This window comes from Pseudomonas sp. 11/12A, from assembly GCF_000800055.1.
Classification (GTDB): Bacteria; Pseudomonadota; Gammaproteobacteria; order Pseudomonadales; family Pseudomonadaceae; genus Aquipseudomonas; species Aquipseudomonas mohnii.
Genome location: NZ_JUGV01000001.1, coordinates 5,377,572 through 5,434,925, shown reverse-complemented (window position 1 = coordinate 5,434,925; position 57,354 = coordinate 5,377,572). Strand labels below are relative to the sequence as shown.

Below are 57,354 nucleotides of genomic sequence, written 5' to 3'. Positions count from 1 at the left end.
TACCTGGAGTTAAAGAAAGCAATTTTAATGAATTGCTTGAAATTAATACTTATTTTCCTGCATACAAGCCTTTTATAGGGTTATCAAAAGACCCTTCTAAGGATCTGGACAGAGTTTTGTCTGATGTTGCTCGAGTGCCGAGGTGGGAGGGCACTAAGAATAGCAGAGCCAAGATTTGCTTAGCCTGTGTGCAGGCCGACCTCATAGAGTCAGGTTACGCATATTGGCACCGAGCTCATCATTTACCGGGCGTTACAGCCTGCTGGCGGCACGGTGAAGAACTTCTTCAATCTTGCCCTAATTGTTCTCACCCTTTCTATCGTAAGAACAGATTGTTACCTATTTTGACCGACGATTGTGTTTGTGGGTGGAACGCTGTTAAACCTGCGAACCGTTTACTAGCCTCAAATGAGGAGCGAGAGTATGCAGTTTTTGTAAATGATATTCTGCAACGCAATCTGCCATCGGTGGATTATAAGGTTTTGGCTGCCTGTTATCGGCGTCAAGCAAAGAAGCAAGGGTTTAATTATGGAAATCAAATTGGTACTGCTAAATTATTCAGCAGTATTCGTGATAGGTTCGGCGATGAAATTATTTCTAAAATTGACCTAGCGTACGCAGCTGGGATCAGACGTCAATGGATTAGACTATCGACAACAAGAGGTCAAATCGACATGCCATTGGCGCGGCACCTTCTAATATCGCTCCATCTTTTTGGTAGTGCAGAAAAATTCGAGAAATGCTTGGCAGAAGAGTCTCTACTTACTAGTTCGGAAAAACCGATGGCCCGTCTTAAAGAGAGAGCTTTGCCAGAAAGTAAAAAAAAGGCTTATCGAGAAAAAATTTCAATACTACTTGAAGTTAAGCCAGGTATTGGCATGGACTATCTTTGGGTCAATGCTTATCAAGCAACACGTTGGCTCAACGAAAACGATAAGGACTGGTTATTGAGTGAAATTACAAAGGATGTAAAACAGAAGAATAGTGTTGAGTCGGTGGTGAGCGATGAGGACGAAAAATACGCAAAAATTCTTAAAGAAGGCGTGGAGAATTTGTACCGAGTCACCCAAAAGCAGGTTCGAGTAAATATCAGTAACATGCTTGCACTTTTGCCGCGAAAAGTAAGTAGGGAGCGTGCGACTCGTAAGTCGTTTCCGTTGGTGTCAGAACAACTTGAGCTTCATCTAGAATCTCTTTGGCATTTCCGGTTACGGAGATTGATATGGACGATGTCGGAGATCGCGAGGCTTAAGTTACCCCCAAACAGCTCCACCTTAAAATTATTGACTACAGTACCTCATGTGGCGTGTCAGGCGTTGATAAATCACTTCGAGTGGGATTTAGACAACATGGTTAAGGAAGGTATTGATGGTGAAGTTATGCTTAGAAATACTGGCGTCTCGCGGCAATGGGAAGGGCCACCAGGTTATGATATTCCCATGGGTGGCAATGCATACATGGAGATGATCGCGTCCAATTCAAAGCTCTAGCAGATTTTTATGGAACGACACAGCAATGTTCTGGATCCGATGATCTCTGAGGCGTAATGCTGGGCAGTGGATGTCACTGTTTATACTGACCCAGCGGCACAGCGACGTGGCATTGGACGTGCACTCTATCAGCGGCTTGAGCAGGTAAGGGTTCTATGCCGCGTACGCCGATATCGCCTACTCAATGCCGCAGACATCGGTATTCATGAGCCCCCGGCTTCCTCCCATTGGCACCTATCCCAAAGAGGGATTCAAGCATGGGCAATGGCATGACGTCGGTTACTGGCGCAAGCCACTCCAGGTGGCAACACCACCGATCGAAATTGTGGTTTTCAGTGAGGCGAGGGATACGTAGAGCTGTCGGTCTTGAGAACGTGAGCCCGCGATCAGAGGTATCGCGGGGTGAATCAGACCATAGCGACGGGGCTAAGCATCAGCTTTCGAGGAGATGAGTCAAATTTTGCGTACTGTTCATCGGCGTTAATTCCAGGCGCATTACGGGCAGCTATGCTGACTGGGGTGATTGATTATTCGACTCGATTGTCGAAGAGGGTCGGAGGGACGAATGAATCTTGAGGGCCTAGCCGAACTGCTTTCCGGTGGCGAAAAACTACCTGGATGTGAGCTAGCTCATTCAGACGCCTTGGCTCTGGTCGGATTTTACTTCCCTGGACGCGCCTATTGCCTGGTCGCTGACTGGACAGTGGTTGATATAGCGGTCTCCCCCCGTCAGTTAAAGGCCGTTGCTAGAAGAGGAGTCACTCCTACTTTGGTCAACGCTTTATGTGTTATCCACGATAGCAAAGGACGTTTCCCTCGCGGTCATTGGGTAAGAACCTCATTGGGTGTTTCCTTCACCCATGATTGCCTGTTCGAGACTAAAAACACCGTTTATGTGTTGATGGGACCCGGTCGAAGGGTACGAACAGACCTGGACGTCGCGCAGAGCCTGTACTGAAAATTCACTGGTGCGCAATGTCATCGACGTTCCGCGGTGTAAGTTTCGTCCGTCTCAGCCATCCCTATATTTTTCCGGTGTTTACGAAGACATAGCGCTGGACAGCAACCGTGTCGAACAGTACATGCATGTAGGCAGCACGTAGGTTTGCCCTTGCCCATGATCGTGGTCATGTTGTGTGCGGGATTAACCATCCTTGAGCAACCAGGCTAGGCGATGTTCACTAGCAGTCCCACAATTCCAATGGGATGGCTTGGTCGTAGTGAATCGCAGAGGGGGATATCAACCGCTCAATCGATTGATAGAAATCACTGTGTGGGGCATACCATGCCACGACAAGAAACGGCAGACTTCATTCCGTGCTTGACCCTGTAGTAGGTACAGGCTGTTGAATGGTGGAATTATCCTCTGCGGTAGAAACACCATGAACCAGGAAAACAAGCTCAAGCCGGTCCTCCGTCTTCACGTACAGAAGAAAGAAGAGTGTTGCGGATCTGACCATCAGCATGGGTCTGTTAAGGCTGCTGAACCTAAGCATCATAAAGAACATGGTCACGACCACGACCACGACCACGACCACAAGCATGAGCATGCCCACGATCATGCCGATGCGTGTTGTGCTCATGGCACGCAAGCTACCGAAGGTGTTGCGATTATCAAGAGTAGTCCCGCTCCGGAAGGGACCAACAGGGTTCGATACCGCATCGACAAAATGGATTGCCCCACAGAGGAGCGCCTGATCCGTAACCGGCTGGAACCCATGTCCGGAATTGTCCGACTCGACTTCAATCTCTTGAATCGTGAGTTGACCGTGCATCACCGCTTAGATGATCCGCAGGCAATCGTCACCGCATTAGTCGCGTTGGACATGGGGCCGAGCTTGCTTGAGGCCGGTGCCGCGCCATCGGCGGTTCCCCCTGCCCTGAGCGCAAAATTGAAAGGATTACTGGCCATTAGCGGCCTGGCTGCTATCGCCGCTGAGGTCATCGCGTGGACAACTGGGCAGGAAGGCTCCTGGCCGGTGATGGTGCTTGCCGCTCTGTCCATTCTTAGCGCTGGCCTGCCTACCCTCAAAAAGGGTTGGATTGCGATTAAGAACTTCACGCTGAACATCTATTTTCTGATGTCGCTGGCTGTCGTCGGTGCTCTCGTCATAGGTAAATGGCCTGAAGCTGCGATGGTGGTTTTTCTCTTCGCTATTGCTGAAGCTATCGAAGCACTTTCTCTGGAGCGCGCGCGTAACGCGATCAAGTCGCTAACTGCGTTAGCGCCAGAAACCGCTGAAGTCATGATCGATGGCGGTTGGAAAGACCAGCCGGTGGCAAGTGTGTTACTCGGTAGTCGTATTCGGGTTCGCACAGGTTCACGAGTACCCTTGGATGCTAGCGTCGAGTCTGGTCGTGCGGCCCTTGATCAGGCTCCAATTACCGGCGAAAGCCTGCCGGTTGATAAGCAGGTCGGTGATCCTCTTTACGCAGGCAGTATCGTTACTGATGGTGTGGTTGAAGCGACTGTGACGGCCGTAGCAGGAGAAAGCACTCTTGCTCGTATCGCGTCGGCGATACAAGACGCGCAATCTCAACGAGCACCTACTCAGCGCTTTGTGGATCAGTTTGCACGCTATTACACCCCGGCTGTAGTGGTACTTGCCCTCTTGGTTGCTGTATTGGGCCCTGTTCTGATCGGTGGGACCTGGGGCAATTGGCTCTATCAGGCGCTGGTCTTATTAGTCATTGCTTGCCCTTGTGCCTTGGTGGTTTCAACGCCAATTACCGTCGTCAGTGGTCTGGCTGCGGCTGCCAAACATGGCATCTTGATTAAAGGCGGCGCATACCTTGAAAGTGGCCGACTTCTGAAGGTTGTCGCACTCGATAAGACCGGCACCTTGACCCAAGGCAAACCAATACTGACTGATACCGAGCCGTTTGGTGATCTGCCCATCGGGATGGCCTTGAAGATTGCTGCGAGTCTCGATGACCACAGCACACACCCAGTGGCAAAGGCCCTGGTCAGCGGATGGAAACTACAGCAGCCAGACGCCTCGACTCTGCCGGTCGAGGACTTTGGTGTACTCAACGGGCGTGGCGTCAAAGGCACTATTGACGGTCAATCATGGCACTTGGGTAACCACCGCTTGGTAGAGGAGCTGGGTGTATGTTCGCCGGCGCTTGAGGCCCGATTGTCGTTGCTGGAAAACGCAGGAAAAACAGTAATCGTGCTCTGCGCCACCAGCGGCCCAGTGGCGATTTTTGCTGTGGCGGACACAATAAGACCTGAAAGTATTGCAGCCGTAACTGCTCTGAAAGCGTTGAATGTCGTACCGGTGATGCTCACGGGTGACAACCCTGCAACAGCCAAATCCATTGCCGCGCAGCTCGGCATTCAGGATGCGCGCGGAAACCTGATGCCGGAGGATAAACAAGCCGCCGTCGCTGAACTCAAACGCCGTTTTGGTTCTGTTGGCATGGTGGGTGACGGCGTAAATGATGCTCCAGCATTGGCACAAGCCGATATTGGTTTTGCAATGGGGGCCGCAGGGACTGCCACAGCGCTTGAAACGGCTGATGTAGCCATCATGGATGACGACCCGCGCAAGATTGCTGATTTTATTAGCCTGAGTCGTCGATGTGCCACTGTTTTGAAGCAAAACATCGGACTGGCGCTGGGCATCAAAGTTGTTTTTTTGACGCTTGCGTTGTCTGGCCACGCTACGTTGTGGATGGCTGTTTTCGCCGATATGGGGGCGAGCTTGCTCGTCGTATTTAACGGCCTGCGGTTATTGCGTCGGTGATACGAAAGCTGCGACTTCTTCTTCAATTACATGTCCACACAAGGAAATCAAATCATGCAATGTCCGATCTGCAAAGATACTGCCCTCGTAATGACTGAGCGCCAAAGCATCGAAATTGATTATTGTCCTCAATGCCGTGGTGTTTGGCTCGACCGAGGCGAACTCGACAAGATCATCGAGCGCAGCCAACAGCAGGAGGCCGTCAGGTTTCTTCCACAGAACCTAACTTCACCTGTGCAAAGTTCTCCTCCCGCAGAACAGCCTGGTTACAACCAACATGGGAATGGCCATGGTCATGGAGATCAACGAGAAAGTCACGGTGGCGGCTGGAGAGACGGTGGCCATCAAAGCGGTCATCAGAGTGGCCATCAAAGTCAGGGTGGGCATCAGGGGCAACAGCCGTATCGCAAAAAATCGTTTTTGCAGGAGATGTTCGATTAAGGCTGCGCTTTCGCGCTTTTGATTGAGATTTCCCTCAAACCACCATCAATCCTGAAGTGGGATATCGCTTAAGGGAACGGTTTGGGGTAGTCACAGGTCCTTATGTTCTGCAACAGACCGTAGCAACGTACTACCAGGATGGTGGGGGTTTCTCGAGTCACTATTAGGAGAATAAGATTATGGGCTCTGGACACAGTCACGGCCAAGTGCGCGCAGGCCATGAGAAGATGTTGTGGATCGCTCTCGCCCTAACGACGAGCTTTATGGTGGCGGAGGTCATCGGGGCCTTTGTCACCGGCAGTCTGGCCTTACTATCCGACGCGGCTCACATGTTGACGGATGTGGCCGCTTTAGCGATATCCTTGGTTGCTATTCATATAGCCAAGCGCTCTGCGGATAAAAAACGGACCTTTGGTTACGCAAGATTCGAAATACTTGCAGCCACATTCAATGCGGTTTTGTTATTTTTAGTCGCAATATATATCGTGTATGAAGCGTATCTGCGACTTAAGGCCCCTGCAGAAATTCAGTCAACGGGCATGTTGGTTATCGCGGTGATTGGGCTCATCGTCAACCTCATTTCAATGCGCCTGCTAAGTGCTGCCAGTGGTGAAAGCCTCAATGTTAAAGGTGCCTATTTAGAGGTTTGGAGCGACATGGTGGGGTCTATAGGCGTCATCATCGCAGCCCTGTTGATACGCTTCACTGGTTGGAACTGGGTAGATTCCCTTGTCGCTGCCGGTATTGGGTTCTGGGTGCTGCCTAGAACGTGGTCCTTACTTAAGGAAAGCTTGAACATATTGCTTCAAGGAGTTCCAGATGGCATCGATATACAGAAGGTGGAGGCGAAGCTTTATGGGATCGATGGCGTCAAAAATGTGCACGACTTGCATGTTTGGGCTTTGACCAGTGGAAAAAGTGTAATGAGCGTCCATCTTATTGCTGACTCCAACTCTCGTAGCGAGCAAGATATTTTGTCCGAAGTAACTTCGCTTATGAGTGAAGAGTTTCAGATCAGTCATACGACTGTCCAAATGGAAGGTTCGGACTTTCATAGCAAACTAGCTGACGACCATGAGGGTATGGTCCACTAACTGAGTTGCATTTATTTTAACCGGGCGCAAGTTTTTACATCGCGGATACCGATCAATAGGGTTGATTAAAATGATCAGAAATATTTTAAGTTGTTCTGGGCTGGCAATGCTTTTGGCTTTTGTAGCACAGCCGGCTTTTTCAACACCTGCTAATCCAGAAAAGGTATTCGGGTGGATTGAAGAAGGAATACTTTTACCGGAAAATATTGCCGTGAAAGTAAAATTAGATACAGGGGCTCTTACCTCTTCGATGGATGCGAAAGACTTGGAACGATTCCGAAAAAATGGAGAGGAATGGGTTCGTTTCAACGTTAAAGTCAAAGATACCAAAACTAAGAAGGTGAGTAACGCACTCTTCGAGCGACGCGTCGAAAGAAATGTAAAGGTTAGAGGCGCCGGCGGAGCTGAACGTCGTCCAGTAGTCATGATGACGATGTGCATAGGTGATAAAATTTATGAGGAAGAGTTTTCACTGAAGGATCGAGGCGACATGAATTATCCCGTCTTGCTTGGTCGCCGAACTTTGGGGGCGTTGGGGGCGGTCGATGTCTCGCGCACCTTCACTGACGAACCCAACTGTAATTAGAACTAACATCCTACCTTTTATCTATACGTGCAGGGTGATTATACGTAAACGGCTGGCGATCCCCCTTGCGTAATTACGCCGATTACCACCGGTGGGATCGCCGTTCCTAATCTCACTTGCTCATTGTTGGTCAGTCAGTTAGCGATAACGCTCATATTTCTTCCGCTGGTTTTGGCGACATAGAGTGCCTTATCCGAGGCGTCAATCAAGTCGTCGGGTGATTCCTGGGATGTAGGATTGCAGGCGCTAACGCCAAGGCTGACCGTGACGGTGCCTTCAGTGCTTTCGTTATGCTCGATTCCTGCTTGCTGAACGGCACGGCGGATTTTCTCTGCAACCAGAAATGCCCCCACATAGTCAGTGCCCGGCAACACCACGGCAAACTCCTCGCCGCCATAGCGCGCAGCGAGATCCCCGGGGCGTTTGATGTTCTCTCTTATGATCGCGCCGATGGTGCGTAAACACTCATCCCCGGCCAAATGACCGTATTGATCATTGAAGCGCTTGAAGTGATCGACATCGATCATCAGTAAGGCAAGGTTCCCTTGGCTGCGCTTGGCACGCCCCATTTCCGCCTGAATGAAAAGGTCGAACTGACGCCGATTCGCCAGCCCTGTCAGCGCATCCTCCAGTGCCAGCAACTCGAGCGTTCGATTGGCCTCGATCAAGTTGTCTTGAGCGCCCAACAATTCGTTTTGAATATGATTCTGCTGCCTCATCAGCCTGATAAGCCGATAGCCAAGCACGCCCAGAATGCCCAGCAGCAATGAAACTATTGCCGCGCTTAGCCACGACTCCTGTCGCCAGCTCGCCAGGACTTCATCCTTGTTGAGCGCTGCAAATATGATGAGCGGATACTCATCGACTCGCCGAAACCCCACCACGCGTTCCACACCATCCACATAGGATTTAACGGTTGCGGTGCCAGAACTCCCCTTGGGCAGGAGTTGTGTGAAGAGCGGGCCATTGGCAACGCTGGTGCCTACTTTAGCTTCGCTGAAGGGGCGGCGAACGACGATTTTGGCGTCGGCCGATATCAGGTTGATAACGCCGTCACCGCCGATATCGATGCTGTTGTACAGCCGAAGAAAATGATCGAGGTAGAGGGTCGCCACCACCACGCCAGCAAAACTGCCATCGGGATGATTGATCCTGCGCGACACCGGGATGACCCACTCGCCCGTGGTGCGACTTTTTATCGAAGGGCCGATATGCGGACTGCGTTCAGGATGCTCTCGATGAAAGATAAAATATTCGCGGTCGGAGTTGTTGGTGGTTGATGGGGTGACCATGCTTGAACTCGCTACCCATTCACCTTTTTCGTCATGGATGAACAGGCCATGCAACTGAGCCAACTCGTTGCGCTGAGCAATGAGCAAGCGCTGTAATCGGGGTAACTGGTCGTGGCCCATGCCATCGATTTCGAGGCGGTCTACCAGGCTGAACAAGACGGTGTCGGCTTGCTTGATCGACGCCTGCGCTTGCGATGACAGGGTCTGCGCAAGGTTCGACATCGCGATTTTTTGGTCATGCAAACGATACTGGCGAGAGTTCCAGACGTCCCACATCACCACAGCTACCAAGGACAGACACACCACCCCCAGAAAAAAGATTGCGGATCGAACCTTGAGTCTGGCCTCGAGCTTTTCAACTCCTCGAGATTCGACGTCCTTTATTTTAGCGATAGGCTCTTCTAGCCACTCTTGCTGCATGACGCTCCCTAACACCTGATGAAATGGCGACACATCCCCTTAGCCATTTTTAAATAGTTACTTCGCCCATTTGTTGCATTTACAACTATGCATCATCAAAGTTGAGATAGGTGGCTTTTACATGTCCTGGATGAGGAATCTGATTTGCGACCTAACACCTTGCCTGCTCGCTAGCTCGCGATTCTTGACGCTCGAAGGAATGCTAAGGCTCCTGATAGTGGTCAGATCAGCCTGGTGGGTGCCTATGCTACGCGCAAGTGCAGAGTTACCGGCATCAATGACAGTCGGCTAATCACGCAAGGTGGAATCCCCAAAACGCTTTGAGCGCCAGTTAAAGCTGGCGGAGGATAGTCGATGAAAGTTCGATACTGGTAAGAAATGGCGAATCAACCGGACCCCGAGTCATGCATGTTGCACCGTGAGATGCAGGGTGAAGCGTTGACAGGGGTAACCGATGGGCCAGCCATTGAGCCGCGTAATCAGGAGTTCGGGATGCCGATGCTGTTAAGCGAAGCAGAAGGCAACACGGAGCATGGCGTTATACGCCAGTCATGCTCTGATCCCGCGCGGTCGGAGACCCTGTGCACGTCGGGAAGTCCTCCGCACAGAAACTGGGAGATCTCAGCTGCGTCCAGTGCGCAAGCACCGGGCGGAGCAGGAAAGGCCAAAAGCCGTACCCCTGCTGTTCACGTCGCTGAGAAGTCGGATACGTCCGTAGTACCTGAGAAGCCATCGAACAAAGGGCCTGGCCCTGCGGAGATAGTGGAGGAAAGGGACGTAGCCAAGGGAAACACCAACAGGCCTCCCGCGCCCCGGACAATGAGCCGGATCAGCTGCGCGTCGATGGGACTTGACGGTGTAGGTGAAGCAGCCCGAAGGAACAAGGGCATGCAGTTCACGGCATTGCTGCACCACATCACACCGCAGTTATTGGCGCAGAGTTTCTATGCCCTGCGCCGCGATTATGGGTGTGTGTCGTAACACGCGCGAATGACCGGCTGATGTGATAGGGGCTGTTTTTTTCTTTGGTTGGTGTCACCAGCTGGTTTGTCCATGGATGTTTGGAAAACCGAGCTTGAAGGTCGTGATCTTGCCCGGGGAGCTATTAACTTCTGCGACGCCCTGATGCAAACTCATGATCGATTTCACAATGGCTAAACCAAGCCCGGTACTTCCTTCAGCGCGCGAATGATGAGTGTCAACTCGATAAAAGCGATCGAATAAGTGCGGTAGGTGTTGAGGTTCAATACCTGCGCCTGGGTTGGCTACATGTAGCGAGACGTCTGTGGCATGGACTTCGATGGTGATTGTGATGGCTTGGCCTACTGGGCAATGGCGGATTGCGTTGGACATCAGGTTGGAAATTGCCCGCTGAATCATCAACCGATCACCAATGGTCGACCCCCTGCCAGTAACGCTCACGCTGATCTGTTTATCTTCCGCCGACAGTGAAAACAGATTGATGACCTTCAAGGCTTCATCCTCAAGCGCAATGGTCTCAAACGGGACCAGCGCAGCGGGATGACTGACTTGTGCCAGGAAAAGCATGTCCGAGACAATCCGGGCCACGCGCCCAAGCTCTTCGGTGGAGGACTCCAACACCGCTTTGTACTCTTCGGCCGGCCTCTCCCGGGACAACGTCACCTGGGCTTTGCCCATCAGGTTGGAAATGGGCGCTCGTAGTTCGTGGGCCAAGTCATCGGAGAACTGCGACAACTGCTGAACATCGCTGTCGAGTCGGTGCAGCATGAAGTTGATGCCATGGGCCAGTTCGCTGAGCTCCTGCGGCATCTTGACCACCGAGAGTCGATGGCTGAGGTCCTGAGCAGAGATCATGGCGGCCACCTTGCGAAACTCCCGCAGCGGCGCGAGCCCCCGTTTTACCACTGCCCAGGTACTGAGGCCGATAAGTAGCAGCAGCAACGGCAAGGCCATGATCGTCGAGCTTAGATATGTGCTGAGCAGCGCTTCATCGTTGGCGCAATCAAGCGACAGCAATACGGCGACATTCGTACCGTTCGGCAAGCGGATCAGTCTGGATGCAGTCAGGAAGTGCCGGCCCTGATCATCGGTGCTTCGGGAGTACGACACCTTGTCGGTGGCAGACCCTGCCGCCTTCAACTCCACCCTGGGGTCCGTCAAGCCAAAGCCTGACTTCAAGAGCGGCGTCCTCATATTTATCAGGTCATAAATGGTAAGGTTGAGGTGGTCATGCCCCATCACCTGATCCAGCAATACGTGCGGTTTAATGTTGATGTCGACAGGTTTTTCATACAGCGAAAGACTGTGCTCGATTTGCCGCATTTTCTCGCTCAGGTTGTCTTTTGACAGTTTATCTAACTCATGCGTTAGCGCGAGGAACGCAAGAACCGCCAGAAATAACACCAACAATGCACCCATGATACTCACCGCCAAACCCAGCCGCATTGACAGGCTTGCCGACTTCATTCCCGGGCCTCCAGTACATAGCCAACGCCGCGCAGGGTATGGATTAGCTTCTTGTCAAAAGGATCATCAATCTTGGCCCTCAGGCGGCGGATTGAAACCTCGACCACATTGGTGTCGCAGTCGAAGTTCATGTCCCAGACCAATGAAATGATCTGAGTGCGGGAAAGCACCTCACCCGACTGGCGCATCAAAAGGTGCAGCAGAGCAAACTCCTTGGTCGTCAGGTCGATGCGCTGCTCGCCCCGGAAGGCCCGATGGCGGCCCTGGTCGAGTTCCAGGTCGGCGACTTTCAAGACCTCCGGGACGGAAACGTGTTCGCTGCGACGCATTAAAGTTCGTACCCGGGCCAACAGTTCCGGAAATTCGAATGGCTTGACCAGATAGTCATCGGCACCCAGGTCGAGGCCGCGGATCTTGTCCGCCAGGCGCCCGCGAGCGGTCAGCATCATGACCCGGGTGTTACTGCTTTGGCGCAGGCGCTCAAGTACACCCCAGCCATCAAGTTGTGGTAGATCGACGTCAAGTATTACCAAATCGTAGGTCTGTTGACGCGCAAGGTGAAGTCCATCCGTACCATTCGCCGCCCGGTCTACTATATAGCCGCTTTCAGTCAAACCCTGATGCAGGTATTCGGCAGTTTTAAGCTCATCCTCAACTACAAGCATTCGCATGGTAGTGCTGCCCTATGTAATATGAATTGAATAATAAAATTTCGAAGTTTATTTAAGTGCTCGACTAAGAAATGATGTAGAACTATTCGATCATAAAAATCTCAAAACCGCGCATTGCTCAAGTGGTCAGTATCAAGCCTGAAGCTGCTACAGGGTCAACAGGAGGAGGGCGTTTTACGACAAAGTATTTGCGACTATATGTCGCAGGCATGTTAATTCGCGACTCTCGTACATTTATTTCAGCCTGAAGCCAAGCTCCGCTCGGCTGATATCTATGGGGAATTGTTTCGAAGTGTTACGGCGCAGATAGTCAATTTAATGCTGCACGCATTTTTTGGGGAGGCTGGCAGGATGTACCAAGGGGAGATGATCTCGCTTTGCGATTTGTAAGTACCCGCGCTATCTATGCTCTATGGATTTTCGGACTCGCGGTCTTAGAGTATTGTTTGTCGTGGTTTTAGTTACAGCTTTACTAAAATCACTCCCCTGAAATTTGGGCTTTTAGGTTGCTTTGTGCATTATATTTTGGAAATGTAAGTCGAAAGGCTGTCGGATGGCCCGGCATACTCTGGACATCTGCCGTTCCCTGATGGAGGCTCATGATGGATCGGACAATGGCCAACCCTAATCCAGTACCACCTTCCGCTCGTGAGCGACTGTTATCCACACGATAGAAACGATCGAAAATATGGAGCAAGTGCTGGTGATCAATTCCTACCCCTGGATTACTTATTGATAGGGAGACTTTTTCAGTTTGCGTTTCAATCACTATAGCAATGGACTGCCCTGCAGGGCAGTGACGAATAGCATTTGATAAAAGATTGGAAATTGCTCGCTGAATCATGAGTCGGTCACCTAGAACTTTGCCCCAACCGCTGACAGTTATAACAACGCTCTTTTCCTCAGCCGATAGAGAAAAAAGATCGATGACTTTTAGCGCCTCGTCCTCTAGTAAAATACCTTCAAACGGTACGAGTGCGGCCGGATGACTAACTTGGGCTAAGAACAGCATGTCTGAAACAATTCTGGTAACTCGTCCTAGTTCCTCTGTGCATGACTCTAGAACAGCCTTGTACTCTTTTGCCGGGCGTTCTCGAGAAAGAGTTACCTGAGCTTTCCCCATAAGGTTCGTAATCGGTGACCGCAACTCATGCGCCAAATCATCAGAAAATTGCGATAGTTGTTGAATTCCGCCGTCAAGACGGTGCAGCATGAAGTTTATACCGTGAGCAAGCTCACTGAGCTCTTGGGGCATATTGACAACGGAGAGTCGATGACTTAAATCCTGGGCCGACACCATGGCCGCCACTTTACGGAATTCCCGGAGGGGGGATAAGCCGCGCTGCACAATCGCCCAGGCGCTGATACCAATCAGAATTAGCAGCAGTGGAACCGCTACGATGGTCGAACTCAGGTAGGCGCTCAATAGCGTTTCATCATTCGAGCGATCAACAGACAGTAAGACCGATACGAACTCACCATCCTTTAATTTCATGAGTTTAGAGGCGGTGAGGATGTGGATACCGGACTCTTCGGCTGGGGAATAGTACGATAGCTTATTACTGGCGGCTGTTCCGGCTTGATTTGTAGATAATTCAGGTATATCCGCGCCAAAACTCAGGAGAGGTTCACTCACATTATCATCATCAAAGATAGTCAGGTTAAGGTTGTCATGCCCCAGTACTTGATCTAATAGCACGTGTGGTTTTAAACGCATGTCACGGGTACTGATATCCATCAGCAGACTGTGCTCAATCTGACTCATTTTCTTTTCTAAGCTGTTTTTTGCACGTGAATCAAGCTCGTGAGTAAGCGCTAAAAAAGCTAGTATCGCTAAAAGCACTACTAGTACTGCTCCCATTATGCTAACTGTCAACCCCAGTCGCATCGATAGGCTGACCGGTTTCATTTTCGCGCCTCCAGTACATAGCCTACGCCGCGGAGGGTATGGATTAATTTTGTTTCAAATGGATCATCTATTTTAGCCCTCAATCTTCGTATCGAAACTTCTACAACATTGGTGTCGCAGTCAAAGTTCATATCCCAAACTAAAGAAATTATTTGAGTGCGGGATAACACCTCTCCTGATTGACGCATCAACAAATGGAGCAGCGCGAACTCCTTTGTCGTCAAATCTATGCGTTGTTTTCCGCGGAATGCTCGATGTCTGCCTTGATCAAGTTCAAGATCAGCGACTTTTAACACCTCTGGAACTGGAATATGTTCGCTGCGGCGCATTAACGTCCGTACTCTTGCAAGCAACTCAGGGAATTCAAATGGCTTGACCAGATAATCATCGGCTCCCAGATCCAATCCTTTGATTTTGTCTGCCAGACGCCCTCGTGCAGTCAGCATCATTACCCGAGTACTACTAGTCTGCCGAATATTTTCAAGAACGTCCCATCCATCAATCTCAGGAAGATTTACGTCTAGTATTACCAGATCATAAGCTTGCTGACGTGCTAGATGAAGTCCATCAGCCCCGGTCGATGCGCAGTCTACAATATAACCACTTTCGGTCAGGCCTTGATGTAAGTACTCAGCAGTTTTTAGCTCGTCCTCTATCACAAGGATTCGCATAGAATTTCACCCTCTGGTAAATGTATCGAAATGGTTGAATGTTCGTAGAACTTGATTCAAGGGTTTTATTAATCTGTATAAACGTTTCGACTCTGGCTATATCTTTAATTTGCTTGGCAATATGGTCTTCTAAAGCTTTGCAAGGTCCGTCATGTTTCCTTGCCCTCCTAAAGTACTAGGTCTGGATCCCTTTTTTTGTTTCGGGTTGTTGCTTGGTGCGAGCACCTATTGAGTTCATCCTAATGCATTAATTGAAGTTTTTCCGCTGGATAACGTATTTGTAATTTTTCAGTCACCTTGTTGATAGGTGCGGAGAATTACATTTGCCTCATGGGAAATTCTTTTTGTTTTAAAGGTTTTAAGGAATGATGGAATTACTTAGGTGTAGAAAGTTTGTTGCTCACCCAATCACGCATAAAACCATGCTAAGAGCAGGTCTAATTTCGATCCTCGCACTTTTGACTAGTCCTTTGTTTGCGGCGACCGCTCAAATGCTCACAGTGGATCAGGCGCTTGAAACTGCTTTTGCCAATAACCCTGATCTGGCGGCCGCTCAATGGGAGACTGGTATTGCTCAGGGAGAGCGACAGCAGGCAGGGTTGATCCCTAACCCTGAGGTTTCCTGGGAGGCTGAAGATACTCGGCGAAACTCACGCACTACGACGGTGATGATCAACCAGCCGATCGAGCTTGGCGGTAAGCGCGGGGCTAGGATCGAGGTGGCCAGTCGAGCTCAGGACGCGGCCGGGATTGAATTGGAACGCAAACGCAATGTTCTGCGTGCCGATGTCATTCAGGCGTTTTATAGCTCCTCAACGGCTCAGCAAAGGCTGCTGTTATCACGTCAATCACTTGAACTCGCCGAGCGCGGTTTGCGTGTAGCTCAAGGTCGCATCAAGAGCGGTAAATCCTCACCCGTTGAAGGTACACGCGCAGAGGTTCAGCTATCAGAGGTGCGCCTGGAACTGAGGCGGGCTGAGCGGGATGAGGCCAGTGCCTACCAGCGACTCGCTCAGGTCATGGGCGCGCCTTTGCCTGCATTCGTATCTGTGGGTGATCCAAGCCGGTCGATGCCAACCGTGCCGGATTCGTCACTGCTGCTTAATCGCATAGGTGAAACCGCGGAGCTGCGATTGGCAAAACTGCAAATAGATCAGCGGGAAGCCTCCCTTGGCCTGGAGAAGGCTCAGCGAATTCCAGACCTCACCGTGAGTATCGGGAGCCAATACGACGAGCGTGAGCGCGAGCGGGTGAATGTCGTGGGGTTGTCTATGCCCATCCCATTGTTTAACCGTAATCAGGGCAACGTACTGGCCGCCGCCCGCCGTACCGATCAAGCCCGTGACCTTCGTAACGCCAGTGAGTTACGACTGCGCACAGAAATCCAGACCACCCTTGATCAGTGGATGACGGCTAACACTGAAGTCGCGTCGTTCAATCAAACCATCCTGCCTGCCGCGCAAAGTGCCGTCGACACCGCTACCCGAGGTTTCGAAATGGGCAAGTTTAACTTCCTCGACGTGCTCGATGCTCAGCGCACTTTGATCAGCGCCCGAACGCAATACATCCAGGCCATCGCCGAGGCGACAGACGCCTGGGTGCGCATCGAGCGAATTTTCGGTGATGTCGCCCTTCTCACTCGAACCCCGTGAATTTCATATAACGCTTTTTTTACCGCTGCTCAGCATCGCAATACCACGGTAATCCGTGACTGCCGACTGGGCTGCGCAGGGAGTCTCCATGGATAAAAAACTAATCCTCGTCACTGTACTGACCTTGACGGTGGGTATAGGCATCGGCTCATTGTGGATGAGCAGCCCATCGCTGCCCTCAGCCGAAGCTCAGGCTCAGGAGGGCAAAGGCCATGACGATCACAGCGATGAAACTACGGGCGGAAAGTCGGCTGAGGGCGACCACGCGGAAGGCGAAGCGGAAGAGGGTCACTTGACACTGAGCCAGGAGCAGATCAGTTCAGCCGGCATCCAGTTGGTCGAAGCCAAGGCGCAGAGCATTAGCCTTTCATTGCCCTTTCCTGGAGAAATCCGTTTTGATGAAGACCGCACTGCGCATGTGGTGCCCCGCGTACCCGGTGTCGTTGAGTCGGTCCATGTCAATCTTGGTCAGCCGGTGAAAAAAGGCCAGTTGCTGGCCGTGATCGCCAGCCAACAAATTTCTGATCAACGTAGTGAACAAGCCGCGGCGCAACGTCGTCTTGAGTTGGCCCGTACTACCTACGAGCGTGAGCGACAGTTATGGCAGGACAAAATCTCTGCCGAACAGGATTTCCTGCAAGCCCGCCAGGCTTTGCAAGAAGCCGAAATTGCCCTCAGCAATGCTCGACAAAAAATCAGCGTACTCAGTGGCAGCTCGGTGGCCAGCGGGGGTAACCGATATGAATTGCGTGCGCCGTTCGACGGCGTAGTGGTTGAGAAACACTTGGGCCTCGGTGAGGTTGTCAGCGAAACCACTAATGCCTTCACCCTTTCCGACTTGTCGCGTGTATGGGTGACCTTTGGTGTCTCACCAAAGGATTTGAACAAGGTACTGGTGGGCAAGTCGGTCACGGTCAGTGCGCCGGAACTGAATGCCGAAGTCACTGGAACCGTGGCCTATGTCGGCAGTTTGTTGGGTGAGCAAACCCGTACTGCCACGGTCCGCGTGACCTTGGCCAATCCACAAGGTGCATGGCGTCCCGGGCTATTCGTGACCGTGCAGGTTGACACTGATACTCGGCAAACAAAAGTTGCTGTACCCGAAGCGGCTATCCAGACCGTCGAGGACAAGCAAACTGTTTTCGTTCGAACGGACGACGGGTTTAAGGCTCAGCCAGTGGAGACAGGCGGCCGTTCGGCGGGTCTGGTCGAGATCACGGAGGGCCTGGAACCCGGTGTTCAAGTCGCCGCTGCCGGCAGTTTCATTCTGAAATCAGAACTGGGTAAAGCCTCGGCTGAACACGCCCACTGATCCGCCACTTCCACGAGAAGGTTCTCATGTTCGAACGCCTGATCCAATTTGCCATCGAGCAGCGCATCATCGTGCTGCTCGCGGTTCTCCTCATGGCCGGCCTCGGTATAGCCAGCTACCAGAAGCTGCCGATCGATGCTGTTCCCGATATCACCAATGTCCAAGTGCAAATCAACACGGGTGCCGCAGGTTTTTCACCACTGGAGACCGAGCAGCGCATCACGTTTCCCATCGAAACTGCAATGGCTGGTTTGCCGGCTCTAGAACAAACTCGCTCGCTGTCACGCTCGGGGTTGTCGCAAGTCACAGTGATCTTCAAGGAAGGCACTGACCTGTTCTTCGCCCGGCAATTGGTCAACGAACGGTTGCAGGTCGCCAAGGAGCAACTGCCCGAGGGCGTGGAAGCCGTCATGGGGCCGATCTCAACCGGCCTGGGTGAAATTTTCCTGTGGACGGTCGAGGCTGAAGAAGGTGCAGTCAAGGAGGACGGCAGTCCCTATACGCCGACCGACCTGAGGGTGATCCAAGACTGGATCATCAAACCTCAGTTGCGCAATGTTCCCGGGGTCGCAGAAATCAATACCATTGGCGGGTTCGCCAAGGAGTACCAGATTGCGCCCGATCCAAAACGCTTGGCGGCTTACAAGCTTACGCTGACTGACCTTGTTACAGCGCTGGAGCGCAACAATGCCAACGTAGGTGCCGGATACATCGAACACAGTGGCGAACAGTTACTAATTCGCGCACCCGGCCAAGTAGCGACCACCGACGATATCGCCAATATCGTCATGGCCAACGTCGACGGCACGCCCATCCGCGTCAAGAACGTCGCAACCGTGGACATCGGCCGTGAGTTGCGGACGGGGGCCGCGACCGAAAACGGTCGTGAAGTGGTGCTCGGCACAGTGTTCATGCTGATCGGTGAGAACAGCCGCACCGTAGCCCAGGCAGTTGCCAGCAAGCTTGAGCAAATCAATCGCTCACTGCCAAAAGGGGTGGTGGCAGTCACCGTCTATGACCGTACTAATTTGGTGGACAAGGCGATCGCCACCGTTAAGAAGAACTTGATTGAAGGTGCGATCCTGGTAATCGCGATTCTGTTCCTGTTCCTCGGCAACATTCGCGCCGCGCTGATCACTGCCATGGTGATCCCGCTCGCGATGCTATTCACATTCACCGGGATGTTCACTAACAAGGTCAGCGCGAACCTGATGAGCCTCGGAGCTCTGGACTTCGGCATCATCGTTGATGGCGCGGTGGTGATTGTCGAAAACGCCATCCGACGTCTAGCCCATGCGCAGCAACACCACGGACGCATCCTCACCCGCTCCGAACGCTTTCACGAAGTGTTCGCGGCGGCCAAGGAAGCACGCCGACCGTTGATTTTCGGCCAGCTGATCATCATGGTCGTGTACCTGCCGATTTTTGCCCTCACCGGCGTCGAAGGAAAAATGTTTCACCCAATGGCGTTTACCGTAGTGATCGCCTTGCTCGGCGCGATGCTGTTGTCGGTGACCTTTGTCCCGGCGGCGATTGCGATGTTCGTCACCGGCAAGGTCAAGGAAGAAGAGAACATCATCATGCGTGGCGCCCGTCGGGTGTATGCCCCGGCGCTAGAATGGGTCATGGGCCATCGATCACTGGCATTCGCCATAGCACTAGGCATTATCGCGGTGTGCGGTGTGGTCGCTAGTCGAATGGGCAGCGAGTTTGTGCCGAGTCTCAGTGAAGGGGATTTCGCGTTGCAAGCATTGCGTGTCCCAGGTACCAGCCTGACGCAATCGGTAGAAATGCAGCAACGTCTTGAAAACCTTGTGTTGGCAAAGGTACCTGAGGTCAAGCGGATGTTTGCTCGTACTGGTACAGCAGAAATTGCCTCCGATCCAATGCCACCAAACATCTCTGACAGCTATGTGATGCTCAAGCCGAAGAATCAATGGCCTGATCCGAATAAATCCAGGGAGGCGTTGATAGCCGATATCCAAAAAGCTACAGCCGCGATGCCCGGAAGCAACTATGAGCTTTCTCAGCCTATTCAACTGCGTTTTAACGAGCTGATTTCAGGCGTGCGCAGTGATGTGGCAGTGAAGGTCTTCGGTGATGACATGGCGGTGCTTAACAGCACCGCTGCAAAAATTGCCGCGTCCATGCAGAAAATCAATGGCGCCTCCGAGGTCAAGGTCGAGCAAACGTCGGGGCTGCCGGTACTGACCATCAACATCGACCGTGATAAAGCCGCCCGTTACGGTCTGAACGTAGGCGACGTACAAGACACCATTGGAGTGGCGGTCGGTGGCCGTCAAGCCGGTACGATGTATGAAGGAGACCGCCGCTTCGACATGGTGGTGCGTTTATCCGATGCCATGCGTAAGGATCTCGAGGGATTGTCCACACTGCTAATCCCGGTGCCGGCGCTGCTTAACAGCAATGCCGATCAGATCGGGTTCATTGCTCTTTCAGAAGTGGCGAGCCTCGATCTGGTGCTGGGACCAAACCAGGTCAGCCGTGAAAACGGCAAGCGTCTGGTGATCGTCAGCGCCAACGTACGTGGACGGGATATCGGCTCATTTGTACAGGAGGCCAGTAAGGCCATTGATAAAGAGGTGCAGATCCCGGTCGGTTATTGGACCACCTGGGGTGGACAATTCGAGCAGCTCCAATCCGCTGCCAAGCGACTACAGATTGTCGTCCCGGTGGCCCTGCTCATGGTGTTCGCACTCTTGTTCATGATGTTCAACAACCTCAAGGATGGCCTATTGGTGTTCACCGGTATTCCATTCGCTCTGACGGGCGGAGTCATGGCTTTATGGCTCCGAGACATCCCGCTGTCGATCTCGGCAGGTGTTGGTTTCATCGCGTTGTCAGGCGTGGCGGTGCTGAATGGTCTGGTGATGATTGCGTTCATCCGCAATCTTCGGGAGGAAGGACATTCGTTGAGCTCTGCGATCAATGAAGGGGCTTTGACACGGTTGCGCCCAGTGTTGATGACCGCTTTGGTGGCCTCCCTGGGCTTTATCCCGATGGCGCTGGCCACCGGAACGGGGGCAGAGGTCCAGAGACCACTGGCTACCGTGGTGATCGGGGGCATCCTATCCTCAACTGCATTGACCCTACTGATATTGCCTGCGCTTTATCACTGGGCGCACCGTCGAGATGAGGATGAAGCCGAAGACGACAAAATAGCAGCCATATAGTTCTTTGGTTTTCAAGCCCACTATCGAGATTCGATAGTGGGCTTTTTTACGCAAGTTACATAACGAATCTGTAATCTTGGCGCCACCGTGTTGATAGGTTCGAATTGATACCCTAATAGCGTTAACTATATGAGGTGTCAGTATGAAAATTGCTCAAATCTGCGCTTTTGCGGGTGCTTTAATCCTTTCTTCAGTTGCTTTGGCCGAAGGCGGTGGGGACAGAACCTTCGAAAAAATGATGGCCGCAAGAGACGTGGCAATGGAGAAATACGTAGCTAAAGAAGGAAAGAGTGACCCCGTGGTATCAAGTGATGCTAAAGATGAGACACGTGAAATGTAGTAGTACTGTGTATAAAAAACCGCTTCCGGTTTCCGGTCGCGGTTTTTTTTTGGACGGCTTTATTACACATTCGTAATTTAGGCGCCACGCCGTCGCAATGTTCGAATTGATATCCTTGTAACAGTTAATATATGAGGTGCAAGATATGAAGTTCATGAACATTATTACTTTCGCTGGAGCTCTGGCGTTTTCCTCTCTCGTACTGGCGGAAGGGGGAGGAGACAAGGCCTTTGAAAAAATGATGACGGCTAATGCCAAAGCGATGGAACAGTATGCAATTAGCCAGGGAAAGAGCGCTCCGGTGGCGAAAGAATACGAGTACGGGATGAAGGTGGATGTTGTAAAGGTGATAAGTGTGGTGAGGCCAGCGAAAGTCTGCGCAGTGGTGCCTGCTGCAATGACCTATGAAGATTCCGAAGGACAGCTAAATACGATCACTTACACGGTCGCTGGAGACTGCCGTAAACGAGGCGGCTAATAGCTGCGTTGCTATCAGAAGAATCATTAACGCGCGATCCACCTCGTTATTCAAAGGTGTCGGGCGTTTTTTATTTGCTCAAGTTTTGACAGGCCAAAAAAAGACGTCCCGGAGGACGTCTTAAAAATTCACCTTTTCCAAAGGAGCAAAGGAGCTTCCAAAGGTGAGCGGATATTACAACTGAACAGCATTGAGTTCAGACTTTCGCAGACTAGTTACTCATCTATAGAATCCAAGCTAGATGCGCTAGCTAGAATTCTATTAACTCACGATAAGTATAAAAAACGTAACCTAACGTGAAGATGATTGAAAAATGACATTTTTGTAACTTTCAAATAGCGGGATGCTCCGAGAGCGAGTCATCCCGCTCAATGTCACAGAATAGCCAGTGGATACTCAACAATCACACGGACTTCATCCAGATCCGACTCAAATGCGGTTGAGCGAATGGTCGCCTGCCGCAGGCGGAAAGACATGTCTTTCAAAGTACCTGTCTGAACGACGTATTTTGCCTCGATGTCGCGTTCCCAGCGTTTCTGATCGGTCAGCGGATTTCCGTCGGCATCGCGTCGCATGTACGTCGCGTTAGCGTTCGAGTAATCGGCGTCGGTGCCACGGCCGTAACGTGTCATAAACGACAACCCTGGCACGCCATACGTGGTCATGTCGAGGTCATAGCGAGCCATCCAGGAGCGCTCTTTCGGCGAGTTGAAGTCGCTGTACTGGATTGAGTTATCAAGAAAAATTGAATCAGATTGACGCAGATAGTCGAAGTCGTCATTACCATTATTTCGTTGGTGAGACAGTGCAACCGAGTGGGCACCATACTTCACGCCGACTTTAGCACTCCAGATATTGTTATCGAACTCACCTAAAAGTTTTTTTCCTTCGTCGACGGCCTTGTAGTAGTTCACCCCACCGAATACGGAAAGCTCATCCGTCAATGCGTAATTTAACCCCGTGCCAGCATAGTATTGATTCCAAGCGTCTTTGAGGCGGCTGGAATAGAGGCTGACGATTACGTTCTTGTTTAGGTTATAGTCACCGCCAAAGTAGCCGACCCACGGCGAGTTGACTGGCCCTGCATAGAAGGTCGCGAAGTTGTCGCGCATATTACTGGAAGTCGGCTGACTCATAGAGTGAAGGCGACCCGCCTGAACTGTCAAACCTTCAATGCTAGTATTGGTCGCCGTCACACCACGGAAGCTTTCCGGCAGAAGTCTCGAATCACCAGCAGCGACAACAGGGTTGGCCGGAAATACATCACCGACTTTCACTACGGTGTCAAAAGCACGAACTTTAGCCGCACCACCTACTTTGGTGTATTCGTCCCGCGCCTCTCCGTCGCTATTGACAGGGAGTACGTCGAACGAACTACGGCCACCATTACGGCCGTCACCCGTGTCGAGTTTCAATCCGATCATGGCGAACGCGTCAACACCGACACCCACGGTGCCCTGAGTAAAACCGGACTCGAATTTACTGATGATTGCGTGTGCCCACGCTTCGGAATACCCGTTGCCTGTCGCGCTCGACTGACCGTTGCGGTGATCACGATTGAAGTAGTAGTTTCGGTTAAGAACCGTAAGGCTGCTGCCTTCTATAAACCCTTCGGCCTTCTCCTCCGCAAATACCACGGAAGGGCCAGAACTGACAACGATTGCCAACGCGGCCATCGAAAATTTTGTGTTGTTATTCATCCATCACTCCTTAGGTTCGGCAGAACTAGAAAGCTCTTCGGCTGGAATTATTGTTTACGGGAAGCAGGTTGCGCCTCCCGTATCGTCGCCGAGCTGTATCGTTGCAATCTGGAGATAACGGGGACATGATTGTAAAATTACAATTTTGTAATGTTTATCTGCTCTCTTTATAAAATTGGCTTGCGTGCGATCCGCCAGCCAATGCGTAGCTCTTGTTTGCTACGTTCGTTTCCATGAGCGCTTCATGACCCGCAGCGCAAAACATCGCATTCACACGCAGCATGTTGCACAAACGCTACTGCCAGAATGTTCTTGATGTGCAGCCTCAATGGAGCGTGTCGATCCCCCAGGATCGTAGGTATTTAATTTGAATGAGCGAGCAAGCTGGAATAAGGATTGTTGGCGCAGATGGTGTTACCTAACATCCATTGCCTTGGAATAGGAGGCGCAGATGCGAACTCTGTCGGGGACGGGGTCCCGGCAAGATCACAAATCATCCCCACCTCGCCGGTGGGTGCTAAATTTGGGTGGCGTGGCTAGTCACGAAGCCGCTCAAGTCTGAAGATCCGTGAGACATTTTTGCGTGCGGGGTCAGATTTTCAGAAATATTTTAGGAGTTCCCCCATGGATGAAAGAGTCATTGTTTTGGCCGTCTCAGTTTGTCTCATTCTTTTGGTTGTAATTTTTTTCTTGACCTCCATGCATCATTAACTCGGGCCGGCAGCCGTTATCAACGATAACGGACGTGCGATCATCGATACACATTGGCAAGTCAGGTCGACCCTCCGGGACTCCAAAGCAGTATCGTCGTACCGCAGACGATTATGTATTGATCACCATGCCAAAGGAGGCGTTCGTTCCTGGTCGATCGGACTGAAATCGCGAAGCCTTGTGTAGAATGTCCCATTCTTAAGCAACGAGAGAATTCCAAATGATGGCAGAACTGAGTGAGGAACAAATGCGCCTGGCCCTGTTTGGCTCATCAAACCAATCGGATCCACAGCTTTCTACGGAAAAGCCTGAGCCGGAGGTCGTCTCAAAAGCTGAGCCTAGCCCAAAGCCGAGATCCTTTGCTAAATCTCTCTCTCCGAAGCTTCGGGTTACCCTACACGTTACGAGGGAGTTTGAAGGCGATGTAGAAGTGTTTATCTATGATGCGAATACCTTGAGCACGCTTGTTGCCGAACAAGACGCCAAAAATGAAGCTAAAAAAAAGAAATTTCGGTATTTCGACGTAATATCGGTCAAACCAATCTGAATTACTTGTGCGTGGTTAAGTAAATTGTGATCAGCGCGCAGCTGGTCCATCTTGAGTTGAGTTGCAAACCTGTGAGGTCACTGACACCGCCTGCGATTTTTTCCGCCAGACGAGTGCCGGTATTGCGCGGATGTAGATCAACGCAATCAACGTCTGGGTTATCACCGCAGCGGCAGCAAGCCCTCGAATTTCTTCAATGCCAGAGCCAGCGGGAGAACCACCAAAGAGTTACGGGTCGATGAGCTGAAGGTGACCGCTCTGGCAGCTGTCGACGGCAGTTTGGAAGCTTTCGAAGCCAAAGCGCCTATCAGAGGTGCCAGTAGCATAAAGCCGATCTACACAGGGATGACCGGAGCTAGCTGTCGGCTCCCAAAATAGATGATTCCGAGCCCCAACAAACAATCACGAAAAATCATTTATTTTGTGGGGCCATCGATTAGACCTCACAAAATAGATGAGAAAAGCCTACACGACTCACTGAAATGATGCACCGCCAGAAAAGTACCCGAGCTTCCCCCAGCTATCTATCGATGGCGGTTGATGGGACCCGGTCGAAGGGTACGAACAGACCTGGGCGTCGCGCAGAGCCTGTACTGAGAGTCACTGGTGCGTAATGTGGCATTCATCGACGTTCAATGTTTTGGGCTTCGTCCGACTCAACCATCCCCGTATTTTCCCGGTGCTTACCAAGACATGGCGTTGGCGACGTATCAGCAATCGTCCCCGAGAACCAGGCCCTATGGGGGCCTGTTTACTTCAGAGGAGCCGAGCGGCGTGCTTGCTACAATTCAAACGAATGGCTCGCACCCACAGAGCTTTAGGCGATGGTGGTGGGCTCTCTAAGGTTAAGTGAAAAATCTAGCGGAGTGGCGACACATGACCATGCCCTGCGAGCGTACCCGGAGTATTGTCCAAACAGGCGAGTTCTTGCGTGAGCTGTCCAGAGATAAGACCCTCCCAGAATCTGTTCGTCAGCAGGCAAAACGCCTCCTGCGACATTACCCAGAACCATGGGTGATCTTTGGGATCGGCTCCTTTGAAGAGTTGCTTCAAACAAAGGATCCGAGCGATCCAACACGAGAGTTCGCGATAGTGGTCCACACTCCCCAGTTGAGCTCCAGCACTGACGGATAAGGCTGGAAAAACTCTCTCAGACTGAGTCTATGATAGAGACCATGGTTTGTGGCAATCCGAGATGGTGCTGTCCGCGCTTCAACGCTCCGACCCTCGTGCTGATGAACGGCATAGATTATCATGCTGTATGCATGTACAGTTAATGGGTTCTTGTGGTCTTACTCATTGCCTAAGTGTTGAAGCCCTTAGGCGGTGTCACGTGCCGAGATAAGCCCTGAAGTTTGTTGGGTAAAGTGTTATTTTCAGTGATTCTATATTGATACTATCGGAACGGAATTCGACCAATGATCACACTGAAAACTGCCATTATTCACAGCTTCAAGAAGCTGGCCAAGACCAGCTTTATCTCCGAGGTGGTCAAGAAGGATGTGGCGCTCGATACTGAAAATCCTGCGTTACATTTTCTAGTCAATGGCATCCACGGCCTCATTGGCAAAGAAGGCAACAGCGTGGTCTATGGACAGTTTGCCAATGATGACCGTCAGGGGCCGTTTCCAGAGCGCTTCACCGCGTTCGTAGAAGTACAAGATGATAAAGCGCAATTTATCGACTTGACCCACTTGGCAATGGACCAACTGGTGGAGCAAGCCGGTAATCAAGTCTTGTCGACTGGTGGACACATCCTTTGCGCCCAGTACACCTCGGGCGCAACCGACTTTTTCCTGGTCGCCAGCATGAAGGAGCGCGGTGGTATTCAGCTGGACGAAAACTATGTGCCGAAGGAAATTCAAGAGGTCGATCTCAACAAGGTTCAGCAGGCCGCCAGGATCAACTTGGCTAGCTTCGTGGCCATAAAGGCTATGGCTGCTGCGGCCGCTGCTGCGCCTGAGCAGGATGAGGATGACGCAGAGGATGAAGTGGATTCAACCTACCTGTGCTTCATCAGCCGCGGCCGTGATAGTCAGGCATCTGACTATTTCATTTCTGCACTGGGTTGTGCGAAAGGAGTTGCCTCCGGACGCGCTACAAAAAATGCAATTGATAACGTTGCCCGGTTTTTTCGCGACAACAAAGCGTTAAAAAGCTTTGGTTATAAGGCCAAAGAGGCGGTGATCAAATATCTGGAGGAACAGTTGGCCGCAGGCAAGTCCGCGCGCCTGGACGCCATCTGCCACGTCGCGGTCGCACACGTACCCGCTGACTTAGTGGATGAAATCGTTGGTCTGAAAGACTATTTGAATAGTGAGAAACATAAGGTGCCGGACGACTTTACGGTCAATGCGAAATCGCTGAAAGAGAAGACCCGTATCAAGGGGGACGCTGCTAACTGGTCGTTGCAATTCGAGCGTGGAGCGTTAGGTAAGGATCCGGCCGCAGACGTTTACTATGATGAGGGACGGAAGAAGTTGACCCTGTCCAATCTGACTGCCGAACTGGTTGGTGTGATCGAGAAAGAATTGCTGGCTAGGGCTGGCTAAGAATGTTTTCCAATGTGGTAGCTCTCTACCGTGCCCTCGGAGCGCCCACCATTGAGGATGGGGTCATCCGCTATGAGGGGAGGCCAACGCCCGACATTATCGGTGCGTTGCGAATGTGTGATGACCTGCCCGCAGCTTATGGCAAGTTCGAGCATTGCTCTGAAAAAGCTGACTCTCTCGATATTGAGTTTCGCTTGCCATCGAACGAGTCGGGCCGGTTCTACGCGAACTTAGGCGAGTTTGTCGCTCGCAATGGCTCATTGGGCAAGGGCCAATTTCCGAGCAACGTGTACATTGTTGAGCTCAGTTGGGCGGATAGTGATGACACCGAACCTTCGGCGATTAAGACGCTCAGGCGCGTTTGCCGGCTGATCGAGCTGCTTGCACTGCTAGCGATCGGTGTCGACAAAGACAGCAGTCTAGATGGTTATAACCTGTTTTTTGCCTTGCCTCCTGATGGGGCTAAGCCTCCGAGAACTTTTCTGTTGCCTACCCAGGTTGACGTCAAGGTTCTTGACTATGAGCTCAACCACCTGAGCTTGTTGGAAGAAATACTCAATCGAAAAAACGAAAACAAGGCGCACCTCTCCGAACGAAAATTGATGATTCGGATGGCGGTGGCGAGCGTCATCGAGAAGTTTGAGAGCGAGCCGAATCTATTCTTGGTGATCGTGCGGGAGTGGCGGGAGATCCTCGCCACGTACCGTGCGAATCTGCAAACCTACGTCTATAGCTTCTCGTTTGAGCGGGCCCGGCGCGAGGTGGCCCAGGCTGAAATCGACTATGGCACTAAGCTTAGTGGGGTACTGGGTGACATCGCGGGCAAGATGCTTGCCCTGCCGATATCGCTAGCGGGTCTGGTCGTGCTGGAGAAAACAACCTCAAAATTCGAAGGTTTTATTCTTGTCCTTGGGCTGGCAGTCGTCTCTGTGGTTCTGCTTGCGATCCTGCACAATCAAATGCTGCAAACAGAGCGCTTGTTACACAGTTTCAATGTCATCTTCGATGATTTTAAGGACAAGATAAAAACCTATCCCCCAAAACTTCAGGGCTTGCTCAGGATCACCATTGACCAGGTCGACAAGCAGGGCCGAACGCTCACCAGGACCTTTCGCTTGCTGAAGGGGCTGTCCTTGCTGCCAATCGTCGGGGCCTTGCTGCTGGCCGCGATAAAATACTGGGATGGTTTCGTATGGCTGTTGATGACCATCCTGTCGATCGTGTTTTCCGCGCTCAACGTAGCCCCGAACTTTCTCAGCCCGTAATGGCATTTGTAACACGTTCGCTGCCTAATCTAGCTGTGCGCAAACGACTCATGCTACTGGAGTGTGCCAAGCAGCTCTCCGTGATATGGGGGATATGTATTTTTCAATAAAAGGCTCATAGATACTCCATGTAGAACTCGAGCTAATTTCTGATGCTCGTATGACGCATTCAGAGTACCCGCCAAAAAATTAAATTTCTAAGAGTCGAACTCACGAGTACACGGGACACCTTACACATATGTAATATCCGCGGCAGCTTTCTGAAAGGCTTCATTGGTTATCCTCTAGTCAGAAGTAAGTGAGCTCTAGGAGAAAATCATGAAAGCATTAAAAGCACTTTTCGCCGTTTCTATTTTAACCTTGTCTTCATTGGCAATGGCTGAAGGCGGCGGTGACCGCGTTTACGGCCGGATGATGCAAGAAAACCAACAGGCGATGGAGCAATATGCCTTAAAAAATGGTAAGGCCATCCCTGAAGTTGTTCATTATGAGTATGGTATGAACCTCGATATTCAGAAGGTTGTCAGTGTCACGCAAGCCAACAAATCCTGTAGTGTTGCGCCTTCGCGTATGACCTATGAAGACTCGGCTGGGAAGCTCAACACCGTGGAGTACAAGGTTATGGGTACCAACTGCCCACATGGAAGCTAGCCCTTAAGCGTCATGCCTACGTCAGATCATTCAATTATGCTTTTTAAGCATGCTTACTGGTCGCTGACGTATAAGTAATTTTCAGGTCACGCTGGAGTTATCTTTTGTATGAAATTATGTCTGCCGGCACCTAGAGGGAATCTCTACGTGCCGGTGGCTTTTTTATAATGATAAAAATATTTCATAAAGAAACTCTGCCAAGCTAAAGCCTGGAGTGTTAAATGAACAATAAAAGCTTTTATGGTCTTTCTCTCATTGCCCTTGGCATGAGCATGGGGCAAGTTGCAGTGGCCGTTGAGCAAAAAACTGAGGGGTTCATTGAAGGGAGCACCCTTAGTCTTCTCAATCGTAATCTCTACTTCAATCGTGACTATCGAAAGGGCCAGTCAAGTCCCACAGGCAATGGCTACGCTGAAGAATGGGCTCATGGGATTATCGGGCGCTTTGAGTCTGGCTTCACCGAAGGCACCGTCGGGTTCGGCATTGATGCATTTGCAATGGTAGGACTCAAACTTGATTCGGGTGATGGGCGCTCGGGGGCTCGAAGCTCAGTGGATGTCATGCCCTATAACAGCAAAGGCCAACCTGAAGACTCTTACTCAAAAGTAGGCGGAGCTGCGAAGGCTCGCTTTATGGATACGGTGGTCAAAGTAGGAGACGTATTTCCATCCACGCCTGTCGTGGCATATGGCGATTCTCGACTGCTGCCAGAGAGTTTCCGGGGAGCAACGTTCACCAATACCAGCATTAAAGACCTGACCATTCAGGGCGGCCGGCTGCATGCGATGAGCCAACCCAACTCCAGCAGCATGCGTGACGGCTTTTCGACTTTCTATGCCGGTGCTGTTGATGCTCCGTGGATTGCTTACCTAGGGGGGGATTACACCGTCAATGAGTTCGTTGGTGTGAGTCTTTACGCCAGTCAATTCAAGGACGTTTGGAATCAGTATTACGCTGGCACTTCGCTTAGTTACCCGCTCTCAGACAACGTCGCGTTGATCGGTGGATTTAATTACTACCGCGCGGTCGACGAGGGTAAAAAACTCCTAGACAGCTTTGATAACAATATCTGGAGCGGAAAAGCCGGGGTCAAGTTCGGCGTCCATACGGTGACCGTTGGCTATCAACGCAGCAACGGCAATGACGATTTCGATTACCTACGCCAATCGGACTCGATTTTTCTGGATAACTCCATCCAGTACAGCGACTTCAACTCACCGAAAGAGCAATCCTTGCAGCTACGCTACGACCTTGATATGCAAGCTTTCGGCATTCCGGGCCTTAGCTTCATGACTCGCTACGCGAAGGGGTGGGACGCTGATTATTCCAACGCGAACCGCGTGTACATGCGTCGCGGGGCAGATGGAGCGCCATTGCAAGACCAAAAGCGTTGGGAGCGAGACATTGAGGCTAAGTACATCATCCAGTCAGGCTCTCTGAAGGACATGTCTCTGCGTGTTCGCCAAGCAACCACGCGTGCTACCGATTTCGAATCTGATTTGGATGAGGTCCGACTGATTGTCGAGTACCCACTGCAACTGCTTTAACGAGCGCTAACCTGCGGCACCAATTGTTCGACTACCAGGTACACCCCGTCTCCTTGTTTCTCCTTTGGTTTGGGAGGCGGCTTAGGCGCCCTAGTGGCGCCTTTTTTTATGTGGATTGACATAATGGCAGGACGTTCTGTTGTCAGTACCTGTGTTCGCCCCGCTTGGTAAACCTGCTATCTAGGATCTTTTGATCCGTTGACAGGCAATTTCCATTCATAACTGAGACTGACGGTGCAGAGTCATCGTCGATGTTCACTTCGACTGCGTGTGCATCGTTTAGTTGAGGGTGTTATAGAGTGGGTCTGAGGGGAACAGCAGGAGAGGCGACCAACAGTAGCTCATTGTCTTGGCGTGTTGCTGAGCGCGGAATGGACAGTATGTGTCCCGCTGCACGGCTATGACGCTAACCATGCAGGGGAAGGATTGAGGGGCCAGATTAGTTTCCGGGGTATTCAGCAATGACCTGGTCTGTGCCTGCTTTGGACAAGCCGATTACCTGGTAAGCATCATGTTCTCCGTTGACTTCCATGCCTGGAGATCCAGCCGGCATGCCAGGAACGGCGATCCCGAGAAGGTCGTCACGTTTGCTCATCGCAATGATTTGCTCGGCGGGCACGTGACCTTCAACAAACTTTCCATTGATCATTGCTGTGTGGCAGGACGAGAGTCGTGGAGCAACACCGAGATTCTGCTTGACCGCGCTCATGTTGGTTTCTACATGATCAATGACGGTGAAGCCATTGGCTTCAAGGTGCTGAATCCATTTCTTGCAGCATCCGCAGTTTGCATCTCGATGAACATCGATTGTCAGTGCCTGTGCTGCTTGAGCGGTGGAACCGATGAATAGCGCTGCGAACGTTGCGATACGCAGAAAGTGACTTGAGAGTCGGAAGTTATCTGTCATAAATTTTTCCTCTTGCCTTGGCTGTGTCGGGATACCCTCGGAGAAGCCAATCCCTCACTCGAGCGTTCAATCCCGCTGCTTCGGTTCAATCGAAGCGCTTACCCTAGAGTGGAGAAAGCGACTTCTCGGTTATTCAAAATTCGGTGTGGCGTTACTCAAGTCTCTCAGAACCACATCCGAATACCGGCTACGAATTTCGCCTCGTTAGTTTTTCCCCCTTCATCGCTGGCCAGGTCTGCTGTTTTTCCGTAGGAACGATTCCAGGAAACACCGAGATAGGGGGCGAATTGACGGACTATTTCATAGCGCAACCGCAAACCCACCTCGGTGTTGGCCAGTCCGGAGCCAATGCCGCGCTGAGGATCATTTTTTCCGTAAAAATTGGCTTCGGCCGTCGGCTGCAAGATCAGGCGATTGGTCAGCAGAATGTCGTAGTCGCCTTCCAATCGAGCAGCGGTTTGACCGTTCTCACCGATGTAGGCAGTCGCTTCGGCTTCAAAGTTATAGAGGGCCATGCCCTGAATACCGAGCGCTCCCCAAGTTTGTGGTGACCCGGGCTTGAAGTCTTGTCGTACGCCGGTGACGACATCCCACCATGGACCGATGGAGTGCCCCCAAAGTGCTGAGAGTTCAGCGTTTTCCGTTACGCCATTGGTACGTTCGCCTTCCGAGCGCAACCACAGTCGGTCAACGTCACCGCCGATCCATCCTTTTGCATCCCAGGCCAATGCACTACCGTTGTCAGCATCCTGGTACTCAAACTTATCCAGCAGCATGAAGGAGTTGAGTTTTTTATCGTGGACACCATGACCAGCAACATCTGGAAAGGCGGCTGCACGGTCAGCATCGGTAAGTACGGGAACTGGGGTTCGACTGGTAGTCGCCCCTCCATCCATACTTTCCATTCCGTCCATTTGCCCGTCATCCATACTCATCTTGCTGTGATCCATAGCCCCCATCTTGCTATGGTCCATCTTGGAGTGATCCATCTCTTCAGCGGCGTGAGCCATGACAAAGAAAGCAGGACTGGTAGAGACTGCCAGTGCCATCAACGTTGGGCGTAAAAACTTACTGGTCATGATCTCAATCTGCCTTTTTGGTTTTTTGGTCATGATCCATCGATTCATGGCTCATCTTGCTGTGGTCCATTGACCCGTGATCGGGCTTTGACTCGTTTGTCGCAGTTGCAGGTTTGCTCGTTGCTTTCGCAGGAGTAGCAGGTGAATGCTCACTACTATCTTCGACTGCCAGCGCCACGGACGAGAGTCCACCCATCAAGCTGACGGCAAAGAGGCAACCGACCAGCGATTTACGATTTAGGTATGTGCTCACAGATCGTCTCCTTTACTCATCAACCCGTACTTCACGGAACATGCCCATTTCCATATGGAAAAGCAGGTGGCAGTGATATGCCCAGCGACCTAAGGCATCAGCGGTGACTCGATAGCTGCGCTTGGTACCTGGTGGCATGTCGATTGTGTGCTTGCGCACCATGAACTTGCCGTTCTCATCCTCAAGGTCGCTCCACATGCCGTGAAGGTGGATGGGATGAGTCATCATGGTGTCGTTCACCAGGGTGATGCGAAGACGCTCCCCATACTTCAGACGAAGCGGCTCGGCGTCAGAAAATTTGATTCCGTTGAAGGACCACGAAAATTTCTCCATGTGACCGGTCAGATGAAGCTCAATGGTGCGATTGGGTTCGCGACCGTCAGGGTCTTGGAAAGTGCTTTTCAGATCTGAGTAGGTTAGCACTCGACGACCATTGTTCCGCAAACCGATGCCCGGATCGTTTAGCTTTGGCGTTGGGTTCATAGCTTGCATGTCAACCAAGGGGTTGTTGGTTTCGGACGCTGGGTGAGTCTGCATTTCGCCACCCATACTGCCCATCCCTGCCATCTTGCTGTGGTCCATGCCGGCCATGTTGGACATGTCGCCTTTGTCCATCCCTGCCATCTTGCTGTGGTCCATGCCGGCCATATTGGACATGTCATCTTTGTCCATTCCCGCCATCTTGCTGTGGTCCATATCGGCCATGTTAGTCATGTCACCGCTGTCCATGCCGGTCATCCCGGTCATCCCGGTCATGTCACTTTGGTCCATTCCGGCCATCTTGCTGTGGTCCATGCCAGCCATGCTGCCATGGTCCATGCCCGCCATACCGCCCATACCCATGTCATCCATGGTCAAAAGCGGCCGTGGATCGATCGCAGGTACCTGTGCCTTTAATCCTTCTCGAACTGCCAAGGTCCCACGTGCATAACCGGTTCTATCCATGGACTGGGCGAAGATTGTGTAAGCCTCTTCGCTGGAAGGTTCTACGATCACGTCATACGTTTCTGCCACGGCGATGCGGAATTCATCGACGCTGACTGGTTTGACATGTTGGCCGTCAGCCGCCACAACGGTCATTTTCAAACCAGGGATGCGGACGTCGAAATAGCTCATAGCTGAGCCGTTGATAAAGCGCAGGCGCAGCTTCTCGCCCGGCTTGAAAATACCGGTCCAGTTACCGTTCGGCGCCTGGCCATTCATGAGATAGGTGTAAGTATCCCCACTGACGTCTGCGAGATCAGTGGGGTTCATTTTCATTTCAGCCCACATCTTCCGATCGGCCACGGCAGCAGACCAACCTTGCTTGCTGACGTCGTCGATAAAGTCGCCCACGGTACGTTTGTGGTGGTTGTAGTAGTCCGATTGCTTCTTGAGCTTGGCCATGACGCGACTAGGATCTTCATCGGTCCAGTCAGTCAACATCACTACATAGTCGCGGTTGTATTGAAAAGGTTCAGGCTCTTTCGAGTCGATGACGATTGGACCGTAAACGCCTGCCTGCTCCTGCAAACCAGAGTGGCTGTGGTACCAATACGTACCGTTCTGATGCACCTTGAATTTGTACTCGTACATGCCATCGGGCGCAATGCCATGGAAACTCAAACCCGGTACACCATCCATGTTGGCGGGCAGAATGATCCCGTGCCAATGAATGGAGGTGTCTTGGTCTAGGCGATTTTTCACACGCAGTGTGACCGTCTCGCCTTCGCGCCAGCGCAGCAAAGGTCCGGGCAACGAACCATTGATGGTCAAGGCTGTGCGCGGCGAGCCAGTTATGTTTACAGGGGTTTCACCAATAAACAGATCAAATTCGTTACCGGTGAGAACGCTCGGCAGGCCAGGGCTGGTCACTGCCCATACAGGAGTGCGCCACAGACCAAGGCCGCCGAGAATGCCACCAGCGGCCAGGCCTTTAACGAATGTCCGCCTAGAGGTTTTGGAATGCATGCCGTTTATGTCCGATCAGTCAAAAGGGAAGCCGTGCGAAACAACCAATGAGTTGCACAAATAGGTGAAGGCACTCTTTCGGGGGGATATGAGCCCGAATGAGCTCGCTCGCCGTCACTAAAAACGAGTTCTTACGGCAAGCGAGCTCAGAAATTGCCACATTTGAACCACCACAGTGATTACATTTCTGTCAGCTTGGGAGCGCAGCAAGCTATTCAGCAATTCTTGTGGTCCATCGCTTTGGCTTGGCTTTCTGCGATGGGAGGTTGGGTGCTTTGCTTTTGGGCTACTTGATACGATTCCATTGAATTACTCCTAGCCGCTTCCATACGTGCGAACGACCGGTCACCACCGCCTTCAGCCATTGCCAAAGAAGAGACGGTCAGGGCTGCGATGACGAACAAAGTTTTGATGGGGTTCATTTGAATTTCCTCTGATGAGTATTGGTAATCCCCCGAATCCACATCAAGTGATGATTCTTAGGGGAGAGCTTATGGCTCAATAGGACTATAAGACTCATCCCCTGTCAGGAACCTTAGGTGAATATTACAGTTGTGTCAGGTTGCGATATTTCTCTTGAGGAGTACGCTAGTTAATCCGTAAGGTCTCGATCTTCCAACGTCACACCGCTATTGACTGAGTCTCTGTTTGAGATGCATAACTTTGTAAGTTTCTGTTAACTCCAAAGGTGAAACGTTTTTTAGTTTCTGCACTGGTACTGCATATGTGTGTTCGATGTTCTTGAAAAATAGTAGCGCTACTGAGGGTGATTGATTGTGAGTATTAGTTTTGAGAAAGCGCTTGGCTCCGCAGAAAGAGCGTTAATTTATCGTAGCCAAAGAGCTGAGATTCTGAGTAACAATATCGCAAACGCTGATACACCGAACTTCAAGGCCCGAGACTTAGATTTTTCTACTGTGCTTGCAAGCCAGACAAAAGCAACACCTGCTACTCCGTTTTCTTTGAAAACAACAAATGTAAAACACATTACCGAAAAAGAATCAGCAGGTGATATTTACGAAGGTGCTTTGCTTTACAGCACACCGGCTCAACCTGCCATTGATCAAAATACTGTCGATCAGCAGGTCGAAGTCGCAAAGTACGCAGAAAATGGAATACGTTTCGACGCCGCTTTTACTCGGTTGAATGGAGCGTTCAAAGGTTTGCTCAAAGCTCTGCGAGGTGATTAGTAGCGCAAGGGCTTGCGAGCGGTAATTGTGGCCGACGCGGCTGCTTCGGTACTCCTGAGGGTTCACCAAGGGGAGCCCCCTGCATACGGGGCTCTGACCATGGGAAGTGTCAGCATTCAAGCGTTGATCTGAGAAGGAAAACCTAACGCCTCGACAGTTTTACGAATCTGCTCTGGGCTTTCGCTGCTTTCAACACTCACCTTACCGGCTGACCGATCCACGGAAACCGTAGCTTCGTTGTCCAGTGACTGAATCGCTTTGGTGATTTTGCTGACGCAACTGCCGCAACCAATGCCTGATACATCTAAGACGAACATGGTTATTCCTCTCGTGCTGAGCGGTCTCTTTTCACCGCACCGACAGCATCAACGTTGACACGATGGCAAGGTCAACAGTTATCTGTTTCGGGTTGTGAGCGTCATTGAAGCTCAGTCAATTCGGGTATTCCTAAGTCTCAATGCATTGAAAACTACAGATGCAGAACTGACGCTCATGGCTATGGCAGCGATCATGGGCGACAGGAGATGTCCTGTCAGTGGATAGAGCAAGCCTGCGGCAAGAGGAATACCCATCGAGTTGTAAAGAAAGGCGAAACCCAAGTTTTGCCGCATGTTTTTTACTGTTGCGACCGAAAGAGCCCGTGCTCGTAAAATCCCCATCAGGTCGCCTTTTACCAGCGTGAGTTGCGCGCTATTCATCGCAACGTCAGTCCCTGTCCCCATGGCAATGCCCACATCTGCTCGCGCCAGGGCCGGAGCATCGTTGATACCGTCACCAGCCATGGCGACCTTCCGGCCGTATTGCTGGAGGTCTGCGACCAGACGTTCCTTGTCCTGAGGTTTCACTTCACCGTGGACTTCTTCAATCCCCATCTCCCTGGCGACAGCCCGGGCGGTGGTGAGCCCGTCGCCAGTAGCCATGATGATTTTGATGTCATCAGCCTTGAGCTTGGTGACTGCTTCTTTGGAGGTCGGTTTTATCGGGTCTGAGACCGCCAGTAACCCTGCCAATGCCCCGTCAACTGCGAGATAGATGATGCTGATGCCTTCAAGGCGCAACAACTCTGCACGCTTTTGTAGGGGCTTGGTGTTCACGCCTGCGGCTTCCATCAACGCGGTGTTCCCCAGCTGGATCTTCTTGCCATCAACGATGCCACTGACCCCGATACCTGAACCAGACTCAAAGGATTCTGGCTTGGTGAGCTTAATGTTCTTGGTTCGGGCATGATCGACGATTGCATGAGCCAAGGGATGTTCGCTGCCCTGATCAAGGCTGGCAGCCAGCTGAAGAACATCGGGGGGATTGAAACTGGGTGTGGCCTCCACACTGTGAAACACTGGCCTTCCTTCTGTCAGGGTGCCTGTTTTATCGACAATCAGCGTGTCGATCCTGCAAAGGTTTTCGATGGCACTGGCATCCCTGAACAGCACACCCATGCTGGCTGCTTTACCCGTCGAAACCATGATCGACATGGGCGTAGCAAGACCCAACGCACAGGGGCAAGCGATGATCAGCACGGCGACAGCGTTGATCAGACCAAACACCCAACTGGGCTCAGGGCCAAAAAGCCCCCAACCGACAAATGTCAGTATTGCAATCGCGATAACACCCATCACAAAGTAGCCGGCAATCGAGTCGGCCATTCGTTGCATTGGTGCTTTGGAGCGCTGAGCCCGAGCGACCATCTGTACGATCTGTGACAGCATGGTCTCGGCGCCGACCTTTTGCGCCTCCATTACCAAGCTCCCATGTGTATTCAGAGTGGCGCCGATCAGGCTATCACCAGCGCTCTTCATTACCGGCACTGGCTCGCCAGTGAGCATGGACTCATCCACCGCACTTTCACCCTCCAGTACTGAGCCATCAACGGGCACCTTTTCACCTGGCCTGACCCGCAGATGGTCTCCAAGGTGAACATGGGTGAGAGGAATGTCTTCCTCCTGTCCATCGGCATTGATCCGGCGTGCGGTCTTGGGCGATAAACCGAGAAGGGACTTAATGGCGGCGGAGGTTTGCGATCGGGCTTTGAGCTCAAGAATCTGCCCAAGCAAGGTGAGCGAGATGATGACCGCGGCGGCTTCGAAGTAGACGCCGATACGTCCATCTTGCATGAAGGTAGCGGGAAAGCTTTGGGGAAAGAGCGTTGCCATGACGCTGTAAAGGTAGGCTGCGGCGGTACCCAAACCAATCAAAGTCCACATGTTTGGACTGCGATTTCTTATAGAGGCTATGCCCCTTACAAAAAAGGGCCAACCTGCCCATAAGGTCACCGGTGTCGCCAGAGCGAACTCGATCCAGTTTTGGATCGAGCCATGGAGGAGTTGTAACGAGTGTCCCGCCATGGCGAGTACGGTCACTATCACGGTTAATGGCAGCGACCACCAAAAGCGGCGGGCGAAATCCCGGAGTTCAGGATTTTCTTCTTCATCGAGCGCGGGCATGACCGGCTCTAATGTCATGCCACATTTAGGGCAGTTGCCGGGTCCGGGTTGACGTATTTCCGGGTGCATCGGACAGGTAAACTCAGTGCCTGTTTGTACCGCAGGCACTGGAGTGGTGACGCGGGATTCGGCGCTCGAAACATTACCGCTGTAGCGTTCAGGATCAGCTCGAAACTTCTCCTGGCATTTCAGGCTACAAAATTGATACGTCTGTCCCTGATAAGACTCACCAAATTTACTTGGTGAAGTGACTGCCATTCCGCACACCGGGTCACGTAGATCATCGTCATTGAGCGGAGCAGCAGGGGCGTGACTGTGGTCGTGGTGGCTCGATATGGTAGGCATGGCTATTTCCCTTTTTCGTCCTTATGGGTTGCTGCCTGATCGCCATGGTTATGTCCGCCATGTCCATGTCCATGTCCAAAAAAATGCATCAATGGACAGATCAACAGAATCAGATAAGGCCAAAATGGATAAACGTGGCTGAAATGCTCCCGCAACACGTAGAAGGCACCAATCGCAATGAGCATGATCAGTACAACGCCTGTTTTGCGCCTCCAAAATGGTGCGGTGGTGTTTCCATCCGGATGCTGATGGTTATTCATGATCTAGACCCCACTGTGTAAGCGTTGCTGTGATCTCTGCGACAGAGCGTAGCCAACTCGTGCGTCGAAGCGGTGTTAGCAGCCAGCTTCGGCTTACTTCAGGTCAAACGGACCAACCATCCCTGACTGATAATGCCCCGGCACGTTGCAGGCAAACTGAAGGTCTGTGCTGTTGTTGAAGGTCCAGATCAGCTCTTGGGTTGTGCCAGGCTCAATCAGGACGCTGTTCGGGTCGTTGTGCTCCATTCCGACCATCTTCATTCCACCCATGCTGTGGCTCATACCGCTCATCGTTTTCCCGGTACCGGTGGGGTTAAGTGTCCCGTTCTGGAACATGCTTGCCATTTCTTTTTGGTGTGCTGCATGAGCAGCGGCTTTGCCGATGTTGAACTCGTGCAGCAGCGAACCCTCATTGCGAAGGACAAATCGAATAGTTTCACCAGGCTTTACGTCGATGCTTTCAGGTTTGAAGAAAATATCGCCCATCTCGACCTCCACCGTACGGGTAACCTCAGAGGCGACTCCAGGCTGGCCGATGTCCTCTTTCCCATGCCCTGCGCTGGCCATAGCCGTAGCACCGAAGAGTAGAGTGATTGCTGCGATGACTGGGGTAACGAGCTTAGCTTTCATAGTGACCTCGAGAGTAAGAGTGGGAACACTGGCTATGCTAAAGACACGGAGCTGCCAGTTAACTGACCTGAACACTACATATCTGTCAGTTTTCAAAAAAAACACGGCGTCCAAAGACGCCGTAGTCAACGGTACTGTTCAAAAAGCCCTTTGGAAGCCGGTTCTCACTGATGATTCTCTGAAAGCATCAATTTGTGCTCACGTTGCATTTGGCTCAAAACGTCGTCGGCAATTTTGTCGTGCTTTTCCATCCAGGCCAGGTGCTGTTGGGGTGACATTGAGGCGTCTGGATGATCTTTATGGAGTTGGCTCATGATGTCGCCGAGCATCTTCATATGCTCGGTCATGTGGACATGTCGCTGTCCTTCAGGGGCTTTTTCAGCTTGAACCAGTACTGCTTCAGCCTTGTCGCGCAGGCCTTCCATACGCTCTATCACGCGGTCTCCGCCACTTTCAGCCCATACAGAAGCTGAGACGAGTATTGAGCTCACAAAAAACAGCATTTTCAGGCGATTCATGGGGCAACTCCTTATGGAATTGTTTTCCGGCTCCCAAACGTTTCGTGCTGAAGAGTCGGTCGAGCACCAGGAAGTACTCATGCTTGAACCCTAGACAGCGCTCGCTGACATTTACCTGAAGCCAATATTACTTTTCTGTCAGTTGCTGGTTGGCTGGCGTGTTTCGTTGCAGACTGCGCTTCATCATTATCCGAGAGCCACCCTCATGAGACTTCTGGTTGCTGAAGACGAACCCAAAATAGGTATCTATTTGGAGCAAGGACTCACGGAGGCGGGGTTCAATGTGGATCGCTTTACCAATGGCAAAGTGGCGCTTCAGCACGCTTTGAGCGAGGCCTATGACCTGCTGATTCTCGACGTCATGATGCCTGGGCTGGATGGCTGGGAAGTACTTCAGAAGGTTCGTGCATCTGGGAAAGATGTTCCCGTGCTCTTCCTCACGGCGCGAGACCGCGTTGAAGATCGAGTGAAAGGACTTGAACTCGGGGCAGACGATTACCTGATTAAACCCTTCGCATTTTCTGAACTGTTGGCTCGCGTCAGAACGTTGCTGCGTCGGGGTAACGGCGCTCCCTCGCAAACCTATATGAAATTGGCTGATCTGGAGGTGGACCTGCTCAAGCGCCGAGCCATTCGTGGAGGTAAGCGCATAGACCTTACGGCCAAAGAGTTTGCGCTGCTTGAGCTGTTACTACGTCGTCGAGGGGAGGTGCTGCCAAAATCACTTATCGCCTCCCAGGTTTGGGACATGAACTTCGACAGCGATACCAATGTTATTGAGGTCGCGGTAAGGAGACTGAGAGCAAAAATCGATGATGATTTTGAGGTCAAGCTGATTCACACCTCGCGGGGTATGGGTTACATGCTCGACGCACCTGATTCGGAGTCGGAATGAACCGAATGTCCCTGACGACTCGCATGAGTCTGATGTTCATGCTCGCGGTAACGGCGGTGCTCACGGTAGCCGGACTCAGTTTCAATAACCTCAGCCGGCATCATTTCAAGATGCTGGATCAGCAGGCATTGAACGAAAAGCTCCATTCGACTCAAAGAATTCTGACGGGGTTGAACAGCATTGATCAATTCAGTGATGTTAAGCCTGAGCTGGAGGCGCTGCTGGGTGCTCACCGTGATTTGACTGCCCTAATAATCGGTGGTGACGGCAAGCTGCTGTTTGCTGATCCCGGTCCGGTAGATATTCCGAAGGAGTTCCGCACAACCACAAACAACAACGTCTGGGAGTGGCGGGAGCAAGGGCAGATGTTCCGTGGAGTGACGGCACAAGCCGTTGTGACGGGGCAAGACAAGCCGTTGACCGTCATGTTGATCTTTGACGTTACTCAGCATATGTCCTTTTTCGAGACGCTTGAACGATGGTTTTGGATAGGGTTGGTGATCAGCGCATTGGTCAGTGCTGCACTCGGCTGGATGGTAGCAAGCAGTGGCATGCGGCCCATTCGCCAGGTCACGCGGGTCGCTGCCTCAATGTCAGCAAAATCACTCAAAGAGCGCATCCCCTTAGCACCCGTTCCGAAAGAACTTCAGCAAATGGTGCTGTCGTTTAACGCAATGTTGTCCAGGCTCGACGATGCATTTGTCAGGTTATCGAACTTTTCCGCAGACATTGCCCACGAACTTCGGACCCCGGTGAGCAACTTGATGACCCACACCGAAGTGGTGCTTTCAAGAAAAAGGAATATTGAGGACTACGAAGACAACCTGTACTCCAATCTTGATGACTTGAAGCGTATGAGTCGGATGATTGATGACATGCTTTTTCTAGCGAAATCTGACAACGGTCTGATCACACACGAGAACAAACCAATAGACCTGGTGGAAGTCGTGGAAAAACTGCTTGAGTACTACCGCCTTTTGGCTGATGAGCGAGGGATTGAACTCAAGGTTTCAGGAAGGGGCAGCGTCCGAGGCGATGTCCTTATGCTCCACAGAGCCATTTCTAACCTGCTCTCTAACGCGCTTCGCTACACCTCTGAAGGGAAGACGATCAGTGTCGAAATCCTCCAGAAGGAGATGTCGGTATTGGTCGTCGTGGAGAACCACGGAGAACCCATTGCCCCCGAACACCTTGAAAAGCTTTTTGATCGTTTTTATCGCGTGGACCCAGCGCGCAGAGAAGGAAGTCCAAGCAACGCAGGGCTAGGTCTGTCGATAACCCGATCAATTATTGAAGCGCATGATGGCAAGATCTGGTGTACGTCATGTGACGGGAAAACGGCCTTTCATCTAGAGTTTCCTAGTGTTGACTTGAAGGTCAGCTGAACAACGGCGCATTTGCGATCAACGGCGATCTCTCAGCCTGCGCCCAGCGTCCACTCTCGTTATTTTTGAATGAGTGAAAACCTTAGTGTCGCGGGCACGCGGTCTCGTCTTTAAGTCTCGCTACGCCCGCCAATTTGAGGCCAAACACCGCGTCAAGCTGACTGAAATGTAATCGAACAGTTTGCGTTCGTGTGGCATCGTGTTCTTGCGCTGTGACGTTGGAGCCTAGTGAGTTTCTCGTGTTCAACCTGCCCTAGAACACGGAGGCTACTAGCTAATCATCAGTGGTTTTAACAAGAATCGAAAAGTAAAAACTAGATATTCCCAAACAAACCTCGAATCAACAGCTCTTGCTGTGAGGAGTCTTGCATGTCATTCCTTAAAACTACGACCGTAGCTGTTGCACTTACCGCTGGTTTGCTTCTGAGTGCAGTTGCTCAAGCACATCCAAAGCTCCTTTCGTCCACTCCGGCAGAAGGCTCGAATGCAGCGGCCCCTTCGAAAATTGAACTGCACTTTTCTGAGAATCTCACCACTCAGTTTTCCGGTGCAAAACTGATCATGACCGATATGCCTGGCATGCCGAACTCCCCAATGGGTGTTAAGGCTGCCGTCGCTGGTGGCGGTGATCCGAAAACGATGGTGATTACACCGGCAGCACCTTTGACCACCGGTACCTACAAAGTCGAATGGCGTGCTGTCTCCTCGGACACTCATCCGATCACCGGCAACTTCTCATTCAAAGTGAAATGATTGATGAGCGACTCAATAAATATTGTGGTTCGCTTTGCTCTTTATTTCGACCTGATGCTGTTATTCGGATTGGCAATTTTCGGCTTGTACAGCCTCAGGGGAAAAGAAAGAGTATCGGGCACGGTCTTGAATTTTGAGTCGCTTCTTTACGGTACTTCCGTTGCAGGTGTAGCTCTGTCCCTTGCCGCGATGTTGTTGCTTGCGAAAGCAATGAGCGGTGTGTCCGAGCTTATGGAGCTACAGCAACATATTTTTGAAATGGTCCTTATGGGGACCGACGTCGGGTTGACCTGGATGGTCCGAATAGCGGCCTTGGTGATGGCAATTATTGGCGTCGCGTTGAATAAGCGATTTCCGACACCCAGTCTCTGGATCGTCACTGTATGCGGAGCGATTGCGTTGGCGACGTTGGCATGGACAGGGCACGGTGCCATGGATGAAGGCAGTCGACGCTACTGGCATTTCATCGCCGACATTTTCCACCTATTAGCCGCCGGTGGCTGGTTGGGTGCTCTATTGGCATTCGCTCTACTGCTGCGGTTGAAATCGCTAAAGGGCGAACAAGAAGCTCGAATTCTTGCACGGGTGCTGACTGGCTTTGAGTCGGCCGGCGGAGTGATTGTTGCGATCATAAGCGTCACGGGCGTAGTAAATTACCTGTTTATCGTTGGCCCAAACCTCGATGAAGTGATGCTCAGTACTTATGGCCAGCTGCTGTTTTTGAAGATCCTGCTCTTTGCCGGGATGATCGTGTTAGCCACGCTGAACCGCTTTCACCTAAGTCCGGTATTGGAGCGGTCAGTTCGAAATGGAGAGTACTCTGCCGCGGTAAATGCCTTGCGTCGCAGCATGACACTCGAGTTTTTAATGGCAGTCATCATAATTTGTCTTGTCGCATGGTTAGGCACTTTAAGTCCGGAAATGGAAATGAGCGCCGAATAGAGGTTGGCCCGGGCATCGTAACGTCCAATATCAGCAGGTCATAAGCTTCGCTAAAGGCGTGCTGAAGGGCGTTGGTACCGGTAAACACCAGTTCGGGTGGTTGAGGTAACTCATCAGACGCTTACAGAATTGTAATTTTCGCTTCAGCTTTTTATCAGGGAGGTCATCTAGGGTGAAATCATGAGCACCGTGTTAGGGCTCATGTCGACAGCCAGAAGCAAACCCTATTCTAGGTTGTCGTTGAACATTTAGCCGTTTGAGAAGACTGTCTCATGAAGCTCATAAAGACTGCGATTGTGATCGGTTCGGTCCTTCTGTCGTCCATGGTGTGGGCTGAAGGCGGTGGAGACCGCGTTCTTGCACGTTTTGCCGCTCATCAGAATCAGGGCAAAAGCATGGTGCAGCAAGCTGTGAAAACGCAGCTAGCGCCTAATCTAAAGGGGATGATGGTTCATAAAGGCTTAAATCAGGCATGAACCGCTGTGTGGTATTGGAGCGCTTCTGAGCTGGCCTCGGGTCAGGCGTACTCTTAAAAACTGAGGGAGCTATACACTGTGATGGCTCAAAATCTGGATAAAACCTTGATCAAGCTGCTCATGGTGCTGCTGTTTGTCGTAGCGGCAGCACATGGTCAAGCGTTGATGTTTAAACCCGAGTCGTCAACTGCTCCTCTTAACTGCCCGGCAGCGCAGACTATGCTTGCTGAATCCAGCAGAGTGAATATCTGCCCTGACATGTCGAACCAAGTCACTTGCTCGATAAGTTGTTCCATTCCCTCAACGGGAGCAGTGACGTTTCTTGTTTCAATCTGGCACGCCTTAAAGTCATCTCCATACGACTGCTATACAACTTTACTCGGTCGCATGCCCGTTGCTCCAGATCCTTTTCCTCCTAAACATTCCAGCCTGTCCTAATCACGCCGAGGGCTAGCTCGCTTGTTCTTCAGCAGCTCCGTCAAAAGAACATGAAGACCGTCGCTCGGGGCTACTAACTAATATTTTTGTCGTCAACGGAAAAGGATTAGGTGGTTACCGTGAATAAATCATCCACTTTTTTGGGTGGGATGTTACTCGCACTCACTGCCCTTGCGATGCCTATCGTTAACGCTGCTGAAGAAGCCATTCTCTATAAAAACCCAAGTTGTACGTGCTGCGATAAATATGCGGACTATTTGCGTGAAGGTGGGTTCAAGGTGTCGATTGTCGCGGATTCTGCACAGCTTCAGCAGATCAACAAGGCCGCTGGTCTTCCCTACTCTTTGGCAGGCTGCCATGCCGTTGCCATTGATGGTTACGTTGTTAGCGGCCACGTCCCGCTAACAGCCGTCAATAAATTACTGGCAGAGCACCCTGCAATTCGCGGTATCACCTTGGCCGGGATGCCACCTGGATCGCCAGGCATGGACGGCACCCAGCAGAAGCCGTTCGAAATTTACGCCTTTGACGGAGATAAAAGCTGGCTCTACATGACCCAGTAGAAACGTCAGAGCGTTAGTTTTGTGGCTGAGGTATGTAAATAAATACTGAAAATTTTGAGGATTAACCATGACCAAGAATATAGCGCCATACGCAAGAGGTATGTTGCAACGTCACCCACTGCTCGCAGGGCTCACCGCTGCAATTGCGTTCACCTTGCTTTTTAACCTGAACACTCTGTTTGCATCAGTCACGGTACCTATTCTGCTTTCTATTCTGCCCTGCGTGCTAATGATCGGGCTCTGCATGAAAAGCATGGGCGGTAAAACTGCATGCGAGCAGAAGGCTTCGGATCAGCCATTGCTTACCCAGAGCCTGTCGAAAACCCAGGTCGTTGATCAGGAGAATTATCATGCGTAACTCTATTGCCTACACAGCCGTACTCGCCGCGATCCTAACTCTTGGAGTTATTTCCACGAGCTTTGCTGAACAGCCTCAGAGTACTACTAAGGACAGCTCTGACATGATGAAAGGAAAGGATATGCCGATGATGGAGGGCGGTAAAATGCCGATGATGGACATGATGCAGGAGATGTCAGCCATGATGAAGAACTGCAATACGATGATGGAAAGCATGAATAAGCACATGGGCAGTGAGCCTGCCCAAGGCAGCACTAAAGTGCAATAACAGCTTCTTTAGTCGCAGGTCTTGAGCCCTCTTAGACAGAGAGAAACCAAGTCTGAGTAGTGGTATCGCACTCAAGCGGTATCGCTACTCAGATGCTCCGATGTTTCTTCCAAGTGTCGGCGCTGAGTTCCGATCCGCTGTTGATCGAGATGGAGCCTAATCATGAATGACTTTTCCATGCACTATGGGCACTGGGGGTGGGTGCTGGTCATGGTGCTCATCGCCTCCTGGGTCCTCTACCGTTTTGTCGCTCCACGTAGTTGGCGCGACTGGATGGGCGCAGGTTTAGTGCAAGCGTTCATCATCGCGTTATACGCCGAGATGTATGGTTTCCCACTGACTATTTATCTGCTGACTGGTTTTCTGGGAATCGATCTCCCGCTGACCGGATTCTCGGGCCATCTCTGGGCAACGATGCTGGACTACGGTGCTACCGGGGCCATGCTGGAAATGATGTTGGGCGGCGTGTTTATCGTGATCGGCCTAGTGCTATTGATCCGGGGCTGGGTTCAGGTTTACCGCACAAGTCTGGAGGGGAAGCTGGCGACACAGGGTGTCTACGGTGTGGTCCGCCACCCGCAGTACACCGGGATCATGCTAGCGGTCTTCGGTCAGGTCATTCACTGGCCGACGGTGATCACGTTATTGTTGTTTCCCCTGATCGTCTTGGCTTATGTCCGTCTAGCGAAGCGGGAGGAGTCGGCCTTGACCGAACGTTTTGGCGAGGAGTATCAGACCTATCGGCAGCGGGTGCCCATGTTGTTCCCACGCTTGCGAAATTGGCGGGAGTTCATCCATTCACTGCTCTTTACTTATCAGCAATAGCCTAGTGTCCTCTGAGCCTGCGTGACGAACACGTCACCGCAAACGGGTCACAAGAATACTTGTTGACCGAAAAAAGGCGCCTAACTCAGGTGCCTGAAACCATCCTCCAAACCAAAGGAGCCAAACAGGAGGATGGTGGAGCAATCAATTCTTCATTACCCCGTAGGGCTGCAAGCCGTTCGCTGATCTGTGCGCCTATCAATGGTGGATGGCTGGTCCGGTATCAGCTTGTGAAGGTCGAACCAGCCATCCATGCCGTTGTTACTTCAGGGGCTTGATCGACACGATGGTGGCCGACATGCCCTCGGCACGAAACTCAAACGCTACTTGATCCCCAGCCTTCAGGCCTGCCAGTTGTTTGCTTGTTGCGGTGAATGCCATGGTCATGGCGGGCCACTGCACAGCCGGAACGGCGCCATGGGCGATAGTCACTGTATGTTTCGTGGTGTCGACAGCCTTGATCGTGCCCTCGGCTTTGGCCACTGGAGCCTGCTGGGTCTCCTGCGCCATCTGCATGCCCTTCATGGGCATAGAGTCCATTTTCATACCCGGCATGTCTTCTGCCTGAGCAGAAAGAGACAGTGCGACAACGGTGCTTGCAACGGCGATCAGGGTCAGTTTCATACGACTTTTCCTTGAGTGGTGGTGGGTACAACGGGGAGGTGCCGGCGACGCATCAAGCGGTAGGCTGCCGGAATGACGAACAGAGACAGTAAGGGCGCGGTGACCATGCCGCCGACCATGGGTGCGGCGATGCGACTCATCACTTCGCTACCGGTGCCGCTGCCCAAAAGGATGGGTAACAGACCCGCAATGATGACGGCCACGGTCATGGCTTTGGGTCGGACCCGTTGCACCGCACCTTCGCGAATAGCGGCGATCAGCCCGCGCTCAGTGCTGTCACCGGCGTCTTCACGTTCGGCCCAGGCATTCTTCAGGTAGAGCAGCATGATTACGCCAAACTCGGCAGAAACCCCCGCCAACGCGATAAAGCCGACACCGGTGGCCACCGACAGGTTGAATCCCAACAGATACAGAAACCATGCTCCACCTGTCAGTGCGAACGGCAGAGTGGCCATGATCAACAAGGCCTCGTCGAAGCGGGCGAACGTCAGGTAGAGCAGGACGAAAATGATCAGCAGCGTGGCCGGCACCACCAGCTTGAGCCGTGCATTGGCTCGCTCGAGAAATTCGAACTGCCCCGAGTAGCTCAGGCTCATGCCTGGCTGCAACTTCACCTGCTCACTGACGACCCGGCGCAGGTCGGCGACCACCGAGGCAATATCCCGGCCACGCACGTCGATATACACCCAGCCAGAAGGCCGGGCGTTCTCGCTCTTGAGCATTGGCGGGCCGTCGCTGACCTTGACCTTCGCCACAGTGCCGAGGGTGATCTGGCTCCCCAAAGGGGTGTAGATCGGCAGCTGCTCCAGGGCGCCGAGCGAGTCACGCCACTCACGGGGATAACGCACGTTGATCGGGAAGCGAGCGAGCCCTTCAATGGTCTCTCCGACGTTTTCACCACCGATAGCGCCGGCCACGATCGACTGCACATCGGCGATATTCAGCCCGTAGCGGGCCGCGGCCTTGCGATCGATATCCACATCGATGTAACGGCCGCCAGTCAGGCGCTCGGCCAGGGCCGAACTGACACCGGGCACATCCTTGGCCACGCGCTCGACTGCCTGGGTGGCCGTATCGATCTCCGTCAGGTTGTTGCCGGCAATTTTTACCCCTATCGGGCTCTTGATCCCGGTGGCCAGCATGTCGATGCGGTTGCGGATCGGTGGTATCCAGATATTGGTCAGCCCAGGCACGCGGACCACTCGATCCAGTTCCTCCACCAGTTTTTCCTGAGTCATTCCGGGGCGCCACTGCTCACGCGGCTTGAATTGAATGGTAGTCTCGAACATCTCCAGCGGTGCCGGGTCGGTGGCGGTTTCGGCGCGGCCCGCCTTACCGAAGACGTGTTCGACTTCGGGCACCGTCTTGATCAGGCGATCGGTCTGTTGCAGCAACTGCGCCGCTTTCTGCGCTGACAACCCCGGCAGAGCCGAAGGCATATAGAGCAGATCGCCCTCGTCCAGCGCAGGGAGGAACTCGCCACCCAAGCGAGAGATCGGCCATACCGCGCTGAGAAAGACCAACAGTGCGACCAGCATGGTGACTTTGGGCCGGCGCAGCACCGCGTCCAGGGCCGGCTGATAGAGCCTGATCAACCAGCGGTTCAGCGGGTTTTGTTCCTCTTTGGGGATCCGTCCACGAATCCAGTAGCCCATCAGCACCGGCACCAGAGTTACCGACAGTCCGGCCGCCGCCGCCATGGCATAGGTCTTGGTGAAGGCGAGGGGGCCAAACAGGCGGCCCTCTTGCGCTTCCAGGGTGAACACTGGAATGAACGACAGGGTGATGATCAACAGGCAGAAGAACAGCGCCGGCCCCACCTCGGCCGCCGCTTCGGTCATCACATGCCAGTGATGTTCACCCTTCAGCTCTTCCCCCGGGTGGGCCGCGTGCCAGGCCTCGACCTTCTTATGAGCGTTCTCGATCATCACCACGGCGGCATCGACCATGGCGCCGATGGCGATGGCAATCCCACCCAAGGACATGATGTTGGCGTTGATTCCCTGGTAGCGCATGACGATGAAGGCAATCAACACTCCCACCGGCAGCGAGATAATGGCCACCAGGGATGAGCGCAGGTGCCAGAGAAAAATCCCGCACACTAAAGCGACGACGATGAACTCTTCGATCAGTTTGTGACTGAGGTTTTCCACGGCGCGGTCGATCAGCTTGCTGCGGTCGTAGGTGGTGACGATTTCTACCCCGGCCGGCAGACTGCTTTTCAGTTCGTCGAGTTTGGTTTTGACCGCCGCAATGGTTTCGCGAGCGTTCTTGCCGCTGCGCAAAATCACCACGCCACCGACAGTCTCGCCTTCGCCGTCGAGTTCAGTAATGCCACGCCGCATTTCCGGTCCCAACTGAATCGTGGCGACATCGCCAAGGGTCACCGGCACACCACCCGAACCCAGCTTGAGCGGGATCGCCCGAAAGTCATTGAGCGTCTTCAAGTATCCGGAAGCACGCACGATGAACTCGGTCTCCGCCAGCTCCAGCACAGCACCACCGGTTTCCTGATTGGCCTTGCCGATAGCTTCGGTGACCTGCGCCTGAGTGATACCCAGGCTGGCCAGTTTGAGCGGATCGAGCTGCACCTGGTATTGCTTGACCATGCCGCCGACGGTGGCCACTTCCGCAACGCTCGGCAAAGTCTTGAGTTCGAATTTGAGAAACCAGTCCTGAAGTGCGCGCAGCTGCGCCAGATCGTGTCCACCGGTGCGATCCACCAGGGCGTACTGATAGATCCAGCCCACTCCAGTTGCATCCGGTCCCAACGCCGGCTTGGCGCTGGCAGGCAACCGACTTTGTATCTGACTCAGGTATTCCAGCACCCGCGAGCGAGCCCAATACAAGTCGGTACCGTTTTCAAACAGCACGTAAACGAAGCTGTCGCCGAAAAAGGAATAACCGCGCACGGTTTTGGCTCCCGGCACCGAGAGCATGGTGGTGGCTAACGGATAGGTCACCTGGTTCTCAACGATCTGCGGCGCTTGTCCCGGATAAGGGGTGCGGATGATCACCTGAACATCGGAGAGGTCCGGCAGTGCATCGATGGGCGTGCTCTGAACCGACCACACTCCCCATGCCGTAACGAACAGCGTGGCCAGCAGCACCAGGAATCGGTTGGCCACTGACCAGCGAATCAGGGCAGCAATCATGGCTGACTCCCCGATTTTTCCAGGCGTTCAACGCGCAAACCATCGTCGGTTTGACTGACTGATGCACGAACCTTGTCGCCAGCCTTGAGTCCTTGCATCAGAGCAGGGTCAGTCAATGGGAAGGTCATGGTCATGCCCGGCATGCCCAGCGTCTTGAACGGACCATGGGCGAGGGTCACGTCTTTGCTATTGATCTCGACGATCTGCCCGTCCGCCTCATGCAGGGCGCGTGTCGCGGCAGCAGGTGGCGGCATTTCCATCGTTCTCGCGACGATGCCCTTGAGGCTGGCCTCGGAGTCGAGCAGGAACTGTCCAGAGGAGACCACTTGCTGGCCTTCCTCCAGACCTTTCAACACCACTGTTTTGCCTTCGTTTTCCTGCCCGGGTTGCACCTCTACCGGTCGGTAGCGGCCCGCGTCTTCGACGAGCATCACCAGGACGCGTCGGCCGGTGCGAATGAGCGCCTCGCTCGGTACCCACAACACGCTTTGCTCAGTCGAACGATTCAGGCGCACCTGCGCCGTCAAACCGGGTCTGAGGCGCCCGTCAGGGTTGGGCAGTTCGACCCGCACGCGAACGGTGCGGCTGTCCACATTCGTTTCCGGCAGAATGGCGCTGACCGTGCCATTGAGCACGGTCCCCGGGAAGGCTGGCAGACGTGCTTCTACCGTTTGACCGACGACGATCGATCCAGTCTCCGACTCTGGAACGGCCACGGCCAGCCAGACGCTACTCAAACCATTGACTCGGGCCAGAGTCTCACCGGCTGCCACGGTCATACCCGCACGCACATTCAGTTCCTGTAGCACGCCGCCAATGGGGCTGGTGAGGGTCAGGTTCGGCTGGACCTTAGCGCTGCGTTCTACTTGGGTAATCAGCGCCGCCGGCATCCCCGTGAGGCGCAGCCGTTGGCGTGCTGCAGCCAACAAGTCAGCATCACCGTTACGCTTCAGTGCAAGGAATTCTTCCTGAGCAGCAGCCCATTCCGGTACCAGGATATCGGCCAATGGCGCATTGGCTTTGAGCACATCGCCTGGAGCATGGGCATAGACCCGCTCCACAAAACCCGCGGTACGCGCCTGGATCACGGCGACATCCCGCTCGTTGAACGCCAGCACGCCGACCACGTCCAGGCTGGAGGCCAGGACTCCACGGGTGACGGTGGCCAGACGCAAACCGAGATTCTGGGTCAGGCTTGGGTCGATACTCATGGCCGCATTGTCCGCCGCGGAATCAGCGTATCGGGGCACCAACTCCATATCCATGAAGGGTGATTTGCCCGGCTTATCGAATTTCTGTTGCGGCTGCATCGGGTCGTACCAATACAGTACTTTGCGTTCGTCTTGCGTTTTGGGACTCTGTTCGGCGAGTGCACCAGGCATTGCGATCATTCGCTGCTGAGCGAACCAGTAACCACCGCCAAGGCCTACGGCCACCGAGAAGCCTGCCAGCAAAGCCCCTTTCCAGATTCGAGTGCTCATTGGCTGGTTTCTCCGTAAGTGAAATACAGGCGGGCACTGGTCAGTGCCCGCTGTTCTTCGAAGTCAATTTGTTTGAGGCGGGCCTCGATGAGTTCACGTCGGGCAGCGATGACAGGCGCCAGGTCGCCTTTACCGGCGCGGTAGCTGGCCATGCTCAGCCCGACCTTTTCCTTGGCCAGGGGCACCAGACTGTCCTGGCTGCGTTGTACGGCGCGGTTCAGGCGCTGATAGTCGGCCAGATCCGCCTCCAGTTGCTCGGTATGCTCGCGTGTCTGGGCTTCACGCTCAGCCTCCAATTGGTTCAGTTCGGCGTGCTTGGCGGCGATCTTCGGATTTTGTCGGGAGCCGGGGAACAGTGGCAGGTCGAAGGTGAATTGCACGCTGACCATGTCGCCAAATTCCCGTCCGCGGCGCTGGTAATCAAGCTCCCAGCTCCAGTCGGACTGTTTTTCCGCTTCCGCTTCACTTATCTTGGCCTGCGCTTCGCGAGTCATCGGGGCGAACGCCGCCAGCGCGGGATGATGTTGCAGCTTATGGGAGTAACCCGAAGTATCGATGGGCCATTGCGGCAAACTGCCGGTTGGTTGGTCGTTGGCCGCGGGACCAATCCAGCGTTTGAGAGCGGCTCGGGCTTGTGCCCGCAGACGGACCAGGTCGTCCTGTTGTTCCGCCAACTGAGCCGCCTCCTGTTTCGGTGTGACAGCATCGGCAGGCTGAGCACGGCCGCCAGCGATCTGCGCCCGGACGGTATCGGTCAACAGACGATTTTCTTTATAAAAGTCCTGGAACAGCGCCTCTTTACGCTCGACGGAATAGCTGCTGATCCAGGCCAATGCGGTGGCCTGACGGACATTCAGTCTCTCCACACGGCCTTCAGCCGCAGCTCGATCGACCGCTGCTTCGGCGACCTCAATGCGTGCTTTGCGTTTGTCTCGGCTGGGCACTTCTTGCATGACCCCAACCATCTGCATGGTCATGAAGTCCTGCTCGAGTCTCCAGCGGTCGGGGCCGCCGATGGGAAAGTTTTGTACGCCAAGCAGTAGCTTTGGATCGGGTAGTTCGCCGGCCGGAATGGCAGCACTACTGGCGGCTTGCAGTTTGGCGGCTTGGGCGGTTAGTGACGGGGCGTTGTTTTCGGCCAGCCGTAAGGCTTCATCGAGTGTCAGCGGGGCGGCGACGCTCGGCAATGCCAACACGCTTGCCGCCAAGGCGGCCACGACGGGCCAGCCTGTGCAATAGCGTAGGGAGTTCATGCTCACGATTCCTGTGATGTTCCACTGCGCGCCTCTTAGACATGCACGCAGAAATACCATCCCGCGAAGGCAGGATGAAACTCAGTGTGGTACAGGAATCAGGCGCGGGGCGGACGCCATACCCCGGATGGGGTTTGAATGGGCGGGAAGTCGCTGAAAAGGGATAGCACCAGCGGACTGGACAAGCGAGTGACAGGCTTGATGATCGATACTTGCAGCATACCGCCAGTCTTGCATTCCTGACCAGGTTTGCAGGGCTTCCCGTGATCGGTGGGGCTTTTCATGTCATGGCAGCAGTCCGGTCCCATGTCATCCATCATCGCCATACCCGCCATTTTCATCGGGCAAGGCTCTGTCGGTGCCTGAATGCCCGCCATCCCGCTGAGGGGAAGCGCCAGGCTAATCAGGAAAATGAGGCAACACCGCAGGTAGCGTTTCATGCGGGGGAGTCTAGTTGCTGGTAGCGGACTGTACAATTACGAATCTGTCAGGACGAGCCCGTCGGATAGAATCTGAAGGTCAATAAGAACCTCCTCGTATAGAGACAAGGACTCGCTGAACAGCCAAGCCAATTTGCTGGGTATGGGAATGGTTACAGCTCACGGCCTATCGTTCGGGTCACGGTTGATTGGTTTTACCTCCTGTGTGTCATTGGTACTGGGCGGATCCTTGTGCATGTTGCGCATACAAAACACCATCGACAGCGGGCACAGCAGCACCAGAAAGATCAGCGCATTCGCCGCGATCCAGGCTTGAAAAGCGGGAAACAAGACATAGGTAGCCGCCAGGATAATGGCCGCACCGATGCCCAGCTGAACCATTGAGGGTTTATTACGAGTCATGATGCTCTCCTCTCGGGCAAGTCATGGGGGCGTTCATCCAGAACCAGCCCAGGTGGTTGCTCAGCGTCATCGCAATGCTCGGCCAGATACGACAGAGCCTCGCGCATGATCTGAAGCGTGGTAATACGCGCATTCAGCGCATCGATGTTGCTCAGCGCAATAGCCTGAACCTCGTCGTCAGAGCGATTGCGCTCCCGCCATAACGCCAATAAGGCACGAACCCGCTCGATCGATAATCCCAGATCTCGTGCATGGTGGATGAAGCGTAAAACGTGTACATCGCACTCGCAGTAGACGCGATAGCCAGACCGCGTGCGCTGTGACGGCGGGATCAGATTGATGCGCTCGTAGTGGCGGATCATCCGGGCGGACAAACCGCTGACACTTGCCGCCTCACCAATGTTCATAAGATCCTCCTGTTCGCTGAACCACCGAATCAGCCCTATTCTCGTTGTGCCGGCTGCCAACAGTTCCGTAACAAGGTGTAAGTAACCACTGAGACACTGGGACAACGCCCTTACCGCACCAGGACTGCCGGACCCAACACGCCCATTGCTGCTCGCGGAATACCGATCAGGTTGTAGACGAAGGCCCAGAGCGGACTCTTCAGAATCTGGCACATAAGTGCAACGGGACAGCATCAAGGCATCCGCCACCAGAGCCGGGTCGCCGCGCATACCCGCTACGCTGAGCCTCCATTGCAGGATAGGATTGGACGTGTCGGTAGCGGTATGGGGGAATAAGCTGACCATCACCAACCTCCTGAAGAGCCTCTCTCCCGTAAGGTTGGACCTTACTATTGGGGCAAGGTCAAGCAGCAACGCGATTGCTGGACGAGTCCTCGAAAAAAGGATTGAGGGTAGTCTGTTGACTTGGTAACTATCTCAATGCTGATAACGCATAAAAGTTTTTAATTCAATGACTTACAGAGTAAATACGCTGGTGTCCGCCTTGTCCTGGTATGTCTCCTATACTGACTCGCGCCGACCGGTTCAACGCAGACACTCGTACACCGTCAGAACAGCCGTCAGCGGGTTCTAACGGCTTCCTTACGATTCAACAGTAAGGAGAACGAAAATGGCAGTCCGCATTGGCGACGAAGCACCGGACTTCACCGCCGAAAGCACCGAAGGCCCGCTCCACTTCCATGAGTACTACTGCGGTTTTGAGACGCCAGCAGTCGAGGTTCGGACTAGGTTGGATGATGATTCCAGCCAATGGAAAGTCACCAGCTCGCGTTATGACTGATTTCCTTCCCTTCGGCGAGTATCTTTCTGCCTAGACCGATGGCTGTCGCAGACCCGTTTCCGTCCGATGTAGCACTTGAAAGTGAAAACGGCGGGCGTGCAGTCGAGCTTTTCGCTGGCATCTTTGCCAATGCGCCGGAGGGCGCAGCCGCTCGTCGCAATACCCAGCAAGAATTGCCTCTATGCACGGTTATCCAATGACGAGATCAGCTCTGCGCGCGAGCATAATGACGTGTCTTCTCTAATGACGAAATGAGAGCCGGACGATCATGAGTGAAAGCGAGCGTTGGATAGTCAAATGCCAGAATACTGAGGACGGTAGCGGCGATGTCATTGTTGATTTACCTCCAGAATTGCTTGTCAAAATGGGGGTAGGTGTTGGGGACGATCTGATGATTACGGTAGCGAATGGCACAATAGTGCTGGAGCCTACGCATGGCACAACATCAGTGCAGTCCGTGTTTGCTGGAGTCCTGCGTGATGATGCTTATCATGCCTACCGCATCCGGCTGGAGGCATCTCTTAATATCCCCTCAAACGCCTCTGATCAGGACATTCACGACATGATCGTAGCTGGCTTCTCGGCCAGCATGATCATGTCGCTTTGCGACGCTGGAACCTTAAGTCCGGAAGAGCGCGACAGAATCATTCCACTCAAAACGCTCAAAACAAAATTGGTCAGCAATCAGCTCTTAACGGTGGATGAGAGCGATCGACTGTTCCGCTTTGCACACATTACCGCCATGGCCGAGGTGATCTTCGGGGACGCAGGGAAGGCCAAACAATGGCTTTCCAAACCCAAATCCCGTTTTTCGGGTAAAAGTCCAACTGCCATGCTCACTACAACCCACGGCACACATCGGGTCGAAGAAATGCTGATTCAGGTAGCAGAGGGCATGTCATTTTGATCCAACCGCCGCTAAGTAGAACCATCACAAGCGGGTACGCGACCGCAACGGGCATTGTTGTCAAAATACTCATTCAGCTGGCGAGCTCCGTTAAGCCGTTTACCCCTGAATTCGCTGAGCCGTTGTTGTCAAAATATTTTGTTCGGCACCACTCTCGACTTTAAAAAGGCTCCTCCGGGTAGTGTCAAACTATGTTGTTATAGACTCACCCCGTTATTCGAATATCGCCATGGGTTGTGTCAAGTTATGTTGTCATCTGGGGAGCGCTCAAGGCTCTGTAAATGACTGATTTTATTGATGTTCGTGTGTCAAACTATGTTGTTTGGCACCATCCTTGGCTTTAGAGAATGGAAACTGTCGCGGGAGCTGGAAGGGTTATCCTCCAGGCTCCCGCTGTTGCTTCAGGCCCGGATCCACACCTATCTTCCCGACACATCTCCCTATCCAGCCGTTAGATGCTGCCGCGAAAACAAAGTAGTGAATCTCTGCGCGCCTATGTAGAGCGGAATTTCCTGAAAAAAGTGCTATTGCGTAAAACAACAATGAACTAACAAAAGGGAAGGCCTGATTTCGATTAAGCAGCTGTTTTTGAACTTCAGACACGAGGTCGTTAAAACGGCTGCTGACTTCAGACCTTTATTGGGCAAA

General features: G+C 52.6%; 53 protein-coding genes and 3 pseudogenes (1 of these 56 cut by a window edge). 31 read left to right on the top strand and 25 right to left on the bottom strand.

The window, feature by feature from the left end; all coding sequences use genetic code 11:
* The 7 genes from GQ39_RS31880 to rloA3 form a co-directional block, all read left to right on the top strand.
* A protein-coding gene (locus GQ39_RS31880) for a TniQ family protein (protein ID WP_081997971.1) crosses the window boundary here: on the top strand, window positions 1-1,490 show its 3' portion. Its footprint begins 181 nt before the window's first position; the window shows 1,490 of its 1,671 coding nt (coding positions 182-1,671); its start codon lies off the left edge, out of view; it ends in the stop codon at window positions 1,488-1,490.
* A 66-nt stretch (window positions 1,491-1,556) separates the two neighbouring features.
* On the top strand, window positions 1,557-1,763 hold the full coding sequence (locus GQ39_RS33880) for a GNAT family N-acetyltransferase (RefSeq protein ID WP_371919934.1): 207 nt from the start codon (window positions 1,557-1,559) through the stop codon (window positions 1,761-1,763).
* Between the two features lie 292 nt (window positions 1,764-2,055).
* Entirely contained in the window at window positions 2,056-2,448 is a 393-nt protein-coding gene (locus tag GQ39_RS32670) for a DUF6957 family protein (protein WP_146041517.1), read from the top strand.
* Window positions 2,449-2,872: 424 nt separating this feature from the next.
* A complete protein-coding gene (locus GQ39_RS24990) occupies window positions 2,873-5,239 on the top strand; it encodes a heavy metal translocating P-type ATPase (RefSeq protein ID WP_442961732.1) in 2,367 nt (788 codons plus the stop codon).
* 54 nt (window positions 5,240-5,293) lie between these two features.
* Window positions 5,294-5,680, top strand: a complete 387-nt coding sequence (locus GQ39_RS31875; protein WP_081997970.1) for a TFIIB-type zinc ribbon-containing protein — start codon at window positions 5,294-5,296, stop codon at window positions 5,678-5,680.
* 179 nt (window positions 5,681-5,859) lie between these two features.
* Window positions 5,860-6,774, top strand: a complete 915-nt coding sequence (locus GQ39_RS24980) for a cation diffusion facilitator family transporter (RefSeq protein WP_047535460.1) — start codon at window positions 5,860-5,862, stop codon at window positions 6,772-6,774.
* 70 nt (window positions 6,775-6,844) lie between these two features.
* The gene (gene rloA3 / locus GQ39_RS24975; RefSeq protein WP_167362945.1) at window positions 6,845-7,360 is read left to right on the top strand and encodes a retropepsin-like aspartic peptidase RloA3; all 516 of its coding nucleotides are present in this window, start codon (window positions 6,845-6,847) and stop codon (window positions 7,358-7,360) included.
* A 134-nt stretch (window positions 7,361-7,494) separates the two neighbouring features.
* Here the strand turns inward: rloA3 and GQ39_RS24970 are convergent, their stop codons facing one another.
* The 5 genes from GQ39_RS24970 to GQ39_RS24950 form a co-directional block, all read right to left on the bottom strand.
* Window positions 7,495-9,072: a sensor domain-containing diguanylate cyclase gene (locus GQ39_RS24970; protein ID WP_047535456.1), complete on the bottom strand. Its 1,578-nt coding sequence runs from the start codon at window positions 9,070-9,072 to the stop codon at window positions 7,495-7,497.
* A 1,035-nt stretch (window positions 9,073-10,107) separates the two neighbouring features.
* Complete coding sequence (locus GQ39_RS24965; RefSeq protein WP_047535452.1) at window positions 10,108-11,520, bottom strand: heavy metal sensor histidine kinase; 1,413 nt, start codon at window positions 11,518-11,520, stop codon at window positions 10,108-10,110.
* Window positions 11,517-12,191, bottom strand: coding sequence for a heavy metal response regulator transcription factor (locus tag GQ39_RS24960; RefSeq protein WP_047535449.1), 675 nt, complete (start codon window positions 12,189-12,191; stop codon window positions 11,517-11,519). The genes GQ39_RS24965 and GQ39_RS24960 overlap by 4 nt, the downstream gene beginning before the upstream one ends.
* A 478-nt stretch (window positions 12,192-12,669) precedes the next feature.
* On the bottom strand, window positions 12,670-14,100 hold the full coding sequence (locus GQ39_RS24955; protein ID WP_047535446.1) for a heavy metal sensor histidine kinase: 1,431 nt from the start codon (window positions 14,098-14,100) through the stop codon (window positions 12,670-12,672).
* Entirely contained in the window at window positions 14,097-14,771 is a 675-nt protein-coding gene (locus tag GQ39_RS24950) for a heavy metal response regulator transcription factor (protein WP_045061360.1), read from the bottom strand. The genes GQ39_RS24955 and GQ39_RS24950 overlap by 4 nt, the downstream gene beginning before the upstream one ends.
* A gap of 365 nt (window positions 14,772-15,136) precedes the next feature.
* On the opposite strand from GQ39_RS24950, the gene GQ39_RS24945 reads away from it, so the two are divergent.
* The 5 genes from GQ39_RS24945 (at window position 15,137) to GQ39_RS24925 (ending at window position 21,747) form a co-directional block, all read left to right on the top strand.
* Complete coding sequence (locus GQ39_RS24945; protein ID WP_146041516.1) at window positions 15,137-16,423, top strand: TolC family protein; 1,287 nt, start codon at window positions 15,137-15,139, stop codon at window positions 16,421-16,423.
* Window positions 16,424-16,511: 88 nt separating this feature from the next.
* A complete protein-coding gene (locus GQ39_RS24940; protein ID WP_047535443.1) occupies window positions 16,512-17,735 on the top strand; it encodes an efflux RND transporter periplasmic adaptor subunit in 1,224 nt (407 codons plus the stop codon).
* Between the two features lie 26 nt (window positions 17,736-17,761).
* Window positions 17,762-20,929, top strand: coding sequence for a CusA/CzcA family heavy metal efflux RND transporter (locus tag GQ39_RS24935; RefSeq protein WP_047535441.1), 3,168 nt, complete (start codon window positions 17,762-17,764; stop codon window positions 20,927-20,929).
* Window positions 20,930-21,071: 142 nt separating this feature from the next.
* Complete coding sequence (locus GQ39_RS24930; protein WP_047535439.1) at window positions 21,072-21,269, top strand: co-regulatory protein PtrA N-terminal domain-containing protein; 198 nt, start codon at window positions 21,072-21,074, stop codon at window positions 21,267-21,269.
* 145 nt (window positions 21,270-21,414) lie between these two features.
* Entirely contained in the window at window positions 21,415-21,747 is a 333-nt protein-coding gene (locus tag GQ39_RS24925; protein WP_047535437.1) for a DUF2790 domain-containing protein, read from the top strand.
* 374 nt (window positions 21,748-22,121) lie between these two features.
* Here the strand turns inward: GQ39_RS24925 and GQ39_RS24920 are convergent, their stop codons facing one another.
* Window positions 22,122-23,447, bottom strand: coding sequence for an OprD family porin (locus GQ39_RS24920; RefSeq protein ID WP_047535435.1), 1,326 nt, complete (start codon window positions 23,445-23,447; stop codon window positions 22,122-22,124).
* A 931-nt stretch (window positions 23,448-24,378) separates the two neighbouring features.
* Here GQ39_RS24920 and GQ39_RS24915 point away from each other — a divergent pair.
* Window positions 24,379-24,705: a hypothetical protein gene (locus GQ39_RS24915; protein ID WP_047535433.1), complete on the top strand. Its 327-nt coding sequence runs from the start codon at window positions 24,379-24,381 to the stop codon at window positions 24,703-24,705.
* Window positions 24,706-24,735: 30 nt separating this feature from the next.
* Here the strand turns inward: GQ39_RS24915 and GQ39_RS33435 are convergent.
* Window positions 24,736-25,067: pseudogene (locus GQ39_RS33435) on the bottom strand (hypothetical protein); the annotation flags it as partial.
* A gap of 514 nt (window positions 25,068-25,581) precedes the next feature.
* On the opposite strand from GQ39_RS33435, the gene GQ39_RS33875 reads away from it, so the two are divergent.
* From GQ39_RS33875 to GQ39_RS24890, 5 genes are all read left to right on the top strand, one after another.
* Window positions 25,582-25,839, top strand: a complete 258-nt coding sequence (locus tag GQ39_RS33875; RefSeq protein ID WP_047535431.1) for a BPSL0761 family protein — start codon at window positions 25,582-25,584, stop codon at window positions 25,837-25,839.
* A gap of 284 nt (window positions 25,840-26,123) precedes the next feature.
* Entirely contained in the window at window positions 26,124-27,257 is a 1,134-nt protein-coding gene (locus tag GQ39_RS24905; protein ID WP_047535429.1) for a nucleoid-associated protein, read from the top strand.
* Window positions 27,258-27,259: 2 nt separating this feature from the next.
* The gene (locus tag GQ39_RS24900) at window positions 27,260-28,522 is read left to right on the top strand and encodes a hypothetical protein (protein ID WP_047535428.1); all 1,263 of its coding nucleotides are present in this window, start codon (window positions 27,260-27,262) and stop codon (window positions 28,520-28,522) included.
* 318 nt (window positions 28,523-28,840) lie between these two features.
* On the top strand, window positions 28,841-29,173 hold the full coding sequence (locus GQ39_RS24895) for a DUF2790 domain-containing protein (protein WP_047535426.1): 333 nt from the start codon (window positions 28,841-28,843) through the stop codon (window positions 29,171-29,173).
* A 221-nt stretch (window positions 29,174-29,394) separates the two neighbouring features.
* A complete protein-coding gene (locus GQ39_RS24890; RefSeq protein WP_047535421.1) occupies window positions 29,395-30,720 on the top strand; it encodes an OprD family porin in 1,326 nt (441 codons plus the stop codon).
* Window positions 30,721-31,159: 439 nt separating this feature from the next.
* Here GQ39_RS24890 and GQ39_RS24885 read toward each other — a convergent pair whose 3' ends face one another.
* From GQ39_RS24885 to GQ39_RS24870, 5 genes are all read right to left on the bottom strand, one after another.
* Window positions 31,160-31,627 carry a DUF411 domain-containing protein gene (locus tag GQ39_RS24885; RefSeq protein ID WP_047535419.1) on the bottom strand — a complete coding sequence of 156 codons (468 nt, stop codon included), beginning with the start codon at window positions 31,625-31,627 and terminating at the stop codon, window positions 31,160-31,162.
* A 164-nt stretch (window positions 31,628-31,791) separates the two neighbouring features.
* Window positions 31,792-32,739: a copper resistance protein B gene (locus GQ39_RS24880; RefSeq protein WP_047539167.1), complete on the bottom strand. Its 948-nt coding sequence runs from the start codon at window positions 32,737-32,739 to the stop codon at window positions 31,792-31,794.
* Window positions 32,711-32,959 carry a hypothetical protein gene (locus tag GQ39_RS32660; RefSeq protein ID WP_177329337.1) on the bottom strand — a complete coding sequence of 83 codons (249 nt, stop codon included), beginning with the start codon at window positions 32,957-32,959 and terminating at the stop codon, window positions 32,711-32,713. Before GQ39_RS32660 ends, GQ39_RS24880 begins: the two co-directional genes overlap by 29 nt.
* Before the next feature lie 12 nt (window positions 32,960-32,971).
* Window positions 32,972-34,909 (bottom strand): copper resistance system multicopper oxidase, encoded by a 1,938-nt coding sequence (locus tag GQ39_RS24875; protein ID WP_047535416.1) that lies wholly within the window; start codon window positions 34,907-34,909, stop codon window positions 32,972-32,974.
* A 215-nt stretch (window positions 34,910-35,124) separates the two neighbouring features.
* Window positions 35,125-35,331: a co-regulatory protein PtrA N-terminal domain-containing protein gene (locus GQ39_RS24870; protein WP_047535413.1), complete on the bottom strand. Its 207-nt coding sequence runs from the start codon at window positions 35,329-35,331 to the stop codon at window positions 35,125-35,127.
* Between the two features lie 354 nt (window positions 35,332-35,685).
* Here GQ39_RS24870 and flgB point away from each other — a divergent pair, with 354 nt between their 5' ends.
* Entirely contained in the window at window positions 35,686-36,099 is a 414-nt protein-coding gene (flgB, locus tag GQ39_RS31860) for a flagellar basal body rod protein FlgB (protein WP_081998022.1), read from the top strand.
* Between the two features lie 116 nt (window positions 36,100-36,215).
* Here the strand turns inward: flgB and GQ39_RS24860 are convergent, their stop codons facing one another.
* From GQ39_RS24860 to GQ39_RS24840, 5 genes are all read right to left on the bottom strand, one after another.
* Window positions 36,216-36,416: a heavy-metal-associated domain-containing protein gene (locus GQ39_RS24860; protein ID WP_046056972.1), complete on the bottom strand. Its 201-nt coding sequence runs from the start codon at window positions 36,414-36,416 to the stop codon at window positions 36,216-36,218.
* Between the two features lie 111 nt (window positions 36,417-36,527).
* Complete coding sequence (locus tag GQ39_RS24855; RefSeq protein ID WP_081997969.1) at window positions 36,528-38,885, bottom strand: heavy metal translocating P-type ATPase; 2,358 nt, start codon at window positions 38,883-38,885, stop codon at window positions 36,528-36,530.
* Window positions 38,886-38,887: 2 nt separating this feature from the next.
* The gene (locus tag GQ39_RS31855) at window positions 38,888-39,145 is read right to left on the bottom strand and encodes a DUF2933 domain-containing protein (protein ID WP_081997968.1); all 258 of its coding nucleotides are present in this window, start codon (window positions 39,143-39,145) and stop codon (window positions 38,888-38,890) included.
* Window positions 39,146-39,238: 93 nt separating this feature from the next.
* Window positions 39,239-39,775 (bottom strand): cupredoxin domain-containing protein, encoded by a 537-nt coding sequence (locus GQ39_RS24845; protein ID WP_047539163.1) that lies wholly within the window; start codon window positions 39,773-39,775, stop codon window positions 39,239-39,241.
* Between the two features lie 164 nt (window positions 39,776-39,939).
* Window positions 39,940-40,293, bottom strand: a complete 354-nt coding sequence (locus tag GQ39_RS24840; protein WP_046056976.1) for a co-regulatory protein PtrA N-terminal domain-containing protein — start codon at window positions 40,291-40,293, stop codon at window positions 39,940-39,942.
* 205 nt (window positions 40,294-40,498) lie between these two features.
* Here GQ39_RS24840 and GQ39_RS24835 point away from each other — a divergent pair, with 205 nt between their 5' ends.
* From GQ39_RS24835 to copD, 4 genes are all read left to right on the top strand, one after another.
* Window positions 40,499-41,188 carry a heavy metal response regulator transcription factor gene (locus GQ39_RS24835; RefSeq protein WP_020795035.1) on the top strand — a complete coding sequence of 230 codons (690 nt, stop codon included), beginning with the start codon at window positions 40,499-40,501 and terminating at the stop codon, window positions 41,186-41,188.
* Window positions 41,185-42,573, top strand: a complete 1,389-nt coding sequence (locus GQ39_RS24830) for a heavy metal sensor histidine kinase (protein ID WP_047535400.1) — start codon at window positions 41,185-41,187, stop codon at window positions 42,571-42,573. Before GQ39_RS24835 ends, GQ39_RS24830 begins: the two co-directional genes overlap by 4 nt.
* A gap of 369 nt (window positions 42,574-42,942) precedes the next feature.
* Window positions 42,943-43,326, top strand: coding sequence for a copper homeostasis periplasmic binding protein CopC (copC, locus tag GQ39_RS24825; RefSeq protein ID WP_019821291.1), 384 nt, complete (start codon window positions 42,943-42,945; stop codon window positions 43,324-43,326).
* A gap of 3 nt (window positions 43,327-43,329) precedes the next feature.
* Window positions 43,330-44,268: a copper homeostasis membrane protein CopD gene (gene copD / locus GQ39_RS24820; RefSeq protein WP_047535395.1), complete on the top strand. Its 939-nt coding sequence runs from the start codon at window positions 43,330-43,332 to the stop codon at window positions 44,266-44,268.
* Window positions 44,269-44,275: 7 nt separating this feature from the next.
* Here the strand turns inward: copD and GQ39_RS32655 are convergent.
* Window positions 44,276-44,356, bottom strand: a pseudogene (locus GQ39_RS32655) (DNA-binding response regulator); the annotation flags it as partial.
* A 184-nt stretch (window positions 44,357-44,540) separates the two neighbouring features.
* On the opposite strand from GQ39_RS32655, the gene GQ39_RS24815 reads away from it, so the two are divergent.
* The 6 genes from GQ39_RS24815 (at window position 44,541) to GQ39_RS24795 (ending at window position 47,196) form a co-directional block, all read left to right on the top strand.
* The gene (locus tag GQ39_RS24815) at window positions 44,541-44,744 is read left to right on the top strand and encodes a co-regulatory protein PtrA N-terminal domain-containing protein (protein WP_047535392.1); all 204 of its coding nucleotides are present in this window, start codon (window positions 44,541-44,543) and stop codon (window positions 44,742-44,744) included.
* An 81-nt stretch (window positions 44,745-44,825) separates the two neighbouring features.
* A complete protein-coding gene (locus GQ39_RS32895) occupies window positions 44,826-45,182 on the top strand; it encodes a hypothetical protein (protein WP_158249375.1) in 357 nt (118 codons plus the stop codon).
* A gap of 119 nt (window positions 45,183-45,301) precedes the next feature.
* Window positions 45,302-45,745, top strand: coding sequence for a DUF411 domain-containing protein (locus tag GQ39_RS24810; protein ID WP_047539161.1), 444 nt, complete (start codon window positions 45,302-45,304; stop codon window positions 45,743-45,745).
* Window positions 45,746-45,812: 67 nt separating this feature from the next.
* Window positions 45,813-46,103 (top strand): hypothetical protein, encoded by a 291-nt coding sequence (locus GQ39_RS24805; RefSeq protein WP_046056980.1) that lies wholly within the window; start codon window positions 45,813-45,815, stop codon window positions 46,101-46,103.
* Window positions 46,096-46,371 (top strand): hypothetical protein, encoded by a 276-nt coding sequence (locus GQ39_RS24800; protein WP_047535389.1) that lies wholly within the window; start codon window positions 46,096-46,098, stop codon window positions 46,369-46,371. The genes GQ39_RS24805 and GQ39_RS24800 overlap by 8 nt, the downstream gene beginning before the upstream one ends.
* A 162-nt stretch (window positions 46,372-46,533) precedes the next feature.
* Window positions 46,534-47,196 (top strand): methyltransferase family protein, encoded by a 663-nt coding sequence (locus GQ39_RS24795; protein WP_047535386.1) that lies wholly within the window; start codon window positions 46,534-46,536, stop codon window positions 47,194-47,196.
* 261 nt (window positions 47,197-47,457) lie between these two features.
* On the opposite strand, the gene GQ39_RS24790 is transcribed toward GQ39_RS24795, so the two are convergent.
* The 7 genes from GQ39_RS24790 to GQ39_RS24760 all read right to left on the bottom strand — a co-directional run bounded on the left by GQ39_RS24790 (window position 47,458) and on the right by GQ39_RS24760 (window position 54,958).
* Window positions 47,458-47,820, bottom strand: coding sequence for a copper-binding protein (locus GQ39_RS24790; protein WP_047535383.1), 363 nt, complete (start codon window positions 47,818-47,820; stop codon window positions 47,458-47,460).
* Window positions 47,817-50,975 (bottom strand): efflux RND transporter permease subunit, encoded by a 3,159-nt coding sequence (locus tag GQ39_RS24785; RefSeq protein WP_047535381.1) that lies wholly within the window; start codon window positions 50,973-50,975, stop codon window positions 47,817-47,819. The genes GQ39_RS24790 and GQ39_RS24785 overlap by 4 nt, the downstream gene beginning before the upstream one ends.
* Entirely contained in the window at window positions 50,972-52,456 is a 1,485-nt protein-coding gene (locus GQ39_RS24780; RefSeq protein WP_047535377.1) for an efflux RND transporter periplasmic adaptor subunit, read from the bottom strand. Before GQ39_RS24780 ends, GQ39_RS24785 begins: the two co-directional genes overlap by 4 nt.
* Window positions 52,453-53,709, bottom strand: a complete 1,257-nt coding sequence (locus GQ39_RS24775; RefSeq protein ID WP_047535374.1) for a TolC family protein — start codon at window positions 53,707-53,709, stop codon at window positions 52,453-52,455. Before GQ39_RS24775 ends, GQ39_RS24780 begins: the two co-directional genes overlap by 4 nt.
* 98 nt (window positions 53,710-53,807) lie before the next feature.
* On the bottom strand, window positions 53,808-54,149 hold the full coding sequence (locus GQ39_RS24770) for a hypothetical protein (protein WP_046057058.1): 342 nt from the start codon (window positions 54,147-54,149) through the stop codon (window positions 53,808-53,810).
* A 159-nt stretch (window positions 54,150-54,308) separates the two neighbouring features.
* Entirely contained in the window at window positions 54,309-54,551 is a 243-nt protein-coding gene (locus tag GQ39_RS24765; protein ID WP_046057057.1) for a DUF2933 domain-containing protein, read from the bottom strand.
* A complete protein-coding gene (locus GQ39_RS24760) occupies window positions 54,548-54,958 on the bottom strand; it encodes a MerR family transcriptional regulator (protein ID WP_047539157.1) in 411 nt (136 codons plus the stop codon). Before GQ39_RS24760 ends, GQ39_RS24765 begins: the two co-directional genes overlap by 4 nt.
* A gap of 670 nt (window positions 54,959-55,628) precedes the next feature.
* On the opposite strand from GQ39_RS24760, the pseudogene GQ39_RS32650 reads away from it, so the two are divergent.
* Window positions 55,629-55,706 (top strand): annotated as a pseudogene (locus GQ39_RS32650) (peroxiredoxin); the annotation flags it as partial.
* Between the two features lie 361 nt (window positions 55,707-56,067).
* Entirely contained in the window at window positions 56,068-56,706 is a 639-nt protein-coding gene (locus tag GQ39_RS24755; protein WP_081997967.1) for an antitoxin Xre/MbcA/ParS toxin-binding domain-containing protein, read from the top strand.
* The last annotated feature ends 648 nt before the right edge of the window (window positions 56,707-57,354 follow it).

Bases quoted from the DNA above. Each gene is read 5' to 3' on its own strand.
- GQ39_RS24920 (WP_047535435.1), bottom strand. From the start codon at position 23,447: ATGAATAACAACACAAAATTTTCGATGGCCGCGTTGGCAATCGTTGTC.
- GQ39_RS33875 (WP_047535431.1), top strand. From the start codon at position 25,582: ATGACCATGCCCTGCGAGCGTACCCGGAGTATTGTCCAAACAGGCGAG.
- GQ39_RS24765 (WP_046057057.1), bottom strand. From the start codon at position 54,551: ATGACTCGTAATAAACCCTCAATGGTTCAGCTGGGCATCGGTGCGGCC.
- GQ39_RS24970 (WP_047535456.1), bottom strand. From the start codon at position 9,072: ATGCAGCAAGAGTGGCTAGAAGAGCCTATCGCTAAAATAAAGGACGTC.
- GQ39_RS24770 (WP_046057058.1), bottom strand. From the start codon at position 54,149: ATGAAACGCTACCTGCGGTGTTGCCTCATTTTCCTGATTAGCCTGGCG.
- GQ39_RS24760 (WP_047539157.1), bottom strand. From the start codon at position 54,958: ATGAACATTGGTGAGGCGGCAAGTGTCAGCGGTTTGTCCGCCCGGATG.
- GQ39_RS24755 (WP_081997967.1), top strand. From the start codon at position 56,068: ATGAGTGAAAGCGAGCGTTGGATAGTCAAATGCCAGAATACTGAGGAC.
- GQ39_RS24830 (WP_047535400.1), top strand. From the start codon at position 41,185: ATGAACCGAATGTCCCTGACGACTCGCATGAGTCTGATGTTCATGCTC.
- GQ39_RS24930 (WP_047535439.1), top strand. From the start codon at position 21,072: ATGAAAATTGCTCAAATCTGCGCTTTTGCGGGTGCTTTAATCCTTTCT.
- GQ39_RS24780 (WP_047535377.1), bottom strand. From the start codon at position 52,456: ATGAGCACTCGAATCTGGAAAGGGGCTTTGCTGGCAGGCTTCTCGGTG.
- GQ39_RS24880 (WP_047539167.1), bottom strand. From the start codon at position 32,739: ATGACCAAAAAACCAAAAAGGCAGATTGAGATCATGACCAGTAAGTTT.
- copD (WP_047535395.1), top strand. From the start codon at position 43,330: ATGAGCGACTCAATAAATATTGTGGTTCGCTTTGCTCTTTATTTCGAC.
- GQ39_RS24915 (WP_047535433.1), top strand. From the start codon at position 24,379: ATGATGGCAGAACTGAGTGAGGAACAAATGCGCCTGGCCCTGTTTGGC.
- GQ39_RS24860 (WP_046056972.1), bottom strand. From the start codon at position 36,416: ATGTTCGTCTTAGATGTATCAGGCATTGGTTGCGGCAGTTGCGTCAGC.
- GQ39_RS32895 (WP_158249375.1), top strand. From the start codon at position 44,826: ATGGCTCAAAATCTGGATAAAACCTTGATCAAGCTGCTCATGGTGCTG.
- GQ39_RS24960 (WP_047535449.1), bottom strand. From the start codon at position 12,191: ATGCGAATGCTTGTAGTTGAGGATGAGCTTAAAACTGCCGAATACCTG.
- GQ39_RS24885 (WP_047535419.1), bottom strand. From the start codon at position 31,627: ATGACAGATAACTTCCGACTCTCAAGTCACTTTCTGCGTATCGCAACG.
- GQ39_RS24805 (WP_046056980.1), top strand. From the start codon at position 45,813: ATGACCAAGAATATAGCGCCATACGCAAGAGGTATGTTGCAACGTCAC.
- GQ39_RS31875 (WP_081997970.1), top strand. From the start codon at position 5,294: ATGCAATGTCCGATCTGCAAAGATACTGCCCTCGTAATGACTGAGCGC.
- GQ39_RS24950 (WP_045061360.1), bottom strand. From the start codon at position 14,771: ATGCGAATCCTTGTGATAGAGGACGAGCTAAAAACTGCTGAGTACTTA.
- GQ39_RS32670 (WP_146041517.1), top strand. From the start codon at position 2,056: ATGAATCTTGAGGGCCTAGCCGAACTGCTTTCCGGTGGCGAAAAACTA.
- GQ39_RS24890 (WP_047535421.1), top strand. From the start codon at position 29,395: ATGAACAATAAAAGCTTTTATGGTCTTTCTCTCATTGCCCTTGGCATG.
- GQ39_RS24905 (WP_047535429.1), top strand. From the start codon at position 26,124: ATGATCACACTGAAAACTGCCATTATTCACAGCTTCAAGAAGCTGGCC.
- GQ39_RS24875 (WP_047535416.1), bottom strand. From the start codon at position 34,909: ATGCATTCCAAAACCTCTAGGCGGACATTCGTTAAAGGCCTGGCCGCT.
- GQ39_RS24870 (WP_047535413.1), bottom strand. From the start codon at position 35,331: ATGAACCCCATCAAAACTTTGTTCGTCATCGCAGCCCTGACCGTCTCT.
- GQ39_RS24835 (WP_020795035.1), top strand. From the start codon at position 40,499: ATGAGACTTCTGGTTGCTGAAGACGAACCCAAAATAGGTATCTATTTG.
- GQ39_RS24895 (WP_047535426.1), top strand. From the start codon at position 28,841: ATGAAAGCATTAAAAGCACTTTTCGCCGTTTCTATTTTAACCTTGTCT.
- GQ39_RS24815 (WP_047535392.1), top strand. From the start codon at position 44,541: ATGAAGCTCATAAAGACTGCGATTGTGATCGGTTCGGTCCTTCTGTCG.
- GQ39_RS24955 (WP_047535446.1), bottom strand. From the start codon at position 14,100: ATGAAACCGGTCAGCCTATCGATGCGACTGGGGTTGACAGTTAGCATA.
- GQ39_RS24800 (WP_047535389.1), top strand. From the start codon at position 46,096: ATGCGTAACTCTATTGCCTACACAGCCGTACTCGCCGCGATCCTAACT.
- GQ39_RS24845 (WP_047539163.1), bottom strand. From the start codon at position 39,775: ATGAAAGCTAAGCTCGTTACCCCAGTCATCGCAGCAATCACTCTACTC.
- GQ39_RS24840 (WP_046056976.1), bottom strand. From the start codon at position 40,293: ATGAATCGCCTGAAAATGCTGTTTTTTGTGAGCTCAATACTCGTCTCA.
- rloA3 (WP_167362945.1), top strand. From the start codon at position 6,845: ATGATCAGAAATATTTTAAGTTGTTCTGGGCTGGCAATGCTTTTGGCT.
- GQ39_RS24855 (WP_081997969.1), bottom strand. From the start codon at position 38,885: ATGCCTACCATATCGAGCCACCACGACCACAGTCACGCCCCTGCTGCT.
- GQ39_RS24775 (WP_047535374.1), bottom strand. From the start codon at position 53,709: ATGAACTCCCTACGCTATTGCACAGGCTGGCCCGTCGTGGCCGCCTTG.
- GQ39_RS24795 (WP_047535386.1), top strand. From the start codon at position 46,534: ATGAATGACTTTTCCATGCACTATGGGCACTGGGGGTGGGTGCTGGTC.
- GQ39_RS24935 (WP_047535441.1), top strand. From the start codon at position 17,762: ATGTTCGAACGCCTGATCCAATTTGCCATCGAGCAGCGCATCATCGTG.
- copC (WP_019821291.1), top strand. From the start codon at position 42,943: ATGTCATTCCTTAAAACTACGACCGTAGCTGTTGCACTTACCGCTGGT.
- GQ39_RS31855 (WP_081997968.1), bottom strand. From the start codon at position 39,145: ATGAATAACCATCAGCATCCGGATGGAAACACCACCGCACCATTTTGG.
- GQ39_RS24925 (WP_047535437.1), top strand. From the start codon at position 21,415: ATGAAGTTCATGAACATTATTACTTTCGCTGGAGCTCTGGCGTTTTCC.
- GQ39_RS24940 (WP_047535443.1), top strand. From the start codon at position 16,512: ATGGATAAAAAACTAATCCTCGTCACTGTACTGACCTTGACGGTGGGT.
- GQ39_RS24790 (WP_047535383.1), bottom strand. From the start codon at position 47,820: ATGAAACTGACCCTGATCGCCGTTGCAAGCACCGTTGTCGCACTGTCT.
- GQ39_RS24980 (WP_047535460.1), top strand. From the start codon at position 5,860: ATGGGCTCTGGACACAGTCACGGCCAAGTGCGCGCAGGCCATGAGAAG.
- GQ39_RS24990 (WP_442961732.1), top strand. From the start codon at position 2,873: ATGAACCAGGAAAACAAGCTCAAGCCGGTCCTCCGTCTTCACGTACAG.
- GQ39_RS24785 (WP_047535381.1), bottom strand. From the start codon at position 50,975: ATGATTGCTGCCCTGATTCGCTGGTCAGTGGCCAACCGATTCCTGGTG.
- GQ39_RS24945 (WP_146041516.1), top strand. From the start codon at position 15,137: ATGATGGAATTACTTAGGTGTAGAAAGTTTGTTGCTCACCCAATCACG.
- GQ39_RS24965 (WP_047535452.1), bottom strand. From the start codon at position 11,520: ATGAAGTCGGCAAGCCTGTCAATGCGGCTGGGTTTGGCGGTGAGTATC.
- GQ39_RS24900 (WP_047535428.1), top strand. From the start codon at position 27,260: ATGTTTTCCAATGTGGTAGCTCTCTACCGTGCCCTCGGAGCGCCCACC.